This window comes from Pseudomonas sp. KB-10 (assembly GCF_018221585.1).
In the GTDB taxonomy this organism is placed as follows: domain Bacteria; phylum Pseudomonadota; class Gammaproteobacteria; order Pseudomonadales; family Pseudomonadaceae; genus Aquipseudomonas; species Aquipseudomonas yangonensis.
Genome location: NZ_QYYB01000010.1, coordinates 55,082 through 112,752, shown reverse-complemented (window position 1 = coordinate 112,752; position 57,671 = coordinate 55,082). Strand labels below are relative to the sequence as shown.

Here is a 57,671-nt window from a genome sequence, read left to right as displayed (position 1 = left end):
TCGCAGGAGCGCAGCAAGCGGAATGTATTGAAATACATGAGCATTGCGAGCACCGCCGAAACGCGAGATGCCGAGCGCAGCAGATTTATCATCAAGCGCTTACTCCTCGACGTGCACGCTCTCCAGATAGGTACGCACCGCCCACAGGGCTTCCTGGCTCAGGTAGTCGGCCATCTTCGGCATGTATACGCGACCATCGCGCACCGCACCGTTGATCACCCGCTCCTTGAACCATTCGTCACCGCTGGCACCCAGCTCCAGCAGGCGCAGGTCCGGAGCGATACCGCCGGACTTGGCTTCCAGGCCATGGCAGGCGGCGCAGTTCTGGTTGTAGGCAGAGGAGCCGATCTCGATGGCGCGCGGGTTGTCGCGATAGGGGTTCTCTTCCAGCCATTCCTCACCCAGTGGCTCCAGGCCGTCGGTGTTCACTGCCTGCGGTACCACATCGCCATGCGCCCAGAGGTTGGTCGACGCGGCGAGCAGCAGCAGCGCCAGGGTGGATTGGATCTTCTTGTTCATGGCTAGGACCTCATCTAATGCACGCAAGACAGCCCGTTCAGAGCTTGTGGCGATCATCTTAGAAAGGCCGCGCAACGCGCCGAATGCTGCTTTGGTGGTCGCGTTCTAGTCCCTTGGTAGTAGGGCTTGGGTCGGGGTGCTGGCGATGCCTTGGCAGCAAGTCCAAGTCATGCCCCGGCCGGGAAATCCTCCCGGTGAAGGCGGGAGTTTTTCCGTAGGCGCAAAGGTGGCCGGGTACCACCATCGACTTGCCACTGCGGCGATCACTTTCTTCAACGGGAAGCACAACCATGACAACAAGAAACCTACCCAGCACCCCGCGCCCCCTGGCGCTCGCCCTGATGCTGGCCGGCGGCCTGGCGCTGGGCCAGGCCGCGTTCGCCAAGCCGGTCACCTGGGAAGACATTGCCAACGACCACACCACCACCAGCAACGTGCTGCAGTACGGCATGGGCACCAACGCCCAGCGCTGGAGCCCCTTGGCCCAGGTCAACGCCGACAACGTGTTCAAGCTGACCCCGGCCTGGAGCTATTCCTTCGGTGACGAGAAGCAGCGCGGCCAGGAGTCCCAGGCCATCATCCACGACGGCGTGGTCTACGTGACCGGCTCCTACTCGCGCGTCTTCGCCCTCGACGCCAAGACCGGCAAGCGCCTGTGGACCTACAGCCATCGCCTGCCCGACGACATCCGCCCGTGCTGCGACGTGGTCAACCGCGGCGCCGCCATCTATGGCGACAAGATCTACTTCGGCACCCTCGACGCCCGCGTCGTGGCGCTGAACAAGGACACCGGCAAGGTGGTGTGGAACAAGAAGTTCGGCGACCACTCCGCCGGCTACACCATGACCGGTGCGCCGACCATCGTGAAGGATCAGAAAAGCGGCAAGGTGCTGCTGATCCACGGCAGCTCCGGTGACGAGTTCGGCGTGGTCGGCCGCCTGTTCGCCCGCGACCCGGATACCGGCGAAGAAGTCTGGATGCGCCCCTTCGTCGAAGGGCACATGGGTCGCCTGAACGGCAAGGACAGCACCCCGACCGGCGACATCAAGGCGCCGAGCTGGCCGGACGATCCCAACCACCCGACCGGCAAGAAGGAAGCCTGGAGTCAGGGCGGCGGCGCGCCGTGGCAGAGCGCCAGTTTCGATGCCGAAACCAACACCATCATCATCGGCGCCGGCAACCCGGCCCCGTGGAATGGCTGGGCACGCACCAGCGACGGCGGCAATCCCAGGGACTATGACAGCCTGTACACCTCCGGCCAGGTTGGCGTCGACCCGACCACCGGCGAAGTGAAGTGGTTCTACCAGCACACCCCGAACGATGCCTGGGACTTCTCCGGCAACAACGAGCTGGTGCTGTTCGACTACAAGGACAAGGACGGCAAGGTCACCAAGGCCACCGCCCACGCTGACCGCAACGGCTTCTTCTACGTGGTCGACCGCGCCAACGGCAAGCTGAAGAACGCCTTTCCCTTCGTCGACAAGATCACCTGGGCCAGCCATATCGATCTGGAGACCGGCCGCCCGGTCGAGAACGAAGGCCAGCGCCCGCCGAAACCCAAGGCCGGCGAAACCAAGGGTGAAGTGGTCGAGGTCTCCCCGCCCTTCCTCGGTGGCAAGAACTGGAACCCCATGGCCTACAGCCAGGACACCGGCCTGTTCTACGTACCGGCCAACCACTGGAAGGAGGACTACTGGGCCGAGGAAGCGCACTACAAGAAAGGCTCTGCCTATCTGGGCATGGGCTTTCGCATCAAGCGCCTGTACGACGACCACGTCGGCATCCTGCGCGCCATGAACCCCACCACCGGCAAGGTCGCCTGGGAACACAAGGAGCGTCTGCCGCTGTGGGCCGGCGTACTGGCCACCAAGGGCAACCTGGTGTTCACCGGCACCGGCGACGGCTACTTCAAGGCCTTCGACGCCAAGAACGGCAAGGAGCTGTGGAAGTTCCAGGTCGGCACCGGAATCATCTCCCCGCCCGTCACCTGGGAGCAGGACGGCGAGCAGTACATCGGCGTGACCGCCGGTTACGGCGGCGCCGTGCCGCTGTGGGGCGGCGACATGGCCGACCTGACCAAACCGGTGGCCCAGGGCGGCTCCTTCTGGGTGTTCAAGCTGCCGAGCTGGGACAAGGCCAGCGCCCAACGCTAAAGGCCCAACGCATGGCGCACCTGAGTGCGCCATGCGCCTTTGCTTGTAGGAGCGGCTTCAGCCGCGAAGCGAACCAGGCCATCACCCCCGAGGACTCGCCATGAACTACCTGCCCCTGCTTATCCCTGTCCTGCTGCTGGTAATCGGTAGTCACGCCATCGGCGCCGAGACCGAGAACGACGGCGTGCCGCAGATCAACGGCTGCCGCATCGAACCCGACAGCAAATGCCCCAACGCCAATCTGCGTGGTGCCGACCTGCGCAACCTCGACATGCGCCGCATGGACCTGTCCGGCGCCGACCTGTCCGGCGCCGACCTGCGCCACGTCAACCTCGACCTGGCCAACCTGGAGAAAGCCAAGCTGCGCGGTGCCAACCTCACCCGCGCCAGCCTGCAACAAAGCAACCTGCGCCTGGCCGACCTGTCCGGCGCCAGCCTGGTGGCCATCGGCGGCTGGGCACTGTTCGCCCAGGCCGCTCAATTCGAAGGCGCCGACATGCGCGCCGCCAACCTGGAATTCGCCCGCCTCTCCGGGGCCAAGCTGCACAACGTCCAGCTGCAGGCCGCCAACCTGGAGATGACCTGGCTGAGCAAGGCCGACCTCAAGGGCGCCCATCTGGAGGATGCCAACCTGCAGGAAGTGAAGCTTGGCGGCTCCAACCTGGAAAACGCCAACCTCACTGGCGCGCGCACCCGCTTCGGCAACTTCCAGGACGCCAACATGCCCGGCTGCGTGCAATGCCCCAAGGGCTGGGACTGAGCTTCACCACCGCAGCAACACCTCGGCTCTGTAGGAGCGGCTTCAGCCGCGATGCTCAAGAGCGCTTCGCGGCTAAAGCCGCTCCTACAGATCATCCAGGCGCCGGGCTAGACGCATCACCATCTGGGACGGTGCCAAAAACAACTGAACCATGCCGGCACAAGGCAATCCCTTTTTAGGAACAGCCAGATCGAGGCGGCAGCGTCCGGGCCGCCATCAGTCATCGACCCAAGAGGGATCTGCCGTGACCACCACCACTGCAACTCCACACGCCTACCCCAACATTCTCAGCCCCTTGCACGCCACCCTGCTGTGCGGCCAGGTGCCACTTTTCCTCGGCGCCCTGATCGCAGACATCGCCTACTACCGCAGCTACCAGATCCAGTGGAGCAACTTCGCCTCCTGGTTGATCGCCGGTGCCCTGGTCTTTACCGGTCTGGCAATGCTGTTCGCCCTGGTCGGGCTGTTCCGCAGGCGCAACCCGCGCCCGCTCACCTACTTTCTGCTGCTCCTGGTTACCTGGGTACTGGGTTTCATCAACGCGCTGGAGCACGCCAAGGACGCCTGGGCCGCGATGCCCATGGGCCTGGCCCTGTCGGTGATCGTCACCCTGCTGGCCATCGCAGCCACCTGGGTCGGCATGGCCCAACCAAGTACAGGAGATGCCCGATGAAAACGCACCTAGCACTGACCGCCCTGCCCCTGGCCCTGCTGCTGACTGCCTGCGGCGAAGAGCCCGGCAGCAACCAGCAGTTCTACGGCGCCCAGCCGGACTTGCCCGAGCCCGAACGCGGCCTCCTGCCGAGCATGACCATCGCCGAACCGACGCCCTGGGGTGACCAGCGACCGACCGTGCCCGAAGGCTTCAGCGTCAGCGCCATCGCCACCGACCTGAAAATCCCCCGGCAAACCCTGGTGCTGCCCAATGGCGACATCCTCGTTGCCGAAGGCCGTGGCGGCAACGCAGCCAAGCTCAAGCCCAAGGACGTGATCGCCGGCGTGATCAAGGCACGCGGCAACACCTCGGTGGAAAGCGGCAACCGCCTGACGCTACTGCGCGACGCCGATGGCGATGGCACCTATGAGCTGCAGACGGTGTTCGCCGAAGACCTCAACGCGCCCTACGGCCTGGCGCTGCACGAAGGCAACCTGTACGTGGCCAACCAGGACGAGCTGGTGCGCTTCGACTACGAGGAAGGCCAGACCAAGGCCAGCGGCCCGCCGAGCAAGGTCGCCGACCTGCCATCGGAGATCAACCACCACTGGACCAAGGCGCTGACCATCAGCGAGGACGGCCGCTACCTGTACGTCGGCATCGGCTCAAACAGCAACATCACCGAACGTGGCATGGAGGCCGAAATCGACCGCGCCATGGTCTGGCAGGTGGACGCCGAAACCGGTGCTTACAAGCCCTACGCCACCGGCCTGCGCAACCCCACCGCGCTGGCCATCCAGCCGGGTACCGGCACCTTGTGGTCGGTGGTCAACGAGCGTGACGAACTGGGCGAGGACCTGGTGCCCGACTACCTCACCTCGGTTCAGGAAGGCGGCTTCTACGGCTGGCCCTACAGTTACTTCGGCCAACACGTCGACCCACGGGTGAAACCACAGGATGATGAAAAGGTGGCCAGCGCCATCGTTCCCGACTACGCCCTTGGCGCCCACGTCGCCGCGCTGGGCCTGGACTTCTCCAGCGAAGTGATGGGCGAGCAATATGCCGACGGCGTATTCGTCGGCGAGCACGGCAGCTGGAACCGCAAGAACCCGGTGGGCTACAAGGTGATCTTCGTGCCCTTCGAAAATGGCCGCCCTTCAGGCGACCCCATCGACTTCGTCACCGGCTTTCGCACTGAAGACGGCAAGACCCGCGGCCGGCCGGTGGGCGTGACGGTCGATCCACGCGGCGCACTGATCGTGGCGGATGATCTGGCCAATACGATTTGGCGCGTGGTGCGCGAAGGCGGCGAGTGAGGCAAAGCAAGCGATCGCACCTATCACCTATGGCCCCCACGCTCCGCGTGGGGGCCATAGGCGAATTCAGTTGCGCCCCACCAGTGGAGGCGGAGCGTCAAGAGCTGCATACCACCCGATAAAAGCAGCTCAGTGAGCCAACCATTGCGGCCTCAGGCACTCTCCAAACCCACCCGCAGCACCCCACTATCAATCGCCAAGTGCACCAACTCCGCCTGCGAGGCGATCTGCAATTTGTTCTTTACCAGGGTCTGGTAGTTGGACAGGGTTTTGGCGCTGATGCACAGCTTCTCGGCGATTTGCCTCGGTGGCAGGCCGCGGGCGAGCATGACGAAGATTTCGAACTCGCGCTGGGTCAGTTCACGCAAACGCGGGTCGAGGCCGTCACTGCTGGCGGGATTGCAGGCCAGCTGGGTGGCCAGTTGCTGCTCGATATAGGCGTGGCCGGCGGCGGTGCGTTTGACCGCCTCCACCAGTACTTCCGGTGAGGAGTTCTTGGTCAGGTAGCCGATGGCGCCGGCATCCAGTGCCTGGCGTACCAGGGGCAGTTCGTCGTGCATGCTGAAGAACAGCACGCGCAGTTGCGGCAGGCGCTGGCGCAGGCGGCGGGTGGTTTCCAGGCCGCTGATGCCGGGCAGGCCGATATCCATGATCACCAGGTTGGGAATCTCTTCCTGCACCCGCTGCAACGCTTGCTCACCATCACAAGCCTCGCGCAGTTGCACCTCCGGCAACAGGGCGCGCAGCAGGCTCGCGTAGCCCTGGCGCACCACTGCGTGGTCATCTACCAGCAGAACCTTCATGACGTTGCCTCCAACGGGATGTTCAGGCACAGCGCCCAGCCCGCTTGCGGGCGACTGTGCAGACGTAGCTCACCGCCGAGGCTGCGGCTGCGTTCGCGCATCGAGCGCAGGCCGATGCCGGGGCGCAGCGGTAGCGCAGTGCCCTGGCCGTTATCGCGTACCAACAAGCGCAGGCCCTGGCCACGGCGCAGCAGACGAATACGTACCTCACTGGCATCGGCATGGCGGGCGACGTTGGTCAGCGCCTCCTGCACCAGGCGATAGAGATGAGCCTTGCTCGCCAGCGGCAGGCTCGGCAGTTGTTCACTCACTTGCAGGCGGCAGCGAATGCCTTGCGCCTGTTGCCAGTCAGCAGCCAGTTGTTGCAGCGCCGGGCCGAGTTCCAGACGCTCCAGCACCACCGGGTAGAGGTCGCGGATCAGGCTGCGAAAGCCCTGCTGCAGGCGCTCGCAGTTGTCGTCGAGCAGGCGCGCGGTGTCCTGCACCTGCTGCGGCCGGTCGGCAATCACCTTGAGCAGGCAGGCCTGGGCGCGAATGCCGCTGAGGTATTGGCCGAGGTCGTCATGCAGGGTCTGACCCAGGCGCGTGCGCTCGCGCTCCTGAAGTTCCAGCAGGGACTGGGTCAGCTCGGCGTTGTCCGCCTGCACCTGTTGCAGGGTGATGGCCATCTCGTTGAAATGCCCGGCCAGGTGCTTGGCCTCGGCCAGGCCGTGGTCGCGCAGACGGGTATCGAAGTGACCGGCGCCGACTTCGCGCAGGCCGGCGAGCAACTCGTCCAGCACGCGCCTGACCCGGCGCACGGCAAAGCGAATGGTCAGCAGGCTGAGGATCAGGGCGAAGGCACTGAGCAACAGCAGTTGCAGCAGCGAGTCCTGGATTTCTTCGATCTCGTCATAGGGGTCGAGGGCGATATGCAACTCGCGGCCATCCTCCAGCGGCCAGGCATCGGCCACCAGTGAGGCCGGGCCCAGCAGGCGTTCGGCAATCCAGTGCTCGATGACGTTTTCAGTCTGCTGCTCGGGCTCTTCCCCCGGGCGCAGCCAGCTCACGCGGATATGTCGCAGGTTCTCGGTCAGTTCCGGGCGCAGGCTGCCGGGATTGCTGCGCGCCACTTCGCCGAGGTATTCCACAACCGCTTCGGCGGCCTGAAGCTCGCGCTGCACATCGTGGCTGGCCTGGCGCAACAGCAGCGCCAGCCCGGCCAGGGTCACCAGCACGAACAGCAGGCTGACGCCGAGGTTGATGCGGCCCAGAGCAGTCATCTACTTGACCACGCTACTTGACCACGAAGTACCCGAGCATGCCCTTGCCTTCCAGGCCCTTGGCGTAGAAGCGGTATTTACCCGGCTTGACCGGCAGGAAGAAGATCTCCGCTTCGCCGGCATCCTCGAATTCCAGTTCGGTGAGGGTGACCGCCTTGATCTCCACGCCGCCGGCCTCGACCTTGCGCAGGTAGATGGAAGTGGCGAACTCCGGCGCCTGGAAGGCGTACTCCTTCTGGCCGCTGGCGATGATCTTGAGCTGGTAGGCCTGGCCGGTTTCCAGCTGGTACTCGGTCTGCGACATGAAGTAGTCGCTGTCATCGTTACCCAGCACCAGGTCAGGCAATGCCAGCGGGCGGCGGGTCATGTCACCGGCGGCGTGCAGTTGATCGACACCGAGCAGGCTGATGATCAGCAGCAAGGGCAGCAGCAGGGCCTTGAGAATACGCATGGCGTTCACCCGTTATTGTTATTGGACGTTGCCTGCCATGCTAGGAAGTAAAGGCCCGCGCCGGGTTACTACCTTGGTACTGACGCGCTGGTACTTTGGGCAGGTTTGGCGCGCCAATTGGCGTGACGGACTACGACCTTCGTACCTGTCCGGCGCTACCTTGGGCATATTTCCCGAGCCGATGGCGCTTCCTATGCTGGCGACACCCTCTGCAGGAGTCGCCCGATGCACCGGATCAGTTGCCGCCTGTTGTTCTGCCTCGCCGCCGCGTTCGGTGTGGCGGCCGGCGCCAGCGCGAACGAGCTGCAGGTGCGCATTGGCTACCTGGCGCATCTGCCGCCGCGTGGGCCGCTGCTGTCCAACGTCATTCCCGAGCCGAGCGACGCCGGCCGCCGTGGCGCCGAACTGGCGATCATCGACAGCAACAGCACCGGGCGCTTTCTCAAGCAGCAATTCGAGTTGCAGAGCGCCGAGAGCGACCAGGCTGACGAGCTGCTCGCCGCCGCCGAGCGCCAGCACCAGGCCGGCATCCGCCTGTTCGTGGTCAATGCCCCGGCCGCCACCCTGCGCCAGCTCAGCCAGCGCCTGCCGGACAGCCTGCTGTTCAATGCCGGCAGTGCCGACGACGGCCTGCGCCGCGAACAGTGCCTGGGCAACGTGCTGCACACCCTGCCCAGCCGCGCCATGCTGACCGACGCCCTGGCGCAGTTTCTCGTCGTGCGCAAATGGACACGCTGGCTGCTGGTGACCGGCAACACCGAAGATGACATCGCCTACGCCGACGCGCTCAAGCGCGCCGCCAAGCGCTTCGGCCACAAGATCGTTGCCGAAAAGCCGTGGAGCTTCGACAACGACCAGCGCCGCAGCGCCCAGGCGGAGATGCCGCTGTTCACCCAGGCCAGTGAGTATGACGTGGTGCTGGTGGCCGACGAGCGCGGCGACTTCGGCGAATACCTGCCTTACAACACCTGGTATCCACGCCCCGTGGCCGGCACTCAGGGCCTGACCCCTACCGCCTGGCACAAGACGGTGGAAACCTTCGGCGCCGCGCAGTTGCAGAAACGCTTCGAAGAGCTGGCCGGGCGCTGGATGAACGACCGCGACTTCGCCGCCTGGATGGCCGTACGCAGCGTCGCCGCCGCCGTGACCAAGCTGCGCGCCGCCGAGCCACAGGCCATTCGCGACCTGGCGCTGTCCGCAGACCTGCCGCTGGATGGCTTCAAGGGCCGCAAGCTGAGCTTCCGGCCGTGGAACGGCGAGCTGCGCCAACCGATTCCGCTAGTGCACCCGCGCTCCCTGGTCAGCACCTCGCCGCAGGACGGTTTTCTGCATCCCAGTAACGAAATGGACAGCCTCGGCTACGACCGGCCTGAGGTGAGCTGTGATCTGGCGGGTATGCCTTAGCGGCCCAGCATTCAGCACGATTGCCCTGTGGAAGGTGATGGCCACAGGCAAAGAAATTCTGTCCCCTCGCCCCTCCGGGGAGAGGGCTAGGGAGAGGGGGATTTTCAGCCCTCTCCCCCAACCCCTCTCCCATAAATGGGAGAGGGGAGCACGCGCACAGGCCAACGCCGTCGCCCCGACAACAACAAGAGGATCAACCCCATGCGCCTGACCCGCCTTGCCTGTGCCGTCGCCTTCGGCCTGGCCTGCCACTCGGCCCTGGCCGCCACTGCCTACGTGTCCAACGAGAAGGATGACAGCATCAGCGTCATCGACCTCGACAGCCTGGAAGTCACCGCCACTCTCGATGTCGGCATGCGCCCGCGTGGGCTGCTGCTGTCCTCGGACAACAAGCTCTTGTACATCTGCGCCAGCGACTCGGACCGCGTACAGGTGATGGACCTGGCCACGCGCAAGATCATCAAGGAGTTGCCCTCCGGCGCTGACCCCGAGCAATTCGCCCTGCACCCCAACGACCGCTGGCTGTACATCTCCAACGAGGACGATGCGCTGGTCACAGTGGTCGACACCCAGAGCGACGAGGTGCTGGCGCAGATCGAAGTGGGCGTGGAGCCCGAAGGCATGGCGGTGAGCCCGGACGGCAAGTGGGCGGTCAACACCAGCGAAACCACCAACATGCTGCACTGGATCGACACCAGCACCCAGCAACTGGTGGACAACACTCTGGTCGACCAGCGCCCGCGTCACGTCGAGTTCGACAAGGACGGCAAGCGCCTGTGGGCCTCGGCCGAGATCGGCGGCACGGTGACGGTGCTGGACGTGGACTCGCGCCAGGTACTCAAAGTGCTCAACTTCGCCATCAAGGGCGTGCACCCGGACAAGGTGCAGCCGGTCGGAGTCAAACTCACCGACGACGGCAAGTACGCCTTCGTCGCCCTCGGCCCGGCCAACCATGTGGCGGTGGTGGACGCCAGGACCTTCGAGATTCTCGACTACCTGCTGGTGGGCCGGCGCGTCTGGCACCTGGCGTTCACCCCGGATCAGAAGCGCCTGCTGACCACCAACGGCGTCAGCGGCGATGTGTCGGTGATTGACGTCGATGCGCTCAATGTGACCAAGTCGATCAAGGTCGGCCGCTACCCCTGGGGCGTGGTGGTAACGCCATGAATGCGCTTCAGGTGAGCGGCGTCGGTTTCGCCTATGGCGCCCGCCAGGCGCTCAAAGACCTGACCTTCGAGCTGGCGCCAGGGCGTTTCGGCGCCCTGCTCGGCCCCAACGGCGCCGGCAAGTCCACGCTGATCGCCCTGCTCACTCGCCTGTACGACCTGCAGCAGGGCGACATCCGCATCTTCGGCCACAGCCTGCGCGACGAACCGCGCCAGGCGCTGCGCCAGCTCGGCGTGGTGTTCCAGCAGAGCACGCTGGATCTCGACCTGTCCGTGCAGCAGAACCTCGCCTATCACGCCGCGTTGCACGGCATGCCGCGCCGCGAGGCACAGGCACGTATCGACGAGGAGCTGCTGCGCCAGGATCTCGCTGAGCGTCGTCACGACAAGGTGCGCACGCTCAATGGCGGCCACCGCCGCCGCGTGGAAATCGCCCGCGCCCTGCTCCATCAACCGCGCCTGCTGCTGCTCGACGAGGCCAGCGCCGGGCTCGATCCGGCCAGCCGCCTGGCGCTGGGCCGGCACGTGCGCAACCTGTGCCGCGAGCAGGGTCTGTGCGTGCTGTGGACCACCCACCTGCTGGACGAGATCGAGTCCAGCGACGACCTGCTGATCCTGCATCGTGGCGAGCGCGTGGCCTGGGGCAAGGCCGGCCAGTTCGGCGACGACCTGGCCATCAGTTTCGCCCGCCTGACCGGCGACGAGGCGCTGGGCCGTGGCCATGTGCGCGAGGCGATCCGACCGAATCTGGATGCCCAGGCCCGTAGGAGCGGCTTCAGCCGCGAACACCCCGCCGAGGAGCCGCAACCATGACCGCCTACTGGGAATGCCTGCGCGGCATCGTCCTGCGCGAATGGCTGCGTTTCGTCCTGCAGCGTTCGCGCTTTCTCAGCGCCCTGGTGCGCCCGCTGCTGTGGCTGCTGGTGTTCGCCGCCGGCTTTCGCGCCGCGCTGGGCATCGCCATCATCGAGCCGTACGACACCTACATCACCTACGACACCTATATCGTGCCGGGCCTGGCCTGCATGATCCTGCTGTTCAACGGCATGCAGGGCTCGCTGTCGATGGTCTACGACCGCGAGATGGGCAGCATGCGCGTACTGCTCACCAGCCCGCTACCGCGCGCCTTCCTGCTGGTGGCCAAGCTGCTGGCCACAGCGCTGATCTCGCTGCTGCAGGTCTATGCCTTCCTCGCCATCGCCTGGGTCTACGGGGTGCAACCACCGGCATGGGGCCTGCTCGCCGCACTGTCGGCGCTGCTACTGGTGGCGCTGCTACTCAGCGCACTGGGCTTGCTGCTGTCCAACGGCATACGGCAACTGGAGAACTTCGCCGGGGTGATGAATTTCGTCATCTTCCCCATGTTCTTCCTGTCGTCGGCGCTGTACCCGCTGTGGAAGATGCGCGAGTCCAGCGAGTGGCTGTACTGGCTGTGTGCGTTCAACCCCTTCACCCATGCCGTTGAGCTGGTGCGCAACGCGCTGTACCTGCGCCTGCATGTCGAGGCGCTGGCAGTATGTATCGGCCTGACGCTGCTGCTGACGCTGCTGGCCGTGCTCACCTTCAACCCGCAGCATGCGGCGCTGCGCAAAGCGGGCTGAGCCGCCGAGTTCAACCTGTAGGAACCCCGCCCCGGGGCGTAATGCTGTTCATTTAAGGTTACAGACGTTGGCTCCCCTCTCCCATTTATGGGAGAGGGGCTGGGGGAGAGGGCTGAAAATGCCGCAAAACTGCCAGTTTCCCCTCTCCCTAACCCTCTCCCCAAAGGGGCGAGGGGACTAATCGCGTCCGACCAATTCTTATGTGAATAACATTACGCCCCGGGGCGAAGCCTGAGGGCCACATCGATCTCGCGGCGCAGCCATTCGCCGCGGGGCGCGGCGCCTACTCACCGAGCACTCGCCTACTGCCCAGCCCGACATTTCTACTACTTTGGTACTGATTTTCCTCTCCAACGTAGAATTCCCAAGCCTGCGACCATGGCCTGTAATACCACTACAACAATAAGTAGAGACCTTGCCATGAAGTACCGTCTGCCCGTGCAAGCGGGCCTGATGCTCGCCTGCGTGCTACTGACCTGCCTTGCGCAGGCCGAAGAGCTTTTCGACGCCGATGGTTATCGCAGCAGCCAGTACCGCAGCCCGACACCGTCCAGTCTGGAAGGTGTAGAAGTCGTCGATACCCCCGCCCTGCAGAAGCTCCTTGCCGAGCGCCCGGACACCCGCCTGATCGACGTCTACCGCCGCCCTTTCGTGCAGGACCGCTTCGTCGAGGACGCCCCCCACGCCAACCTGCCCGGCAGTCTGTGGCTGGCCAATGCCGGCGACGGCAATCTGGCCCCACAATGGCAGCGCTACTTCACCCACTACCTGCACCAGCAGAGCCGTGGCGACGTGCGCCAACCCTTCGTGTTCTACTGCCGCTCCGACTGCTGGCTGAGCTGGAACGCCGCGCGTCGCGCCCAGGCCATGGGCTATCGCCAGCTCTACTGGTACCGTGATGGCGTCGATGCCTGGGAACAGGCCGGCCTGCCTCTGGTGCCCGCTCAACCCGCCGAACTGCCTGCTGTTTTCCTCACGCCCACTGCCACACAATAATCACGACAACGAGGTGCAAGGCCATGTACAAGATTCTGATTGCCGACGACCATCCGCTGTTTCGTGAAGCCATCCATAACGTCATCGCCGACGGGTTCCCCGGCAGCGAGATCATGGAAACCGCCGACCTGGACAGCGCCCTGGAGTTGACCCAGAGCCATGACGACCTGGATCTGATCCTGCTCGACCTGAACATGCCCGGCATGCATGGCCTGGGCGGTCTGATGAACCTGCGCAACGAGGCGCCGACCATCCCGGTGGTGATCGTCTCCGCCGAGCAGGACAAGCAGATCGTGCTGCAAGCCATCACCTATGGCGCAGTGGGTTTCATCACCAAATCCTCGCCGCGCGCACAGATGACCGACGCCATCGCGCAGATTCTCGACGGCAACGTCTACCTGCCGCCGGATATCATCCGCTCACAGAAGAGCGGCAGCTCGCGCCAGCACCACGACAACCCCAGCATCGCCCCTGAACTGCTGCAGGCCCTGACGCGCAAGCAGCTGCTGGTGCTTGAGCGCATGACCAAGGGCGAGTCGAACAAGCAGATCGCCTATAGCCTGGATATCGCCGAAACCACGGTCAAAGCGCACGTCTCGGCCATACTGCGCAAGCTGGGCGTGCATAACCGTGTGCAGGCGATTCTCTCGGCCGGCGATATCGACTTCGCCTCCTATCTGCGGCGCTAGTTCCTGAGGAGTGAGCGTCGATCCCGCGCGCAACATCTGGGCTCCTGCCTTCGCGGGAGTGACACACGAGGTTGTCCTGACTCCCGTCATCAACCCGTGCTAAAACGGCGGCCTCACCGACTGGAGCCCACCATGCACATCCGCCCCTTCCAGCTCTCCGACGAAGCCGCCGTCGTCGATCTCTGGCAACGCTGCGACCTGACCCGCCCGTGGAACGATCCGCACAAGGACATCCAGCGCAAGCTTACGGTGCAGCCTGAGCTGTTTCTGGTTGGGGAAATCGACGGCAAGCTGGTGGCCTCGGCCATGGCTGGCTACGAAGGCCATCGCGGCTGGGTCAACTACCTGGCGGTGTGCCCGCAGCGGCGCCAGCAGGGCCTGGCCCGTCAGCTGATGACCTATATCGAAGCGCAACTTCTGGCCCTGGGTTGTCCCAAACTCAGCCTGCAGGTGCGCGACACCAACGCGGCGGCATTGGCCTTCTACGAGCGACTTGGCTACAAGATCGATGCCTCGGTCAGCCTCGGTAAGCGGCTGATTGCGGATGATTGACCGCAAGCCCGATCACGCTCTACCGATCCACCGCTGCGGTGGATGTAAAAAGCGACATCCACCCTACTCACCAAAGCGAATCGCAGCCCGGATGAAATCCGGGGCAGAACGGCGTGATCCTGCAAGTAGCATGTCGACCTGAACTCAAGCCCCTGCCCCACGCTCCATCAAATGACTCATCGCCGCCTTCAGTTTCATCGGCCGTACCGGTTTGTGCAGCAGGCTGTGGCCCAGCTCGCGCATCTGCTGCTTGAGCTCGTTGCTATAGTTGGCGGTGATCATCAGCGCCGGTAGCGGCGTGCTGCGTCGGGCGTTGATCTGCGCCACGGCGTCGACACCATTGCGCTCGTCGTCGAGGTGATAGTCGGCGATCAGCAGGTCGGCTTCGGCGTGGTAGTTGTCCACCTGGCGCGCCAGGTCTTCTTCGGACAGTGCAGTAACCACGCGGCAGCCCCAGCCTTCTAGCAGGGTGCGCATGCCGGCGCAGATCGCCGCGTCGTTATCCAGCACCCATACCCGCGCGCCGCTGAGGCGTTCGAGCAACTGATCCGGGCTGTCCTGCACCCTGCGCGCGCGTGGTGCACGGCGGGTCAGCGGTACCTCGACGGCGAACATCGAGCCCCTGCCCTGCTGCGACGCCACGCGAATGCGGTGGCCGAGCATACGCGCGATCTTCTCGACGATCGCCAGCCCCAGGCCCAGGCCGCGGTCCTGCTTGCGCTGCACGTTATCGCCGCGTTTGAACTCCTGGAATATCTCGCCGAGCTTGTCCTGGGCGATGCCGATGCCGGTGTCCCAGACCTCGATGGACAGGCTGTTGCCGCGCCGCCGGCAGCCTAGCAGGATGCGCCCGCTGGCGGTGTAGCGAATGGCGTTGCTAAGGAAGTTGCGCAGAATCCGCGCCAGCAGCTGCACGTCGCTGCGAACCAGCGCCGAGCTGGGCAGGTAGTCCAGACGCAGGCCCTCGCTGCGGGCGATCTGGTGGTACTCGGCGGCGAGGTTTTCCAGCAGCTCGCTGACGGCGAACGGCGCGATATCCGGCTTGATCACCCCGGCATCGAGCTTGGAAATGTCCACCAGCGTACCGAGCAGGCTCTCGACGTCTTCCAGCGAGTTGCTGACGTTGCGCACCAGCGGTGCGCAGCCGGACAGGTCCTTCTTCTCCAGCAGCGCGCTGGTGAACAGCCGCGCAGCATTGAGTGGTTGCAGCAGGTCATGGCTGACCGCGGCGAGGAACTTGGTCTTGGACAGGTTGGCCTGCTCGGCCTCGCCCTTGGCCTCACGCAGGCGTGCCTCCATCTGCGTGCGCTCGTCGATCTCGCGGCGCAGCTGGTCGTTCACCGTGGTCAGTTCGGCGGTACGCTCGCGCACGCGCTGCTCCAGATGCTGGTAGGCCTGGTGCAGCGCCTCGGCGGTGCGGCGGCGCTCGGTGATATCGCGGATCAGCACGAAGATACCGACCACCTCGCCGCTGGCCTGACGGTTGGGCACGTAGGAACGCAGCATGTAGCGCTCCTGGCCGTTGTGGTTGGTTTCGGCGAATTCGAAGGTCACGCTCTCGCCGGACAGCGCCAGCTCGACGTAGGGCTCCAGGCGCAGGCAATGCTCCTCGCTGTGCACTTCGCGCAGGCTCTGGCCGAGCATGGCGCCGCGCGGCCAGCAGTACCATTCCTCGTAGACCTTGTTGGTGAATTCGTAGACCAGGTCGGCCGACAGATAGGCGATCAGCGCCGGCACGTGGTCGGTGATCAGGCGGATCCAGCGCTCGCTGTCGCTCAGCGCCTGGGCCTGGCGATGACGCTCGGTGATATCGGTGAAGGTATTGACGAAGCCGCCGGTAGGCAGCGGATGGGTGCGCACTTCCAGCATGCGCCCGTCGAACAGGCGCACCTCCACCTGGCGCAGTGGTTTGCCAGCGGCATCGCGGCTGTCCGGGGTCAGCGGCTCAAGTTCGCTTTCCGCCATCACTTCGGCGAACGGCCGGTGGGCATTGATCGGCGCCAGCCCGCAGAGTTCGAGAAAACGGTGGTTCCACAACTCCAGCGCGCCCTCGGCATTGACCATGGCCATGCCCTGCGACAGGTTGTCGACCGCGCGCTGCAGCAGGCGCGACTTCTGCGCCAGGGCCTGCTCGCGGCGCAGCGCCTCGCTCTGCTTCACCTCGGTGATGTCGGTGTAGAGGATCACCAGCCCGCCTTCGCGGGTCGGCCGCTCGCTGACCTGCACCCAGCGCCCGTCCTGCAGGCGGAACAGGCTCGGCTCGCCCTCCTTGCCGAGTTGCGCCTCCACCACCAGGCCGGTGCTGCGGCTCAGGCGCTTGATCTCCTCCAGCCGCGTGCCCGTGCCGATGCGCGCCCGGCTGCGCGCCCACAAGGCCTTGAAGCGGCTGTTGAAGAGGACGATGCGCTGGCGATCGTCGAACAGCACGAAGGCATCGGAGATGCTCTCGATGGCGTCGATCAGGTGCTGGTGGGCAGTCTCGGCGCGCAGCCGCGCGTCGCTGAGCAACTGGTTGCTGGATTTCAGTTCGGCCATCGCCTGGTTCAGCGCGTCGGTGCGCTCGCGCACCTGCTCGGAGAGCACCACCGAATGCTGGAAGGCCGCGTAGGCGTCATCGCCACGGGAATGGATCGACTCGACCCGTTCGATCAGCGCGGCGTTGATGCGCTTGAGCTTGGCGTTCTCCTGCTCCAGCGCCGTACAGCGTGCCTGCAGCTCAGCGCTCGCCGCGCCCAACAGGTCGGCCAATGGCGACACCGGTGAAGGTCTGGTTGATGTGCATGCCATTGAACTGCTCTCCGTAGGTGTTGAAGCCGATCACCCGCTGCTGGCGCAGCAGAGTGGCGACCGACTCGACGCCGCCATCGTTCTCGATCTCCAGGCGACGCAGAAAGCAGTCGCAACCGATGGTCAGCAGCAGCGGACCGAGGCGCTGCTCCAGCCCGGCGAACAGCTGCGCAAGGTTCGGCAGCAAGGGACCGGGGCGCATGGCGGTAAGGACGATGCCGTTCTCCACCGCGCAGTAGAAGGTCAGGCTGAGGTCGTCATGCACCTGCTGGATCGAGCGCACGTAGTAGTGATCGCTGATCCGCACTGCCAGCGGATAGGCAGCGAACGCGCGCAGATCCAGGGCCTCGACCGGCACGCCGATCAGCTCGGCGTATTCCTGCGCGGCCGGCGCGGCATTGAGCTCGTACACCCGGCGCGTGGCACTGTCGGCACGGGTCACCACCAGCTTCTCGGCACTGGGCTGAATGTGATGAGTGCTGAACACCTCGAACTCCAGCCAGGTGTTGAACAGCACCACGACCGCCGCACCGCTGTGAAAACGGCCACCGTGATAGACGTGGGTGTGAGTCAGGTGATTGTCGTCGCCGGCCGAGCCGCCGAAGTGCGGGATGCTGCCCAGCGCCGCACTGAGTGCGCCGAGCACCAGTTCCTCGCGGCTGGAAAGGCCATCGAGCAGGGTCAGGGCGAAGCTGTGGCCCTTGATCGAGGCCAGCTCGTTGCTGCGGCAATCCTTGACCAGGCCATCGACCAGTTGCTGCGCATCGAGCAGATTGAAGCGCTCCATCTCGTCGATCAGCACGCTGGCGATGGAGAAGCAGCGCAGATCGAAGCCCAGCGCCACCACGCAGCCACGACCGTAGCCCTGCGGGGTAATCTCGCCGGCGCTGGTACAGCCCACCAGGCTGACGCCACCGAAGTGCGCCTCCAGTGCCTGGCCGAGGCCGTCGAGATCGTACTCGGCCGAGCAGAAGAACAGCACGAAGCCGAGATAGGGATGGATCAGCTGGCGTGCCAGTTCCTGGGCGGCCAATTCCACATCCTTCGTGCTGGAGACGGCGCTAAGCACGCCCTCCGACTGTTCCAAGGCCATATCACGCCCCAAATGCACCTGCTGATCATGGGGAAATTCTACGAAGGAGGCCGCAGAGGCCCCATGCTACTTGAGTACTGGGTAGTCGATCCGTAGGGCGTACTCGCGAAGCAGTACGCGACGCACGCCGCCACCCTGGTCACGCCATGCATTGGTCGACAACCCGCTGCAATTCAATAGGTAGGGCGGGTGCAACCCGCCAACGGGGAAACGGCGGGTTGCACCCGCCCTACAAACTGGTGCGCATGGCGCACCCTGCCTGGGACGGCACCGTGCTTGTGTAGGGTCGGCGTAAGTAGCCCAGGAAGCCATAGAACAAAAAAAGACCGGGCAGAGGTCGCCCCCTGCTCGGCCTTGTGCATTGGTGCTTACCAGCTGAGCACGGCACCCACGGCGAAGGTATCGGTGTCCTCGTTCAGACCGCTGCCGGCGGCGGCGTCGATCTGGTACTGGTTGTACTCGGCGACCAGCTTGAGGTTGTCGTTGATGGTGCGGAAATAGGCGATGCCGCGGGTCTCGTAGTCCGCCGCCACGCCCAGACCGTTGCCGTCGTCCTCGGTCTTGCCATAGGACAGCGCCACACGGTTCTTGCCCCAGGTGTAGGAGCCCTGCAGCAGGTAACCATCGCTGTCGATATCGCGCAGGGTCGGCTCGCCCAGGTTGTTGGTGAAGAACGGGTTGATGCCCTTGGCCTGGAAACCCGAACCGGTCAGCGACAGGCCGCCGAACTTGGCCTGCACGCCATAACCCAGGCCTTTGGAGGTGACCTTGTCGACGGTGTCGTCGGTGTTTTCGGAGGTCTGGTAGGCGCCGTTGACCCAGGTGTAGATGGTCGAGCCGCCCAGATCGAACTGGTAGCTGACTTCCGATTCGAAGCGCGGATTTTCCTGGTAGGCCTTGCCGGTGGCGCTGTCGTCATTGGTGTCGACCGGGTCCATGATGCCCACTGCGACGCGCAGCCCTTCAGCCAGATTGTTGTTGCGGTAGGTGATCTGCGAGGTCGGGAACGGATACGGGTAGCCGGTACCGATGTTGCCGAAGGACACGCCGTTGCCGTCCACCAGGCCAAGGGTGTCGGAGACGTTGCCGTACCCGGCCAGCAGCTCGTCGAGGAAGATGTTGGAGCGCGAGAACAGACCGAAGTCCTTGCCCACCAGCACCTCACCCCACTCCGGACTGGAAACGGTGCCGTAGAACTGACGCACGTCGATGGCGGTGTCGGTGCCATTGGTTTCGCTGTCGTTGATGGTGACCCAGAAGGACGAGCGACCGCTCAGCTTGAGGTCGTCGATCTGCTTGCCGAAGTTGAAGCCGATCCAGTTGGGCAGAAAGCCCATCTTCACCCGCGACTGGCGACGGTCGAACTGCTCGCCGTCACGGTCCACGTCGCTGTTGACGTAGAAGGCGTTGATGTAGCCGTCGGTGGAGAAAGTGGTGTCGTCCTTGTCGTACAGGACGATCTCGGCGGCGGCCTGCTGCGCAGTCGCCAGGGCGACGGCAGTGGCCAGGGTCAGGGGCAGAAATCGAGTGATGGCGATCTTGTTGTTGTGCATAACGCTCTCCGCTTGAGTGGCGACCGCCAGGGCAGTCGTGTCGGAGGCGATTATCGAAAGCGGGCCAGGCAGGCCATACGCTGCCTTGGCAGCGATTGGCTGCTGCTTTGGCCGGGCGCTACCGGCCCGCTTCGGCCGGCTCGCGACCGACCTGCTACCGGTAGCGGGAGAAAGGTCGTAGTACCTGGCCAGCCCTTGGGCGTAGAAGCGCGCCAGACGCCAAACCCCGGGAGGCGCGCCAGGCGACGAACAACGCTGGCGCGACCGCAAAGGGCTTCGCCTCGGGCGGCTACAGAAAAAGCACACCGGAAACTCGAGGGGCGTCGCGCGCAAAGGGAGCCGATTAGAACGCGGCCTAAGCCGGCGAAGGCGCACCGCTGGCCAGCACGCGCCAGTCGTTGGCGCGCAGCAACTGACCGAGTGCATCGAGCAGATCGTGCTGCGTCAAGGTCGCCAACGCCTGCAGCACCCGTTGCGGATGCGATTCGGGCAGCCCGGCCAGATACAACTGCCACAGCTGCTCGGCGCGAGGCAGGTTTGCCGTGGCGGGAGCCAGCGCCATCTGCAGCGCCGCACGTCCCGCTGTCAGCGCTGTATCGTCCAGCGCGGCAAGCGCCTGGCGCTGCTCCTCAAGAAAGCCGCGAACATGGGCGTAGATCCCGGCCGCATCGCATACCGGCGACTGCAGGGCGAAGAGCAGCCCCCTGCAACCTTCTACCTGGCGAAAGCCGGCAAACAGGGCATAGCCCAGTTGCAACTCGCCACGCAGCCGCTGATAAAAACGCCCCTGCAGCTGTAGTCCAAGCAGGCGCCAGGCCGCCTCGGTGTGCGCATCGGCAACAGGTAGCGGGCAGAACAGCAGCAACGCCGCATCGCTACCGGGCTGCGTCTGCTGATGCCAGGTAAGGCCCGGGCATCCGGCCGGCGATCCCGGCAGATCACCCAGTGGCTCGACCGCCAGGCACAGCTCCTCGAGTTGCACGCGCTCGGCATCATCCAGCCCGACACTCAGCGCCTGCAGAGTCGCATCATCGCTGCACGGGCAAAGCGCCGGCAGATGCTGCAGCAAGGTGCGCAGCAGCATGCCCTGGGGCGCAGGCTCCAGCGGCTCGCTATCGGGCGCCAACAGCAGCGGCATGATCAGGCCGCTGAATGCCGGCAACAGCGCTGCCGTTCCCTGCAGCACCAGCGTCCAGCGCCCCGGTTGCACGCTCAGCTGGCAGGCAATACCCAGCCGCTCACCACGCCAACGCAAGTCGGCAATGCGCGCCTGCAAGCTGGCATCGATGCCATCCGTCGAGCCTGCGCTGGTACAGGGGCCGCGCCAATAAAGCGCAGCCGGGCCGCCGGCGCCCTGCCCCGGGTAATGCCGCAGGCGGGCGGGCGGCAGCGAATCCGGGATGAACGCCGTACTGGTGGCCAGCAAAGGTTCTTCACTGGCCAGGCGAAAATCGAAATCCAACGTCAGCGCAGCAGCGGGCTCCACCGAGGCTTGCAGCGGCAACACCAGGCCGGTCGCCGGCCAAGGCGTCTGCGGCTGTTGAGTGCAATACAACTCGATCAGCCCTTCACCGTCAGCCAGCTGACTCAACAAAAAATCCACAGCAGCCAGGGTACGGTTTGCGTCGAACGCCCCCATTTGCAGATGCCGCGCCAATGCCAGCGGCGCCAACCCGAACTGCCGCAGCGTCAAGGCCTGCTGCCATTGACGTCTGCGCCGCTGCCAATGCGTATGCCCCTGCACCTGTCTGGCCCAGCTCATCAATGCCCCGCGCAAGCGAGAGCCCTGTTCTTCACCAGCGCCTTGAAAGTCCAGACGCAGGAAGCATTGCCCGGCATGGCAATACAGCACCCGCGCCTGCAACTGCCGGCACAGTTGTCGCCTACGCAGGCCATCGAGCAGACCACCACAGGCGGGGTCATGCAGGGCGTCCAGCAATAACTCCAGCGCGGCGTCTGCTGCGTCCCCATCGACCTGCGCGGCAAACCCGAAGTGTACGTGGCTGGAGCCATGTTGCAGATTCAGTCGGGATGCACGCAGTGGCAGCAGAGCAACCGGCGGAGTGGCTGGCTCGGATTCAGTCGCTGGCAATGGCCCCAGGACGGCTTCGCTCATGGCCAGCAGTTGCTCCGGCGGCTGCGGTCCCACCAGCGTCAGACACATATTCGCGACACGATAGTGCTGGCGATGGTAGTCACGCAGCGCCTGCTGAAACTCCGGCTGCTCCACAGCCAGCGTGCTGCGATCACCGGCCAGAAAGTCGCCGCAGCGATGTCCGGCAGCCAATGCCTGACCCAGAGCGTGGTCGATACGACTGTCGCCATCCTGGCTGCGTGCCTGGTACTCGGCGTGCAACACCTCACGCTCACGCAGCTGCGCCTCGACCTCCAGCAGCGGCCAACGCAACATGTCCAGCAGACGGGCCAGTGCCGGCTGTAACTGCTCGGCCGGCAGCTGACAGACGAAATCGGTATGTCGCGCCTGCGTCGAGGCATTGACCTGCCCACCGAGTCGCTGGGCGAACGCCATCAAACCCTGCTCACGGGGATAATCGCGGCTACCGAGAAACAGCAGATGCTCGAGAAAGTGCGCCAGGCCGGGATAGGCCTCGGGTTCGTCATGACTGCCCGCCGCGACCCGCAGGCAGATCCCCGCGTCCTGCGCCCAGCTCTGCTGCAACACCCGCAACTCGGCGCCGTTGGTCAGGCGCCTGGAGTGGGTGATAGCTTGGACTCGTTGGTGCATGGATCGCTCTCTGGGCAGCTTTCGCTCAAGCGTCAACCTTACACCAGCACCGCACAATGCTGCTTTGGCCGGGGTGAACTGCATCCAGGGTCGTATTCGCCGGCAGCGCTTGGGCCTCAGTGAGGTCGGGCAGGCTAGTTGTCCGGCCTGACGTAGCGCTCTTGCATCTGCCGCGCCGCCGTCTCGGCAGCGTCGAGACCGGCATCGACGCTCTGGCGAAAGCCCGCGTCGATCATGGCCTGCAAGCCGGCGGCTGTAGTGCCGCGATAATCGAGCATGGCCTGGACCATCTGCGCCGGCGGCATGCCACCGCGCCCAAGCAGCTGACTCGCTTCTGTCACCACTCCGCGCACGGCGTTTTCGGCGATCTGCTGCGGCAACCCCTTGGCCAGCGCGTGCGCCAGCAAAGCCTCGGCCAGCAGCGCCGGGTAGGCTGCCCCGGCACCGACCAGGCCAGTCAGGTAATCGAGGTCGCGCTCACTGGTCACCTCGTCAGCACTGCCGCAACTGTCGAACATTGCCTGGGTGAAGCGCTTGTCGGCGGCGCTGACCTGCTCGGCCGCATACCAGGGCGTATAGCACCGACCGATCTGCGCTGCCGCATTGGGCATGGCACGAATCACCCGGTGGCTGCCGGTGCGAGCCATCAGCGTAGCCAGCGAGACACCCGCCATGAAGGAAATCACCAGTTTGTCGGCAGCCTCGATCTGGACTGCCGCGAACTGCTCGGGGCGCACCGACAGCACGATGATGTCGGCCCATTGCGCCAGCTGACGGTTGTCTGCAGTCAGTCGTACCTCTGGCCAGGCGTCGAAACCCTCGACCCGCCCGTTGCGGCTGGAGAGCATCAGCGCAGCCGGCGCCAGCACGCCTCGCTCAAGCATCGAACCGCCAATCGAGCGCCCCAGCCAACCGCCCCCACCGATAATGCCAACCTTGCGTCCACTGAACATGCGCGTACCTCTCAGGTCGGCTCACTGGTCGCAGTGGCGACCAGCACAGGCTCGCTCACCGTGAAACCATGGCGAGCATAGAAGCGCTGCAGTTCACGCGGCTCGGGCGCCTGCTCGGTGAAGATCCTCACGTATTCCGGGATGCGCTGCATGCGCACGAGAAGGTCCTCACGGCTGTTCATGCTGATGTAGCCGATCTGGGTCAGGTACAGGGAACGCGAGCGGACATCGGCAGGCAACGCCTCGTAGCCGAAACGCGCGAACATGCCCGCCAGGGCTGCCAGGCGCGTCTTGTCGGCCAGCTCGACCTCGGCAGCCACTCTGGAGTCCTGCAGTGCCCAGCTGCGCACGGCGAACTCGAACTGCGAGTCGAACAGCGCCGGGCTCAGCCAGCAGTCGAAGACGTTGAGCAGCGCTTCATTGATGCTCTCGGCATAGGCCTGGGTCTGCCCGACCAGATTGTCGGTGTTCTTCGCCCGCCAACGCTCCAGCAGTGCCGAGAGCAGCTCCTCGCGGTCCTTGAAGAACCAGTAGAAGCTGGTACGCGACAGTTGCAGCTTCTTCGCCAGCGGCAGAATCCGCACAGCCTCGACGCCTGATTCGATCAGGACCTCATACGCTGCCTCCAGCCAGCCGTCGGCTGAGCCGCGCCAGCCGCCTTCACTTGATTTTGTCGGTGTATTCATAGCGCGATGGTAGCGGCCCGCTGGCGGGTCTACAACGCGAAAAGAGTGCAACGCAGTCTATCCACACGACATACCTGTACATTTCCTAGACACGCCTGGCTTCGAAAACCGCTTAACTGCGACCACTGCTAGCCAGATACGACATAGGCTGTTGCGCTGAATGTACAGATAAGTCAGCTTAATTGACACATATGTACATTTTGCTTTTTTCGCTCTTCTCTGGAGTTCCGAGCATGTCCAGCGATCCACTGCTTCAGCCGTACCAGCTCAAACACCTGACCCTGCGCAACCGGATCATCACCACTTCGCATGAGCCGGCCTATCCCGAGGACGGCATGCCCAAGGCGCTTTACCGCGCCTACCACGTCGAACGCGCCAAGGCCGGCGTCGCCCTGACCATGACCGCCGGCTCTGCCGCCGTTTCCCGCGACAGCCCACCGGTGTTCAACAACATCCTGGCCTACAAGGATGAAGTGGTTGGTTGGCTGAAGGACCTTACCGACGAATGCCACGAGCATGGCGCGGCGGTGATGATCCAGCTCACCCACCTCGGCCGGCGCACGCGCTGGGACAAGGGCGACTGGCTGCCGGTGGTGTCGCCCTCGCATCAGCGCGAGGCGGCGCACCGCGCCTTTCCCAAGAAACTCGAGGACTGGGATATCGAGCGCATCATCAAGGACTATGCCGACGCAGCCGAACGCATGCGGGCCGCCGGCCTCGACGGCATCGAACTGCAGGCTTACGGGCACCTGATGGACCAATTCTGGTCGCCGCTGACCAACGAGCTGGACGCCCCCTTCGGCGGATCGCTGGACAACCGCCTGCGCTTCACCTTCGAGGTGCTGCGCGCGGTGCGTCAGCGGGTCGGCAACGAATTCATCGTCGGCGTGCGCTACACCGCCGACGAGGCCCTCAAGGGCGGCATCAGCGCCGAGGAAGGCCTGGACATCTCGCGGCGCCTGAAGGAAAGCGGCATGGTCGACTTCCTGAACGTCATCCGCGGCCATATCGATACCGACGCCGGCCTGACCGATGTCATCCCGATCCAGGGCATGCATAACTCTCCACACCTGGACTTCGCCGGGCAGATCCGCGCGGCTACCGACTTCCCGACCTTCCACGCGGCGAAGATTCCGGACATCGCCACCGCGCGCCATGCCATCGCCTCGGGCAAGGTCGACATGATCGGCATGACCCGCGCGCACATGACCGACCCGCATATCGTGCGCAAGCTGCTCGCCGGGCGCGAAGAGGATATCCGCCCCTGTGTCGGCGCCAACTACTGCCTGGACCGCATCTACCAGGGCGGCGCCGCCTACTGCATTCACAACGCCGCCACGGGTCGCGAAACCAGCATGCCGCACGAGATTGACAAGGCTGCCCAGCGGCGCAAGGTGGTCATCGTCGGGGCCGGCCCGGCCGGGCTGGAGGCAGCGCGAGTGGCCGGCGAGCGCGGCCATGAGGTGGTGGTCTACGAGGCCGCCAACCAGCCCGGCGGGCAGATTCGCCTGACGGCACAAAGCCCGCGCCGGCGCGAGATGCTCAGCATCATCGACTGGCGCATGAGCCAGTGCGACGCATTGGGCGTGCGCTTTCATTTCAATACCTGGGCCGAAGCCGAGACCATTCGTAGCGAGCAGCCCGACGTGGTCATCGTCGCCACCGGCGGCTATCCGCACACCGAGGTGCTGGAGAGCGGCAACGAACTGGTGGTTTCGGCCTGGGACATCCTCTCCGGCGACGTCAAACCGGGACGCAACGTGCTGCTGTTCGACGACGCCGGCGACCACACGGCCCTGCAGGCCGCCGAGCTGATTGCCCAGAGCGGCGCCAGCCTGGAAATAATGACCCCGGATCGCAGCTTCGCACCGGAAGTCATGGCGATGAATCTGGTGCCCTACATGCGCTCGCTGCAGAAACTCGACACCACCTTCACCGTCACCTATCGCCTGACCTCGGTGGCACGTGAAGGCCAGACACTGCTGGCACAGATCGAAAGCGACTACGGCGGGGTGCGCAAGCAGCGCCAGGTCGATCAGGTGGTGATCAACCACGGCACCCGGCCAATGGACGATTTGTATCTGGAGCTCAAGCCCTTCTCGCGCAACCTCGGTGCGGTCGAATATCAGGATCTGATCGTCGGCAAGCCGCAGCAGCGCGAAGACAATCCGGACGGCGAGTTCCAGCTGTTCCGCATCGGCGACGCGGTGGCCGCGCGCAACACCCACGCTGCCATCTACGACGCCCTGCGCCTGGTCAAGGATCTCTGATCAGGCGGCTCGTTGCGCCCGGTTCACGCCGGGCGCTTCGGATACCTGCTTATCGCCTCAGGGATGGGCGAGTCCCTCGATGACCTGGCCGATGATATCGCCCAACGCCGTCACCGGCTCGTCAGACGAGACGTCGATCACCAACAGGCGTGCACCGGCATGCTGCAGAACGGCCTGCAAGGCGTCGCTTACCGGGCGGTCACTCAGCACCAGGCGCACGTCGTTGTCCTCCAGCACGGACTGCAGTGCTGCCTGGTTTTCACCCAGCTCGCCCTCTGGCAGTTCGATCACATCGAGGTTGAGACCGGTGGTCAGGTACTCGAAGCCAGGGGACAGGCTGGCAACACTGAGGTTGTCCAACTGCGCCAGCCGCTTCTCACTCTCGGCACTCAAGGCCAGCAGGCGCTGCTTGATCTGCGCCAGGTTGGTCGCGATCTGCTGCGCGTCGCCAGGGCTCAGGCGCACCAGGTCCGCCGCGATCACATCGGCCATGCGCCCAAGATTGTTGACGCTCAGCCAGGGCTGCTCAGCTAGCGCATCACCGCCCTGTGAACGCAATGCGATGCCGGGTAATGCACCGTCCACGGGGCGAGCCGCATCCACTTCGACGATACGAATATTGCTGCGCCGCGCCATGGGATACAGCGGGTCGTCCGGCCACAGCGAGCGCAGCGCAATCACCGCATCGGCCTCGCTCGCCGCCTTTTCCAGTGCTGCGGCTCCGCGCCCGCTGAAAAAGGAGATCTGCCGGCTGGCTGGGAGCCTGTCCGGGGCGGCACGCACGACCTCGACCCCGGTGCCTTGTAGCAGCGCCGAACCCAGGCCATGCGTCACCGGCAAGCTGGTCAGCACGCGCATGGGTTCGGCTGCCGCCACCGCTGTAGCCAGCAGGATCCCGACAGCAACGGCGAGGTTGATCAGTTTCTTGTTCATCCGAGGTTCCCTTTGAGGCCGGGCAGCAGGCCACGGGCGATAGCGGCGCCGGCAAACACGAGGCCGGCCATGATGATGATCGAAGCACCGGACGGCACCGGCAGTTCCAGGGCGATGGGCAGGAAGATTCCAACCAGCGTGCAGCATGTGGCGATCACCACCGACAGCCAGAAGAAGCCCTTCAGCGACTGGCTGAGCAGACGGGCGGCGGCAGCCGGAATGACCAGCAACGCACCGACCAGAATGGCGCCGATGACCTTGACCGCCGCGACAGTGACCAGTGCCACCAGCATGACGAAGAGGTAGTCCAGAGGTTTCACCGCGACACCACGCACGGCGGCCAGCTGCGGGTTGAAGCTGGCCAGCATGAAGCGGTTGTACAGCGGCACGGTCAGGGCCATGACCAGCAGCGAGACCAGCGACAACACGCCGAGGTCCTGCGCATTGACGGTGAGCACCGAGCCGAACAGCACATTCTCCAGAATATGGATATTGATGCGCCCGGCCAGCACCAGCAGGAGGCTGGCACCTACGGCCAGCGATACGGAGAGAAATACGCCGATCAGCGTATCCGGCGACAGACCGGTACGGTTGCGCAGATAGTTGAGCAGCAGACCGAACAACAGACAGTAACCGAACAGGCTGCCATAGGGGCCGGTATAAGGCTCGCCAAGCAGAATGCCGATGGCGACGCCGGTCAGCGCTGCGTGACCAACGGCCTCGGAGAAGAAGGCGAAACGCTTGACCACCACCAGCGTGCCCAGCCCGCCGAGCACCGGACCGATCAGCAGCCCGGCGAACAGGGCATTGATGACGAAGCCATAGGCCAGCGTGTCAGGCAGATAGCCAGCAGCGGCCCATGCCTGGATCAGCAGCCGCAGCTGTTCAAAGAAGGCGCTCATTGCTCGCTCCTCCCCGCAGCCTGAGGGTGACTGGAGAACAACTGCAGCAGACGCTCCGGTTTCAGTGCCTGCTGCGGCGCATCATCGAACAGCACGCGGCGGTTCAGACCGGTGACACGGTCAGCCAGCCGTCCGACCGCACCCAGGTCGTGCTCGACCCAGAGTACGGTTACGCCAGCCCGGCGCCAGTCCTTCAACAACATCTCGAACACCCGCATGCCCGGCTCGTCCAGCGCAGCCATGGGCTCGTCGAGGATCAGCAGCTGTGCAGCCGGCACCAACCCCTGAGCCAGCAGCACACGCTGACGCTCACCACCGGACAACGCGCCCATGCGCCGTTTGCGTTTGTCGAGCATGCCAACCCGCGCCAGCGCCTCATCGATGGACGGCGCGTGACGTCTGGACAGGCCAAGAAAGGCTGGGCGCAGCTGGCACATGGCAGCCATGAAATCATCCACCGTCATCGGCAGGCCACGGTCGAACTCCAGCGCCTGCGGTACATAACCGATGACACCGGGCGCATCCGGCCAGCTCAGGCTCAGCTCGCCACGGTGCGGCATTTGCCCGAGCAGGGTCTTGATCAGCGAACTCTTGCCCCCGCCGTTGGGGCCGACCAGCGCATGCACACTGCCGGCTTGCACCTGGAACGATATCCGCTCGAGGATGGGGGTACGACCAAGCTCGAGGCTGACTTCGGCAAAATCGATCGAGGGCCCGGTAATCGTCGCAGTCGGCAAGGTTTCGACCGCCGTCATGCGCCGTTCTCCTGAATCGCACGTACCACGGTATCGAGGTTGCGGGTCATCTCCTCTTCGTATTTGCCCGCGCTGTATTCGCCGTAGGAGATGTGCGTGAGCGGATACAGATGCACGCCGGATTCACGCTGAATGGTCTCGACGTAAGTGGAGGGGAAGTCCATCTCCGAGAAGATCACCTGCACGTCCAGATCCCGCAGCTGGTCGATGGTCTTCTTCAACTGGCTGGGGCTGGGTTCGATGCCATGCGCCGGCTCGACCACGGCGGTCACCTCCAGACCGAACTCACGCAGCAGATAGTCGTAGGCGCCATGAATGGTCGCCACACGCAACTCGGCACCGTGCTCCTGGCTCAGGCGTCCGAGCGCCTCGGCACGCAGAGCACGCAGGCGCTTGCCATAGGCGCGGGCATTCTCGCGGTAAGCCTTGGCGTTATCCGGGTCGAGCTTGCCCAGCTCCCTGGCGATGGTGTTGATCTGGGCGATCGACGCACTGATCGAAAGGAAGGTGTGCGGGTTGACCACCTTGCCCGCGCCGCGTGCAGCCTGGCCGGTCGCTGCCAGCAGAGGCACGCCGGCATTGGCCTCGATCAACGGCAGCTGCGGCTTCTCGCTGGCCTCGATCATGCGCTCGGCGAAGTCGTCGTGGCCTACGCCGTTGAGCACGACCACATCCAGATTGCCGATGCGCTTGATATCTTCGGCACGCGGTTCGTAGGCATGCGGGTTGAAGCCTGCCGGAATCAGCGGCACCACTTCAGCCTTGTCGCCGACGATGTTGCTGACGTAGCTGTAGTATGGATGCAGCGTGATGCCGACACGCAGGCGCTTGCCTTCAGCGTGGCTCAGAGCGGGCAACAGAACGGCGCTCAGGCAGACAAGGAAAGCGGCCAACATGCGGCAGCGCAGTGGGAAGCGAGAGTAGGTCGACATGGGCAAATCCGAAATTCAGTGGCGGTGTTGGCGGGTAACGCCTGCATCGAACTCGCTGAACACCTGGCGCCAGCCAGCAGCGTTCAGCGCCTGTTCGTGCAGGTCAATCGGGGCGTCGTTGAGGGCCGAGCGATTGAGCCAGACGCTGGCCTCCTCGCCGTCGAGCAGCAGCAGAAACGAGCCTGCCGTATCTTCGGCATTGCTGCGGCCGAAATAGGCGGTAGTGCTATCGCTGCGCAGCAGTTGCCAGGTATGTCCGCCGCGGTTGACGGCGCTGGCATCGGCGATGAACGGAGGAAAGCCCTCCTCTGCCAGCTGCGCTGGAGTCGGCAGGCGCTGCTCGTCCTCCAGATACAGGCGAATCTCGTCGAGGGCGACCAGCAGGTCGGTGTGAATGCCCTGCTCGGCCGCGCGCAGGTCGCGACGCGCATCCAACCGGGAGGTATCGACGGCACTCTGCTGCGTCTGCGGCTGCGCCTGCCACATCACCACCAACCCGGCACACAACAGGATGGCCAGCGCAAGCAGACACACATACAGCGTTTCATGCCCTGCGCCTGCAGGACGAACCACCTGGGTGCTCATGGAGCCTCTATATCCAGATGGTCGATTTCCACCACATGGCCGGGACCGGCATCGAACAGCACATAGAACTCACCTTCAGGGCGTTTGAAGCTCAGGCTGGAGTCGTCGCCGAGCTTACCGGCGACGAGGATTTCCTCGTCGTAGCTGATTACGTCCAGCGTCACGCCTGGCGCACCACTGCCGTCGGAAAAACCGCCAACGCAGACAATCTCCTCATCGCCCTGCGCTTCACACTGGCAGACCGGGTTGTGCGCCAGCGCCAAGGAGCTGAATGTGCCGGTCGCCGCCAGCAGCAGTGAGCGATACAGATTCTTCATGGTTTGCCTCCTCGTTGATTCAGCCAGGCCCGGGTGGCAGGCGATGCCTGGGCCAGCGGTATGGATGCCTGATGCAGGGAGCCGTCCCAGCCTTCCATGGTGATCCACAGTTCGGCATCGGCCTTGGTCCGCGGTGGAATGGGCAGGCTGGCGCCCATGCGATAGGGGCTGCCGAAAAAGATCGCGCCGGCGGCGCGCAGGCTGCGCGGTTTGCCGATGCGCAGGTAGGTAGCCTTGACCTGATCGATGCACGTGGTGCACAGCGCGGCATTGAAGTTCTTCATGTAACCCGCCGGGCCCTCGAACTTCGGGGCTTCATCGCGCAACTCGGCCAGACGCAGGCTCCACGGACCGACCTGCACCTCGCCGATCTCACGCTCGCCCAGGCCGCTCTCGCCACGAAACAGGGAAACGTCCTTGAAGTACTTGGGCATGAAGGCCAGCGGGATGATCACCAGCAGGATGTTCAGGTGGAAACGCCACCTGTGCCAAAGGCGTCCCAAAGGCGTAGATGGCAATGTCACTGCCTTGCTCATGACTGGCCCTCCGGGGCTTCACCGATAGCAATGGGCGCCGTGCGCTGGCGCGCGGCACGCGGTTTACGCTTGGCCAGCGCGGCGGTGGCCTGGACGGTACGCTTGCTCCAGATCAACAGGCCACTGAGCACCATCATGCTCAGCAACAGCCCGAACACGAACCACACCAGCTTGAGCCAAAGACCGCCGAAATCACCGGTGTGCAGCGGTCGCATCGACTCGGTGACGAATTCCAGGGCAGAACGGTCCGACAGCAGGCGGGTCTGGTCGACGTTGCCGGTGTAGGGGTTGACCGCAGCCGACTGGAACATCAAGGGATACCAGCCACGACCACCGACGAAGATATGGCTGTAGGCATTGCCTGGCAGGCTGACGAAACTCGCCTCCAGACCGGGAATGCGCTGTGCGGCGGTATCGACGGCGTGATCGATATCGATGCGCGACACGCTGCCGCCAGGCTCGATCACCGGTACCTCTTCACGCGCCACCACCGGTGGTATGCCTTCGGTGGAAATGGAAACGTGGTTGTCGAACAGCAGCGCCTGAATCAGAAACCATACGCCGGTGATGGAAATGACGGCGATGAACCAGATCGACCAGATGCCGGAAAGGCGATGAAAATCGCCCCAGAAGATACGCGCGCCCTGGTTGAAGCGCAGCGTCGGCTTGAAGAAACCCTTCCAGAACTTCTTGTAGACCACCAGCCCGGTCACCAGAGAAGCCAGCATCGGCAGGCCCATCAGCGACACCAGATACCAGCCCCAGCTGAAACCATTGGTGAAGGGCACCAACCACCAGCCATGCAGGGCACGGGTGAACTGACGGAAGTCGAACTGCGGGCTGATGCCCTGGATCGCCCCGGTATAGGGATTGACGTAGAGCGTGGGTGAGGTGCCATCCGGATAGCTGACCCGCGCAGTGAGGGCGAAGTGGTCCTCCTGCGGGCGACTGATCGATTGCACGAAGAGCTGCGGCTCGGCGCGGCTGATGGCCTGCAACACCTGACCGTAGCTCAGGCGCTCGGCATCATCGGTCGGCTTGCTGGCACGTACATCCGGGTTGGCCAGCCAGACAATCTCCTGACTGACCGTGGCCAAAGTACCGGTGACACAGATGATCAGCAGAAAAAACCAGACCGGCAACGCCAGCCAACTATGAACGAGGAACCAGATTCTGGAGCGGGATTTCTTTGACATCGGCAAACCAGGGGTAAACGCCTATAAGGCAATGACTGGGGCTGGAGAAACACAAATCGAGTGTTCATCCATATAGGACGGATGAGATGGGAAAAACCCGCAGGTGCAGATGAAAAAAATTTTTATTCAGCGAGCTTTACTACCAACCAGCGGGTCAACCCACGCCCGGCACGCTATGCGTTCTTTTCTTGGTAGAATCGCCCCCTTTATTCGCCGTCGAGCATCCCGACTGTTTCCCCTCAAGGACGCAGAAAGGGTGAAGTCGGCCTCCAACAACCAGAGTGACGATGCCTCAAGAATCGAACATCTCCATCACCAGCACACGCCCTACCCTGTCCCGCCGCTTCTCCGTGGCGCCGATGATGGATTGGACCTGTTTTTATTATTTATCTAATAAAATCAATAATATATAAAAATCATATTTTAATTTAAGCAGTCTCTTAGCATCCCATACGTCATGAATGTGCTACTAGGCGCTGAGCCCAACGCTAAAACGTGCGTCTTCTGGCTGCGCCTGAGACGTTACTTGGGGCCTCGGGCTGCATGCCTGAGTATTCGCATGAAAACCGTCAGGCGCTCTCACTAGCCGACACCATTCAGCCGCATGCAAAATCGACAGGCTTTCACATAGTTCGCCACCAGAGGCTTCGGCCTCTGCCGTGCTTCACCCAGTATGCGGACAGCGCCAACCAGGCGTTCAGAACAGATCCTATAATCGACTGGCCATTAGCGGCCCCTGATGATCGGCTGCTTTCGGCCAAAAGCAGTCACTTGTTGCGAAGATTCGCCGTCAGCTTGCGCCCGCAATTAAGGCAGGCTCACCTGACGATTTTCTCGCAAGGTTCATCTAATCTAACTGACTGTATCTGCCAGCAGTAGGGCTTTGAATGCGAGACACTTCCAGCCAGCAGAAAACGGACTCAGCCCCATGGGAGCAGGCCGAACGCCTCAAGTGCATCATCGATGGCACCAACATTGGTACATGGGAGTGGAACGTTCAGACGGGTGAAACCACCTTCAATGAGCGTTGGGCGGAGATTATTGGCTACCGCCTCGAGGAACTGGCCCCCGTCGACATCAATACCTGGTTAAACCACGCCCATCCCGATGACCTCCGTGAGTCAGGCGTCCGCCTGGAGCGCCACTTCAGGGGCGAAACGCCCTTTTATGACTTTCAGTGCCGTATGCGCCACAAGTCGGGGCGCTGGGTGTGGGTGCATGACCGCGGGCGGGTAGTCAGCTGGACCGCTGATGGCAAGCCCTTGATGATGTATGGCACCCATGCCGACATCACCGGGATGCGCGAGCAGCAGGATGAGGCCCATCGAACCAGCGCCCAACTACAGGCCATTCTCGACTCTGCAACCGGCGTCAGCGTCATCGCCACCAACCCTGATGGGCTGATTACGCTGTTCAACCGGGGCGCGCAACGCCTGCTGGGCTATCAGGCAGAGGAAGTGGTTGGTTTCCAGACCCCGGCGTTAATCCACCTGGGGGATGAGGTGGAGCAACGAGGTCGCGAGCTTTCACAGCTCGTAGGTCGCGAGATCAGTGGTTTCGAGGTTTTCGTCCATCTGGCGCGGCAGGGAGAGCCCGAAACGCGGCAATGGACCTATGTGCACAAGGATGGCACTCGGCGCAGAGTGAACCTGACGGTAAGTGCCATATTCGACAGGCAGGGCACGCTATCCGGTTTTCTGGGCATTGCTAGTGACATATCTGAATTGGAGTCCACCACTAGAGCGTTGCAGGAGAGCGAAAATCGTTTCCGGGGACTGGTGGCCAACCTGCCCGGTGTCGTCTATCGCTGTGAGAGCGATGCCAATTGGACTATGCGTTACATGAGTGATGAAGTCGCTTCTCTGACCGGTTTTCCGGCCAGTGACTTCATTGATAACCGTGTACGCAGCTTTTCCAGTGTCGTGCACCCTGATGACCTGCACATCACCTACCAGTCCGTCGCGGCCATTGAGCGACATGAAAAATTTGAGCTCACCTACCGGCTTAAGCATGTAGACGGTCACAGCGTCTGGGTGAGGGAGCAAGGTCGGGGTGAATACGGCGCTAACGGCGAGCTGCTCTGGGTGTCCGGTTTCATCTGGGATATCAGCGACCGCAAGGCAGCCGAGGACGCACTGCGCGTCAGCGAGCGGCGCTTCAGTGGTGCATTTAATACCGCTCCGCAGGGCATGGCCATCGTCGACCTTGACGGGCGCTGGATGGAGGTCAATGACGCCCTCTGTCGCATGCTGGGTTACAGCCGTGAAGAGTTACTGCAACTCGACTTTCAGCACATTACCCATCCCGATGACCTGGCCAAGGATTTGGCACTTCTGCAACAGCTTCTGGAGGGTGTGATCGCCGACTACCAACTGGAGAAGCGTTACATCGACAAGCGCGGCAACGTGCTGTGGATTCTGCTCAGTGTTTCATTGGTACGCGACGCTCTGGGGGTACCCCTGCACTTCGTGTCACAGATTCAGGACATTACGGATCGCTTCGAGGCCGAGAAACGCCTGCGGGAACGTGAAGAATACCTCAGCACCCTGCTGGACAACGTCATCGATGCCATCGTGACCATCGATGAGAGCGGGTTGATTGAAACCTTCAACCCGGCTGCCGAGCGGATGTTCGGTTACGCGAAAGCAGACGTGACAGGGCAGAATGTTAATTTTCTGATACCCGAGCACTACCGCGATCAGCATGATGAGTTCCTATTGGCCTACCGCGAGAGTGGCGTGCCACGCATGCTGGGTAAGGCCTTGGAATTGCCTGGACTGCGGCGCAATGGCGAGCTGTTCACCATGGAGCTCGCGGTGTCGCAGATCACCTTGCAGGGTCAGCGTCGCTTTATCGCCGTAGTCCGCGACGTCAGCGAGCGCAAGCGAATCGAGCGAATGAAGAATGAGTTCGTCTCCACCGTCAGCCACGAGTTGCGCACACCACTCACCTCAATTGCCGGGGCGCTAGGTCTGATCAATGGCGGGGCGCTGGGCGAGGTCCCTGCACAGATGGGGGAAATGTTGCGTATCGCCCAGAGTAACAGCCAGCGCTTGTCAGGTTTGATCAATGACCTGCTGGACATGGACAAGCTCGTGGCCGGCAAAATGACGCTTGATCTGCACAGGCTAAAACTCTGGCCGCTGCTGGCGACGGCCGTCGAACAGAACCAGCCCTATGCCACGCAGCATTCGGTGACTCTACATTTGAAGCCGCCGCCGCTGGATGTCGAGGTACGGGTAGACAGGCAGCGCTTTGATCAGGTCATGGCCAACCTGCTCTCCAATGCGGCCAAGTTCTCTGCGCCGGGCGCTGATGTTGAGGTTTCTGCAGCCCTGGCCGATGCGCGGGTGCGCATCAGCGTGCGTGACTTTGGCATGGGCATCCCTGAGGCCTTTCGCGCGCGCATCTTCGGCAAGTTCTCACAGGCTGATGCCACGGATACCCGGCAGAAAGGCGGAACAGGCCTGGGGCTGGCGATCACCAAGGAACTGATTGAGCGCATGGCGGGAGCCATCGGCTTTGAGTCCGTCGAGGGCCAGGGGACAGTCTTCTGGGTGGAGCTGCCTGTGGAGCAACAGCCTTGATCCGGCCCAACTACAAGCCAAGCGTCATTACCTGTATATGGCTTCTGGTGACACTGCTGCTAATGGGTGGCCTGGTAGAGCTTGGACTCTGGCGCTACAACCAGTATAGGGATCAGGAGGAGCAGCGTTTTCTGCGTGCCCAGGGCTACGAAATGAGGGCGGTTCTGTTGGCCGAACTCAATGCCACGCTGCACCTCGCCAGCGGCTTGGCCAGTTATATACCGACCAAGCAGGGCCGCCTGGATGCAACCGAGCTGCAACCCTGGCTGCGTGGACTGTTCGCCCAGGGACGCTATATCCGCAATATTGGATTGGCGCCGGATAACCGGATTGCTTACCTCTACCCGCTTGAAGGAAATGAGTCCGCTCTGGGGCTTTACTACCCCGACCTTGCCGAGCAGTGGCCGCGGGTTCAGCACATCATCGCAAACAGGGCGCCGCAACTGGATGGCCCCCTGAATCTGGTGCAGGGCGGCAGAGGTCTTGTCTACAGGGTGCCGGTGTATTTGCAGGACCAACGCTACTGGGGGCTGATCAGCACGGTGATTGATTACGACCGGCTCATGGCTTACCTGGATGCCTTGGCGCGCCAGCGTGATCTCGCGATTGCCCTCCTACCCTTCGATGCCCCCGCAGCAGCCTCGGCAGGCAACGTTCGCCTGCCGGTATCGCTGGCCGGAGCAAAATGGCAACTGCAGGTTTCGAGTACATCTCAGCCGCTGGTTGCTTTGACCCTGGCCAGGGCTTTGGGCTGGAGCTTGGCCCTGCTCATCACCTGTCTGGCGGCCTGGATGATGCATTTGCATCGTCGCAGAGCAAGCCTGGCCCAGGCGCTGAGCAGGAGTCAGCAGGACTTCATGCGAGCCTTCGACCTGGCTCCGCAAGGAATGGCAATGCTGAAAGCCACGGGGCAGCTTTTGGAAGTCAATCAGGCGCTATGCCAAATTCTTGAACGTAGCCGCGAAGAGTTAGTGAGTGCGGTACTGGCTGATTTCTGCCTGCCGAGTGACCGTGAGCTGTTGCGCCAACACCTCGCCCAAGAGTCCGGGCAGGCGCGGCGGGGCTGGTGGATACGGCTACTGGATGCAGAGCAGAACCCTGTCGACGTCGAATGCAGTGCCTCCTGGCTTGGGCAATCGGTGACCGGCGAAGCATTGTGCATACTGCATATTCAGGACATCACCGAGCGTTTACGTCTGCAGCAGATGCAACGCGAGTTCATTGCCAGTGTCAGCCATGAACTGCGCACGCCACTGACTTCCATTGCAGGCTCCCTCGGCTTGATCAATGGGGGGGTTCTGGGCGAGGTGCCACAAGCGATGCAGGCACTGCTACAAATCGCTCAGTCCAACAGTTCGCGCTTGCATGAGCTGATCAACGATCTGCTGGATATGGAAAAACTGATGGCCGGGAAAATGCGTTACGACATCCGCGAGCAACCCATCTGGCCGCTGCTTGAGGATGCCATCACGCACAACCAGCCTTATGCTGATCAATATCAGGTTGCGCTTGAGCTGGTCGGCCATCCTGTAGAGGTCAACGTCGCCTTCGATAGTCAGCGTCTGGCGCAAATCCTGGCCAACCTGATTTCCAACGCGGTCAAGTTTTCCCCGCCCGGATCAGTCGTAACTCTCAAAGCAAGTGTCGATCACGACTGGCTGAGGGTTAGTGTCAGGGACCGTGGTATTGGTATTAAGGACGAATTCAAGAGCCGGATATTCAGCCGGTTTTCCCAAGCGGATGCGGGCGATGCCCGGCAGAAGGGTGGCACCGGGCTGGGACTGGCCATCTGCAAGGAACTCATCGAAGCCATGTCGGGACGCATTGGTTACGAATCACGGGAACACTTGGGCAGCACCTTCTGGTTTGAGCTGCCCATTGCCAGTCAGGTGGTCAAGGAATGACGACGCGCAAGTCTCCAGGGCATCCACCTACACCGTCGAATGAAAGTAGTCGCCTCGCCGCTCTGCTCAGATTTGAGCTGCTTGATACGCCTGCCGAGGCCATGTTCGACAACATCACCGCGTTGGCGGCGCAGATCTGCGAAACCCCTATTGCGCTGATCTCGTTGGTCGATGCCGAGCGTCAGTGGTTCAAGAGTCGGCAGGGGCTGGACGCCCGTGAAACGCCGCGAGAGCTGGCGTTCTGTGCGCATGCCATCAACGGCGAAACCTTGTTCGAAGTGGAAAATGCCCTACTGGATCCACGCTTCAGGGACAATCCGCTGGTGACCGGCGCTCCGGATATTCGCTTCTATGCCGGCATGCCGCTCGCTGACAGTGAAGGCCATAACCTGGGCACCCTGTGCGTGATTGACCGCCAGCCACGTCAACTCAGCGTGCAACAGAAAGGCGCCCTCAAACTGCTCGCGCAGCAGGCCATCAATCTGTTTGAACTGCGCTTGCAGACGCGGCAGCAGCAAGAGCAGGCGGCGTTGCATAAGGCGATTTTGAGCAGTGTAGGAACTGCGGTGTTGATCACTGACATGGCAGGCGTGATTCGGCAGGCCAGTCCGGGGGTTCTGCCTCTTCTGGGCTACGAAGTGGATGCCCTGGTCGGTCAAAGTCTCGGACTGGTGCTACCGGATGAGGAGCGTCAGCTGCAACCCGATCCCGTCAGGCCGTCTTTCAACTGCGGCTCTGAGCAGGCCAGTCTGCATGAGTTGAGGGCACGACATCGCAAGGGTCAGCGCATTCCCGTGCTGTTCAGCCTGGCGCCGATTGCCATGGATGGCAGTGCACAAATGGGCTATCTCTGCATCCTCAATGACCTGAGCTACCGCGAGGAAGCGCTGCAGCGCCTGCAGCACATCGCCGAGCAACTTCCCGGTGTGGTCTACCAGTTCCAGCTGTATTCCGACGGTCGCAGTTGCTTCCCCTATGCCAGCGAGGGGCTACGGGATGTTTACGGACTGCAGCCCGAAGAGGTGCGAGAAGACGCGAGCAGCGTTTTCGCGCGTATTCACCCGGATGATCTTCTCGCCGTGACCGCCAGCATTCAGACGTCAGCGGAACACCTGAGCGTCTGGCACCGAGAGTACCGTTTCCTGCATCCCATAAAGGGCCTCATATGGCTGGAAGGTCGGGCTATGCCACAGCCGCGTGCCGACGACAGCATTCTCTGGCATGGCTTTATCACTGACATCACTCAGCGAAAACATCTGGAGCAGATGAAGAACGAGTTTGTCTCGACCGTCAGTCATGAGCTGCGCACGCCCCTTACTTCCATTGCGGGCTCGCTGGGGCTGATCAACGGTGAGGCATTGGGTCCTGTTCCGAATGCAATGCGAGAGATGCTGTCGATCGCCCAGAGCAATTCTCAGCGCTTGCGGCAATTAATCGATGATCTGCTGGACATGGACAAGTTGCTTGCAGGCAAGATGAGCTTTATCCCCCAGCAACTGGATATCGACAGCTTCCTGGCCGAGTGTGTCACTAGCCATCAGGGGTTCGCCCGTCAGCATGATGTGCAGCTTAGCTACACGGGAGGGCCGGTAGCCCAAGTCACCGCGGACCCAATGCGCTTACAGCAGGTGCTCAGCAACCTGCTGTCCAATGCCCTGAAGTTCTCGCCAGCAGGCAGTCAGGTGCTTCTATCTGCTCAGGCGCTTGGCGGACAGATCAGAATTTTGGTGGTCGATCAGGGGCCTGGCGTTCCAGCCGAGTTTGTTGATCGTCTTTTCGAGAAGTTCTCCCAGGCCGATGCCAGTGACCGTCGGCAGAAAGGTGGCACCGGGCTGGGGCTTGCCATCAGCAAGGAGCTGATGGAACGCATGGTAGGATGCATCGGCTTCTATCCGCGTCCCGGAGGCGGCTCTGTTTTTTGGGTTGAGCTACCCGCTCTATTTCAGGATGAAACGCTATGACGATGCTTGAACATGCTTTGGCCAAAGGGCCCCGATGGATGCCTCTCGTGGTTCTTTTGTGCGGCTTATTGAGCACTCTGGGAGCTTGGTACGCGCTTAGCGCCATCCAGGAGAAAGCAGCCGATCGTGAGTTCAGCAACTGGGTAATGAGGTGCTGGAGGCGATCGAGAAGCGGATGAACAATCATCGCCAGATACTGCTGGGAGGGGCAGGTCTGTTCGACGCTAGCAACGACGTGAGCCGCGATGAGTGGCGGCGCTATGTGCAACGTTTGGATCTGGAGTCCAACTACCCAGGAATTCTTGGTCTTGGCTACAGCCAGGTCGTGCGGCCGGATCAACTGCAGAGTTTTGAGGAGAGCCTGCGCAAACAGGGCTTTGCTGAGTTCGCCATTAAACCTGCAGGAAAGCGCGATCTGTATACGTCAATTATCTACCTGGAGCCATTTACAGGGCGAAACCTGGCGGCTTTCGGCTTTGACATGTTTTCCGAGCCTACGCGGCGTGCAGCCATGAGCAGGGCGGTTGAAACCGGCCTCCCCCAGCTGAGCAGCAAAGTTACGCTCGTTCAGGAGAATAAGGGGCCTGTTCAAGCAGGTTTGCTGATGTACGTGCCGGTCTATCGGCCCGGGGCACCGTTGAATTCTTCTGCCAAGCGCTGGGAAGCAATACGTGGTTTCGTCTATAACCCTTACCGTGTGACCGATCTGATGCAAGCGGTTCTCGATGGTAGGGATTTGCAGATCGACTTCGCCCTCTACACAGGAGCAATAGCCTCTCCTGAACAGAGGATTTTCATCAGCCATCCGCGGCTTGAGCAGGCAGATAAACCTTCACGCACCGAGCAGCTGGAGTTGTTTGGTCAGCCACTTACTGTGAGCTTCTATATGCCGCCCGGGTTCTACGGGCGCTTCCAGCAAGGGCAGGGCCTGTTGCTGATTCTGGGTGGCGTGATCAGCTTGCTGCTGTTTTTTCTCACGCAGGCTCTTGCCAATGGCCAGCAGCGAGCCATCGGCCTGGCTAACGATATGACATCCCAGCTGCGCCATAGCAAGGCAAGACTTCAACGCGTCTTGCAGGGTGGCCACGATGGCTGGTGGGACCAGGACACTGAGGCGGGCCGTTTCTTTGCCTCGACTCATACCTGGCAGATGCTCGGGTATCCCGACCAGGGGCCTCAGCCGCCTCTCAGGGACCTTGTGCAACTGGTCCACGCTGACGATGTCGCGGCGCTTCGTGCCCGGCTTACGGCTCCTGAAGGGGCGATAGAGCATTACCTCAATCACGAGTGCCGATTGATATGCCAGGATGGCCAACCTCTGCCCGTGCTTTTGCGAGCGCTGATTCGATGCTCGCCAGACGGACGTATGCTCGGCGCCAGCGGCACCGCGATGGACCTTACCGAGCAGAAGCGCATCGAGCAGCTCAAGAGTGATTTTGTCTCCACGGTCAGTCATGAGCTACGTACGCCACTGACCTCGATTTCAGGCTCTTTGGGCTTGGTCACCGGCGGCGCGCTTGGCGCCGTACCGGACAGCATGCGACCCATGCTGGAAATCGCCCAGCAGAATAGTCAGCGGCTATGCCACCTGATCAATGATCTTCTGGACATGGACAAACTCGCCGCCGGGAAGCTCAGTTTCGAGTTCACCAACCTCGAGTTGGGTCAGCAACTCAATGAAGCCCTTCTCAGCAATGCCTCCTATGCTGAGCAACATCAGGTGCAGCTGGCGCTTGATCCCATGCCTCCTGTCAAGGTGCGTGCCGATGCGCTTCGGCTGCAACAGGTGCTCGCCAATTACTTGTCAAACGCCATCAAGTTCTCTCCTTCCGGCGCTTCGGTGCGGCTGCACAGTACGCTTAGAGATGGGCGCGTCAGAGTAAGCGTCACAGACAGTGGGCGGGGCATCCCGGAGCATTTCCACCCACACATCTTCCAGAAGTTCTCCCAGGCAGACAGCAGTGATCAACGGCAAAAGGGCGGCACCGGACTTGGCCTGGCGATAACCAAAGAACTTATTGAGCGTATGGGTGGCCAGGTGGGCTTTGATTCTCTTGAGGGCCAAGGCAGCACGTTTTGGTTCGAGCTGCCGGTGCTGGTCGATAACCATCCACTCACTGATATTCAGCGTCCAACCATCCTGGTGGTGGAGGATGAGCCTGACGTAGCCCGGCTGCTCCAGCTAATGCTTGAGGGCGGTGGTTATCAGGCAGCACTGGCTGAAAACCTGGCTGAGGCGAGGCATATCCTGGCAACGCGCGAAGTGGCCGCCGTAACCTTGGACTTACGCCTGCCTGACGGCCACGGTTTTGAGATCCTGTTGGAAATTCAGCGTGTACTGCGCAAGAAGGATTTACCCGTCATTGTCATCTCCGCGGCAGCCGAGCAAGGGCAACTTAATCTCCAGGGGGGTATGCACATTGTTGACTGGCTGGATAAACCCATCGACCCGCATCGACTACTGAGCGGCCTGCGTCGTGCACTCGGCAGCACGCGGGGACAGCCTCGCATTCTGCATATCGAGGATGATCTTGATCTGCGCATGGTGGTTGCCGAGCAGGCTAGAAGCCTGGCTGCGTGCGAGGGGGCCGGTAATCTCATGGAGGCCCGGCAGCAGTTAGCATGTGGCTCATGGGATCTGGTGCTGCTTGACCTGCACCTGCCAGATGGTGATGGCTTCACTCTCATTGAGGAGATTCATCAGGCCCATCCAGGACTACCGATAGTGGTACTGTCTTCGACAGAGCTTTCGACGGAACAGCTGAGTTTTGTCGAGGCAGCATTGGCCAAATCCCGAACAGAGCCACAGGCCTTCCTGGATGTGCTCGCTCGCCTACTACCGACCAAAGGGGATGATCATGCCTGAGCTGAAGCGCATATTGCATGTGGAGGACGACCCCTCCATTCAGGCTGTGGCCAAAGTCGCCCTGGAGGCTGTCGGCGGATTCGAGGTGCTGAGTTGCAGCAGCGGTCAGGACGCCATCGAGAGAGTGGCAGGTTTTGCGCCGGATTTTATTCTGCTGGATGTCATGATGCCCGGAATGGATGGCCCGCAGACGCTTGAGCAATTGGTCAACCTAGTGGACATCAACGTTGTCCCTGTTGCCTTTATGACTGCCAAGGTACAGCCTGCAGAGGTCGAACATTACCTGAGCCTCGGCGCACGTGACGTAATCATAAAACCCTTCGATCCGATGCAGTTGGCAAGTCAGATACGTGCCATTTGGAGCCGCTCGAATGGATAGACAGAAGCCGTTGGCTGACCTGCAAGCTCAGTTACAGCTGTTGGGCGAGCAGTTTGCACAGCGCCTCAAGGAAGAGCTGCCGCAGCTGGCAGATAGGGCGCAGCAGTTGCAGCGTTCCTCTGATCCAACAGAGCAGCTTGAACACCTACAGGATCTGCGCAACCAGCTGCATAAGCTAGCGGGGAGTGCAGGTACCTTCGGCTTCAAGGAGCTGGGAGATCAAGCTCGATTGCTTGAGCAGCACTCGCAGCAATGGCTCAGCAGTCTAGAGTTGCAGCGCAAGGGATTGGACACTTTTGTTGATGATATCCAGGCACTGGCGTGCACTTCAGATCTAGCAGTAAGGGTGAATCCTGCTCCCGCCCCTATCGAGCTGCCGCGCAGCAGCGCCCCGAACGAAGGCTCCCGTCTCATCTACATCCTCGAGGATGAAGAAAGTGTGGGTGAGAGCATCCGTCGAACGCTCTCGACGTTCGGCTATCAAGCTCGCCACTTTATCTGCACTACCGAACTTGATGAGGCGATAGCGCGGCAGAGTCCTGATGCTTTGATTGTCGACGTCAATCTCGGCACCGCTCAGCAGAGCGGATTGGAGTACGCGTCCTCACTGCTTGCTCGTCTCCCGCAGGTGCCTCCGTTGCTGGTGCTGACGACGCAGGATGACTTCGATACTCAGCTACAGGCTGCACGCCTTGGTGCCGTCGGTTCTTTCAGCAAACCTGTTGATGTGGCCAAGCTTGAGAGTCGCCTTGAGAGGTGTTTCGCCCAACAAGGGGGGACTCCCTATCGAGTGTTGATCGTTGATGATGACTATGAGTTGGCCAATCACTATCGCTTGGTGCTGAGCGCGGCAAATATGCTGGTTGAGGTAGTCAATGAGCCGAGCCAGCTACTTGAGACCATTGCTCAATTCAGTCCAGAGGTTCTGCTGCTGGATTTGAATATACCCGGCTGCTCGGGACCCGAGCTTGCCCAGATGATCCGCTTCAACGATGACTGGATCCGAATACCGATCATCTATCTTTCGGCCGAAACCGATATCGGCTTGCAAATGAGTGCCTTGCTTAAGGCGGGCGATGACTTCGTCACCAAGCCCATATCCGATAAGAGCCTTATCGCTACAGTGTTTGCCAGGGCACAGAGGGCAAGACTACTCAGCAATGCGTTATCACGAGACAGCCTGACGGGGCTGCTGAAGCATGCGGATATCAAGGAGCAGGTTGCGGTAGAGCAGGAGCGCGCAATGCGTACAGGCAAGCCTGTAAGCGTGGTAATGCTGGATATTGACCATTTCAAGAAGGTCAACGATTCATACGGTCATGGTATTGGTGACAACGTGATTCGGGCGCTCGCTAATCTGCTCAGGCAAAGACTCCGCAGAGTCGACGTTATTGGTCGCTACGGTGGCGAAGAATTCCTGGCAGTGCTGCCCGAGTGCGGTGGAGCTCAAGCAGTACAGATACTGGACCAAATTCGTCAGCAGTTTTCGCGAATAAGCTTCTCCAGTGAGATGGGAGATTTCAGTGTCAGCTTGAGTGCAGGCATAGCATCGTGTGCTGAGCTGGAAGCCGGTGCGCTTATCGATGCTGCCGATAAGGCGCTCTACGCTGCAAAAAATACGGGGCGGGATAGGGTGTGTTTGGCTGAGATATAAATTTCAGGCTTCTTAATTGGATAGCTAAGCAAGGGGCAATTCAGAGAGCCTGAAACGCCTTGCGGGCATAAGTTGAGGTATCCACTTGCATCGAGAGGCGTTTCAGTATGAGTGGGGGGGATCGACCTTAACTTCGTAGACATCTTCGCCCGTCGTAAAGGGACGATAACAGCCTGATGTGAGCGGCTACTTTTGGCCGGTTCCTGCCTTTCGTCACCAGCAACGCCCAGCCGACAACTGCCCACAAGCCGTTCCGTGAACTCACGTCTGCCACAAGGAAGCGGACGAATCGTCGCCGCATCGGGCAGTTTCCTAAGTCTGGGGCTGGCCGTTGGCCCCGCGATTTCGGGCGGGCTGATCTCGCCAGGTGGATTCACCCTGGCCGCCTGGGGTATCGGAATCACCGTCGTGCTGACCCTGCTGCTGCTCATTGTCCCGCTGGCGAGCATTCGCCGTGAACATGCCCCTTTGGGCGTGGTTGTACCCAACCTGCAGAGCAACTGCTCTCGCAGTCCTCGCATTACCGGCAAAGTGGCAGATCACTGAAGTGGTGATCTACCACTTTGCCCAAAGCAGGCCAGGCTGTCACCAAACGTCCGAAAATAGCACTGTGCTGCATATGCACGTCGCTGGAGGCTGCCTCTGCTACTGGCCAAATCCCCCGCCGAAGCCCATGAAACTCTTCACTGGCGCCGAGCCCATGGGGCAAACAGAACACGCAGCAGGCGAGACAGGATCGTGGGGGCATCAATCTCGGCGATCAGCAGAGCGGAGAAGATGAGAGCCGCACCGCTGAGGGTCCTTCCATCCAATGTTTCGCCCAGGAGCACAGCTCCAGCGAACGCCGCAAAGATAGGTTCGAACAAGTAGGTCAGGGCCACCTTTTCCTCTTCGATATACTTCTGCGCCGCGCTCTGAACTGCGTACATGAATGCCGTCGCGAGCAATGCACTGAACAGTACCCCCTCCCAGAAGACGCTATCCAGCGGTGCCCAGTCTGCCCTGGCATCGAAAAGCGCAGCGAAAAGGCACCCCATCGCGCAGGTAATCAGCGCGGTGATGACCATGAGCATCGAGTCGTATTTGTGCGAGAAGAAACCCACCGTAAGCACGTACGAGGCAAAAAATACTGCACAGCACATGATCCAGATGTCACCCGGATTGAGGGTGAGCCCGGTTCTGGCAACGATCAGGTAAAGACCGGTCAAGGCGACGGCGCAACAGATCCAGATACGAGGCTCGACGCGCTTTCGGAAGAGCGCCCACTTGAAGAGCGGAATCAACAGTACATCCAGCCCGGTGATGAATGCCGTATTGGTGATGCTGGTGTGCTGAAGCCCCACAGTTTGGAAGATATTGCCCAGGCAAAGGGGAAAACCTATGGCCACCCCAGCCAGCAGCGCTTCCTTGTTGATCTGCTTCAGCCGTCTGAAGAAGACCACGCAAAGAACTAGCGCGGCGAGTGCGAACTTGTACCCGAGAAAGACAAACGGTGACCCGTCTGCAACTCCCACCTTGGTAAAGGCAAACGAAATCCCCCAGAACGCGGTTCCAAGGATCAACAGGCAAAGGTAGGTCTGACGAGCAGGCATGCAAAAACCATCCATTCAAATTAGAGTGGTTAGAGCATGCGGAGGGAAGCCGCAAGAAAGCCCGAGGGTGCCTTCGATCTCTTCTCTAACGTTAAGGCAAGTCGGTACAGCGCTTTCATCTGTGGCTATTAACTAGCCTGTACGTCAGCCTGTCAACAGGGCTCATTGTGAATGATCGCCACAGGTTTCACCGTTGCAGGCTCGCCGTCGCGAACATCCAGCCAGCACATAGCGCCTCCAACGTGGCGCCGTCACCAGGCACCCAGGCCAGACAGGTCTGGAGGCCTCTGATGACTGCCCCAAGGCTGGTCAGCAGGTACGGCAAAGCGTCAGCGCGCCAGTGTCGCTCATCGTGCCCAGCCCGACGCGCCGATCACGCCTCACCAATGAGCGATGCCCACCCGCTCACCCTGCTCGGCATGTCGATTGCTGCCAAAGCTCACGGGCTGTCCGTCGCCTTTCGCGCGGACGCCTTCCTGTCCAGGATGCGCACTTCTCGCTGCGGGAAGGGAATCTCGAAGCCGTGCTCTTGCAGTGCTTCCAGAATCATCAGCAGCAGGTCCCCGCCGACGCGATTGCGGCCGTCGTCGACGCCCTCCATCCAGAACTCGACGAACATGTTGATGCCCGAGTCGCCGAAGCTGTCTATCTCGCAGTCCGGGCGTTCCTCGATGGGTACGTCGTCGCCGCTGAACACCTGCGGATGGCTGGCGACCACGTCCTTGATGATGGCGATCAGCTTGCGGATGTCGGAGTCGTAGGCGACCGAAAAGTCGACGCGATAACGCTGGCTTTTGTCCTTGTGCGTCCAGTTGGTGAAGATCTCGGCGATGAACTTCTCGTTCGGCACCACGATGTCCTTGCCGTCGTAGGTTTCCAGCGTGGTCGAGCGCATGTTCAGTTCGCGCACGATACCCGTGCGGCCATCCTCGAGTTCGACGTAGTCGCCGATCGATACCGAGCGGTCGAGCAGGATGATGATGCCGGAGATGAAATTGGAGGCAATCGCCTGCAGGCCGAAGCCCAGGCCGACCCCCAGCGCCCCGCCGAACACCGCGAGCGTGGTGAGGTTGATCCCCATGATCTGCAGCAGCAGGAGAAAGATCAGGAAGAAGATCGCCACTTCGAACAGCTTGGCTGCCACTTCCCGGGTGCGTTCGTCGAGGTTTTCCTGGTGGGCGATGAAGTCGCGCCCCGTCCGGCTGCTGACGCGTCCGAGCCAGAACAGGATGGAGCCGAAGATGGCCACGCGGGCGATGCCGTAGAGCGATATCTCGATGTTGCCGAGATTGACCGAAATGGATTCGAGAATCTGGATCAGGCCGCCCAGCAGGCCGACCATGTGCAGGAACAACAGCGGAATGCCCAGCCACCTGAGCATCGTCGCAAGCAGCTTGTGGGTGACGAAATTGCGGATGACCGAGCGGAATATGAGGATCACCGAAATGATCAGCGCGGCCTGCACCAGCCAGCCCTGGCTGAGCAGGTTCTCGCTGATCTCGAGCGATACCCGCAGCATCAGGATGGCCGTCACCGGGAAGATCAGATCGCTCAGCTTCTTGATGAAGACGTGCAGCCGTTGGCTGCTCGCCCCCAGCGACGCGGTATGTTTCTGGATGCGTTTGGCAATCAGCCACGCGCCGACGTAGATCGCCAGGACGATGCCGATCTGCGTATAGGTCTCCGGTTGGAGCAGTAGCGTTTGCAGGGTATTGGCGGATTGTTCGAACTGCGTGTTGAGACTTTCAGGAATCATTTCCGGCAATCCTTGTATCGCTCCCGGTTGGCTGCCTCGCTGCCGGGACGAACCCTGGCTGACAGCGGGCAAGCTCCAGTATAGGTAACCGTCATGACCCCAAGGCTGCAGCTACCCGACGTAGCCCGCTGCACCTCGCGGAGAACCGGAGCGCCTGGCGCACGTCCCTGTGCGCCCGGGGCCTACCACTGGTGACTGTAGGCCAGGGTCAGCGTGGTGCCGGATGCCGGCAGGTGGCTGGTATTGCTGCTGCTGCGCATCAGCTGGCTGTACAGCGGGTAGTAATCACGGTTGAACAGGTTCTCGATACCCAGGCTGACCTTGTCCTTCTCGCTCAGACGGTAGTCGCTGATCAGGTCCACGGTGAAGTAGCTGTCCACTTCGCGGCGGCCAAAACTGGCGACACCGTCCAGGCGATAGTCCTCGCTGCCGACATAGGTGGCCTGCAGGCGGTTGCTCCAGGCCTGGTCAGGCTGGTATTGCAGGTAGGCCGTGACTTTCAGCGGCGGGATGCGGAAGCCCGTCATGTCCTGCCAGTCGCCGTTGTCCGGCTTCTCGCGGCCCTTCATCCAGGTGAAGGTGGCGCCCACGCCCCAGACGTCGTCCAGGCTCAGCCAGTCGGCACTGCCCTCGATACCGTAGATGCGCTCCTGGGTTCGCTTGAGGATCAGGCCGTTGTTGAAGCTCTGCACGTCACCCAGGTCCGAGGTGGTGTAGAACAGCGCCAGCGAGGCCAGCGTCTGCTCGCCGAGGTCTCCGCGCCAGCCCAGTTCGTAGTTGTCGGTCTTCACCGGCTCCAGATCGGAGGAGTCGATGTCGAAACCGCGCCGGGCGTTACGCACCTGTACACCGATGTCCGGCAGCTGGAAGCCCTGGCTGAAGGCCGCGTAGATTTCCTGGCCCAGAACCGGCGAGAACACCACGCCGACGTTGTAGAGCAGGTCGTCGTAACGCACCGTGCCCCCTTCCACGCGCGCCGGGCTGGCGTTGTGAATCTCGGAGAGCGGCATGAAGTCGTCGAACCTGGCGGTGGCGTATTCGTAGCGCAGGCCGCCGTCGATCGACCACTGCTCGTTGAAGCGGTGCTGCAACTGGGCAAAGGCGCCGGTGCTGAAGGTGGTCAGCTCCGGCATGTAGGTCATCTTGCCGATCTTGTCGAAGTCGGTGCCACCGCTGGCGTCGTAGATGGCCGGGTCGAAGATGTCGAGCGGCATGTCGCTGCGCTCGTGGTTGAGATCGCCGCCCCAGACCAGCTCGGTGCTGTCGCCCAGTGCAGTGCGCAGGGTCAGGCGGCTGCCGATGACCTCGCTGTTCTGCATCACCTGGTCGACGAAACGACCACGGGTCGCCACGCCACGGGCATCGAACGGGGTGAAGCGGGTGAAATAGTCACGGTAGTAGAGCTGCGCCGCCATGCGGCTGCCCAGCAGGTCGTCATGGCTGTACTGCAGGTTGGCCATGCTGTTCCTGATCTGGTTCTGCTCGTCCAGGCTGATGCCCTTGAGCGCCTGCGCCGGCACCGTGCCGGCGGGCAAGCGGGCCACGGACGGGTCGGAGGTGTAGTCACTGTCCTGCTGGGCATCGTAGTGGCTGAGGGCGAGCTGGATGCGCTGGTTCTCGTCGATGCGCAGGCCGAGCTTGCCGCCGAGGTTGAAGGCGTTGGAGTCGAACAGGTCACCCTGGCTGGGCTCCGGGGCAATGCGTCGACCGTCTGCATCGAACGAACTGCCGATATGCCGGGCGCCGACGTCGAGGGCGTAGTCGAACGGACCCTGGAAGCCGGACAGGTGATGCTGCAGCTGGCCACCGAGGCCGTCGTGGTCGAGCTGGGTCAGCGACGACGTGCCGGTCAGCGTGGTTTCGGCGCGCATGTCACCGCCTGCCGGACGGGTGGTGATGTTGATGATGCCGCCCGTGGCGCCGGCGCCATAGATCGCGCTGCTGCCATGGATGACCTCGACGCGCTCGATCAGCGCCGGGTCGATGTTGGCCAGGTTCCGCGAGGAGTCGCGGTTGGTGTTCAGCGGCACGCCATCGACCAGCACCAGCATGGTACGACCACGCAGCGTCTGCCCGTAGTCGGTAACGGTGCGACTGGAATCGGACATGCCGGGGATGCTCTTGGCCAGTATCGTCGCCAGGCTGGCGGAGGCCATGCGCTGCGTTTCCAGTTGCTCCCGCTCGATGACGTTGACCTGACGCACCTGCGGCACCAGCGCGCTGGCGGTGCGGGATGCGGTCACCTCCATGGAGGCCAGCTCGACGGCAGCGCCAGAGGCGTTCGCCTGCTCGGCGGCCACGGCGCGCGGCACCACGATGAAGGTGTGATCATCCTGTTGCTGCACATCCAGGCCACTGTGATCGAGCAGGCGCCGCAGGGCCTCGCCGATGCTCAGGCGGCCGCGTAAGGCCGGCGAACGCTTGCCGAGGGTCACATCGCTGGAGAACAGGATCTGGCTGTCGGACTGGGCTGCCAGGCTGTTGAGGGACTGTTCGAGGGGCGCGGCGGGCAGGTCGAAATCGATTTCGCTGGCGGCCTGGGCCATCGACGACAGGCCCAGCAGCAGGCTGCTGGCCAACAGGGTAAGGCGCCGGGTCGGGGTTTTCACTGGTAGGGCTCCGGGAAAATAGAGGACGTTCCTGGAGATAGCCGCCACAGCGGCGAGCAACCCCTACCTCGCGATGAAATTATTTTTCCGCTGCACGCCGGCTCAGGCTCAGCGAGCCATCCGCAGCGCGCTGCAACTGCACTGGCAATATCTTCGGCAACAAGACCAGCAGAGCGTCCAGGTTGGCGCTGGCGAAAGTACCGGACACCGGCAGCTGCGCCAGGTCCGGGTCGTCGAGCTGCACCCGTGTGTCGCGCTGGCGCCTGAGCGTATCCAGCACCTCGACCAGCGGTGTGCGATCGAACACCACGCGACCGTCGATCCAGCCGTTCAGCGCCCTGGCATCCACTCGCTCCGGGCTGCCCGGCTGGCCGTTGCGCACCAGCACCTGCTGGTCGGGCGTGAGCAGCAGCTCATCGTGCAGGCCACGCACATCGACCCGGCCCTCCTCGACGGCCACGCGCACCTGCTCCGCGACACGCCTGACGCTGTAGCGGGTACCGACCACCGTGATTTCAGCCGAACCGGCCAGCGTGCGGAACGGCCGGTAGGTGGCCGGAGCAACATCGAACAATGCCTGCCCTGCCAGCAACTCGACACGGCGGCTACGCAGGTGCCAACTGACGTCAACCTGGCTGGCGCCATCGAGCATGAGGCGACTGCCGTCGGCCAGTGCGATGCTGCGGACCTGGCCCGGAGCACTGCTGTAGCGCTCGCTGCGATAGGCCGGATCGAGCCAGAGCAACCCCAGCGCCAGCGCGCCGATCAGCACGCCCAGCGTGGCGACACGCTGGCGCGGCTTGCTGGCTGGTGGCGGCAGCGGGAAACGCTTCTTCAGCGCCTCGCGGTGGCGTGCCAGCGCATCGTCGGTAGCATCCTGCTCGTCGGTCGGCGAGTTCATGCGCGCGCCTTCTGGTAGCCCAGGCGGGCCAGACACTTGGCCACGCCGACCTTGATGTGCTTCTCCACCGCCTTCAGCGAAATCCCCAGTCGCTCGGCGACCTCCTGCTGCGGTAGCTCGTGAATCTTGTGCATGACGAATACCTGCTGGCAGCGCGGCGGCAGTTCGGCAATGGCCGCGCTCAAGCGCTCCAGCTCGTCAGCAGCGGCATGCTGACGCTCCACGCCCGGGGCACTGCAGAGCACCTCGGCCAGGTCCGCCTGGTCGTCGACCCAGGCCTGGCGGCGGCGCTCGCTGCGGTAGTGGCTGATGGCGCGATCATGGGTGATCTTGCGCAGCAGCGCCAAGGGTACGCGTACCGCCTCTTTCTCGGGCGACTCCAGCAGTTGCACGCAGACATCGTGCACCACCTCATGCGCGGCCTGACGGTCGCCGAAACGGCGACGGACAGAGTCGACCAGCTCGTCATAATGCCGGGCTAGGGTCGAAATCAGGGACGGTTTGGCCGGAGCGTGAGGCAAGGGTTCGTGCGCGCTGGATGTCGGAAAGTGCGCGAATATAAATGATAACGACTAACATTTGAAGCTACCCAACCAGGCAAAGTGCCACGAACGAGCCGCGCCCTGACTGATCGGATTGCGCACTGCACGACCACCCTGCCCTGAGTTGCAAAGCGATGGTCGAGTGGCCGAGCAGGCGCTACCATCTGCCCTCCATGCATCGAACCAGGGCCCTGCCCCCTTGCCGGGCTTGCCCTGTTCCATGCATCAACTTCGTGGAGGGAAGCCATGTCGACTGCACTGCTGATCATCGATGTTCAACATGCACTGTGTACCGGAGAATACGCTGCGTTCGACAGCGACCGGGTGATCGAAAGAATCAACACGCTCTCGGCGCAGGCACGGGCCGCTCACGCACCGGTTGTGCTGATCCAGCACGAAGAAAATGACGGCCCCCTGCGTTTCGACACCGCCCCCTGGCAGCTCGCCGACGGACTGACGACCTCACCGAGCGATCTGCGGGCTCGCAAGACCACGCCGGACTCCTTCCATCGCACCGACCTCACCCAGTTGCTGCAGGCACGGGATATCTCCCACCTGGTAATCTGTGGTCTGCAGAGCGACTTCTGCGTCGATACCACGACCCGCCGCGCCCTGGCGCTGGGCTACGAGGTGACCCTGGTCGAGAACGCCCACTCGACGGTGGACAACGGCGTCCTGACGGCTGCGCAGATCACCGCCCACCACAACGTCACGCTGGCCAACATGACCAGCTTCGGCAAGCGCGCCACCGTTATCCCAGCTGCCGATGTCCGCATCCAGGCATAGCGCCTGGCCGTCCGTTTGCACCTATCGAGCGAAACATATGACGACCTACTCCTGCGTGCTGGAAACGCCCTCCGTCGAGACCTACCGGGCGCTGCGCCTTGCCTCGGGGCTCAGCCCGAAAACCATCGAGGCCGCGCTGAAGGGACTGCCCAATACACTCTTCGCCGTACAGATCCTGCATGACGCGCAGCCGGTGGGCATGGGCCGCATCATCGGTGACGGAGGCTGCTTCTTTCAGGTGGTGGACATTGCCGTCCTCAAGGAACACCAGGGCAAGGGCCTGGGCAAGCGCATCATGGGGGAAATACTGCAATACATCGAAGCCGAGGTACCCGAAAGCGGCTATGTCAGCCTGATCGCCGATGGCCAGGCGCAAGACCTGTACGCGCAGTTCGGCTTCGTCCATACCGCCCCGCGCTCTGTCGGTATGGCCTACAAGCGACCACAGGGCGTGGCGCCGGAAGATGCGTGAGGCTTGGCGACGAGGCGCAAACCAATCCCAAACAATGGACATGCACGGCGTGGCTCCTACCGGGCGGAGGAAAGTTTCTGCCTTCTCCACTTCTACTGCTGGAAAATCGGCAGAGATCGGCCAGGCGTGGTCGCCTAGAAATGGACTCACTCCGTTCGTCCACGAGGGGTACGATTCAATTGTCATCAGGGAGGAATTGTTATGCGCTTCTCGTGGTTTTTGGCATCGGTTCTGACTCTGGCTGGTGACGCGGTTTCTCAGACACTTAACGCTATTCCCGATGGTCGTCGCGGTTCTCCAGGAGACTTTCTTGAGACCCAGATGCAGTCTGATGGAAAACTACTTTTCACGTTCTGGACAACAGGCGGTGGAGGTCATGTATGCCGACTGCATGGCTTGGCTGTACCCACTGAAAGTGGCGTATTTGTATTTCGCGAAGCGGGATCCAAATGTGTGTTTCATCTGTTCGCAGAGAGCGATGCTCTTCGCACCGAGGATGTTGGCGAGCAGTGCCGGGAGAAGAGCTGCGGACCTAGAAACGTTTTCGGCAGCATGCGTTGGCCCCTGAACCAGACTCTTCCCCTTACGGATGAGATTCGCCCTGCGTGGTAGTTGAATCGCCCCAGATTTTGCAGACACCTAATGACTGCTCCTGGCCTGAAGCGGCCTGCCACCAGCGACCGCTATCAGCCCAATAGCGGCCGTTCAGTTTAGAGCCAAAGGGTCCGTTGGCCCGTGTGTGACAGCCACCTGTGGCAACCGCTGGGAGTGGCTAGGCGCGACCTGTAGTCAGGCGTCAGCAACCTTAGTATCAACTCCGTTTAGCAGCTAGAGCGGCAGAGCTTGCCTGGCTGGGTGATATCTTCTGCACTTTTTCATGTACTGCTGACCAGACGCTCGGGTCCAAATCAAGGTCGGCAAAACGGCTGGGATCGAGTACGGGCTCCTTGATACCCGCCTTGCATTGCTCGTCGTAGTCACGCATCACGCGCAATCCGACTTTGAACAACAGGGTCAGTGCCAGCAGGTTGACCACGGCCAGCAGGCCCATGGTGACGTCGGCGAAGGCGAATACCGTAGACAGATCCTGCGTCGCCCCCCACAGCACCAGGACGATCACCAGGGCGCGGTAGGCAAGCAGCGGCAGGCGCTTTTCGCTGAAGAAGCGCAGTGCGTTCTCGCCCAGGTAATAGTTGTAGACCAGGGTGGTGAAGACGAAGAGCAGCAGCGCCAGGCTGACGAATACCCTGCCCCACTCGCCAACAACCGCGGCGATGGCGCTTTGGGTGAGCACCACACCGGCCACTTCGCTACCTGGTTGGTAGATGCCCGAAAGCAGAATGATCAGCGCGGTGCTGGTGCAGATCAGCAAGGTGTCGATAAACACGCTGAGCGACTGCACGATGCCCTGGGCGGCCGGATGCTTGACTTCGGCAATGGCCGCCACGTTCGGCGCACTACCTAGGCCGGCTTCGTTGGAGAACAGACCGCGCTTGACGCCCATCAGGATGGCCGCACCGATGCCGCCGGCGAAAGCCGGCTCCAGGCCGAAGGCGCTATTGACGATAAGCACGAGGGTGGCAGGCACCCTTTCTAGGTTCATGCCGACCACTACCAGGGCCATAAAGATGTAGGACAGCGCCATCACCGGCACCAGAATGTCGGCGCTCTTGGCGATGCGTTTGATACCGCCGAATACGATCAGGCTGATCACCGCCGCGACGGCGATGCCGCTCAATTGGGTGGAGATGCCGAAGGTGTCATGCAGCGAGTTGGCCACGGTGTAGGCCTGCAGCGCGTTGAAGCCAAAACCGTAGGTCACCAGCAGCAGAACCGAGAAGACGACCGCCAGCCAGCGTTGACCGAGACCATGAAGAATGTAGAACGCCGGGCCGCCGCGGTAGGTGCCGTCGGCCTCACGGCGCTTGTACAACTGCGCCAGCGAGCACTCGAAGAAGCTGGTGGCCATGCCCAACAGAGCGACCAGCCACATCCAGAACACCGCACCCGGGCCACCCAGGGTAATGGCCACCGCCACGCCGGCGATATTGCCGGCACCGACGCGACCGGCAACCGACAGCATCAGGGCCTGGAAGGAACTGAGCTGGCCCTTCTGGCGCTGAAAAGCCTGGGCAAAGATGCTGAACATGCTGCCGAAGTAGCGTACCTGGATGAATCGCGAGGCGATTGTGAAGTAGAGGCCGAGACCGACCAGTGTGACGATAAGGACCTTGCTCCAGAGCAGGTCGTTGAGTAGATCGAGCATGGCGTTGCCTCTCTGTGTCTTGTTGTTGTGAGGGGGGCAGCACGCGCCTTACCGGCAGGCAAGCGCGTAGGTCGCCGCTGGCCGGCGCATGCACTGGCCAACGGCGTTATCGGAAATTCGGGGGCGTTCTATCGCCGGGGCGGTCGATCAGGACGCGCCGCTTAAGCGCTGCAGGCGGGCAATCTGTTCCCACATGTCGGCCGGGTTGGAGTACATGGGGAAGTGCCCGCAGTTGCGGATTTGCGCCAGGTGCACGCCCTGGCTCTGGATGTAGGCCAGGTAGGACAGCGAGGTGTTCTGCTCGCCGTACATAAACATGCGTGGGCAAGGCAGTGCGAGAAACTTGTCCATCAGCTCGCCGTGGTCGGACTGTTCTACCATCGACTCGAAGATGCCGCGCACCGCGCCGGCGCGCACCTTGTGCCGCAGGCTGGCGGCATACAGCGCGCTGGCGTAAGCCGGGGCATGGCGGGTGCGTTCGATAAAGTCGTCGAAGAAACGCTCGGCATCTTCGCGGGCGTAATCGTGGATCTGCCGGCTGAGAAAGCAGTCTTCCGGTGCAATATTGCCTTCGATATCGACAAAGCTCAGCACCCGCTCAGGATGCTGGTGGGCCAGCATCAGCGCGGTCAGGCCACCCATGGAATGGCCGACCAGATGGAAGCGCTGGATGTCGAAGTGCTCCAGCATTGCCAGGGCGGTGTTCACCAGCAAGGGAATCCCGATGCGCGCGAGATCGGCGCAGCGGGTTTCGCCACAGCCGGGCGCATCGTAGGCGAGGAACGGATGCCCGTTGAAGGCGGCATAGCGCACGATGTCGGCATAGTCCTCCTTGGTCGAGCCGAAGCCGTGCAGGAAGACGATGGGTGCCTTGTCGCCGCCACGGTGCAGGGCCGCCACTGTGAGGTCGACGCCATCGACGTTCAGCGGCACAAGGACGCGGGAAAATTCTGGCTGAGTGGGCACGTCTTTCACTCCTAAGGCAGGTGGGCTGCACGGTTGCCTTACTCTGGAATGGGCCAATCCTTCTGTAAATTCCTAATCCAGTAAGCCACCCATACGCTGAACCTATGGATATCCGGCTACTTCGAGTCCGCTGCCAACAATGCTACCAGCGCATCCACCAAGGGATTGGTCCGCGCGCTATCCCATACGGCGGCAGTGGTCACCACGCTGAGTTTGGGCGTCAGCGGTTTCAATATCACGTTGTCCGGTGCCAGCTTCTTCATCGAGGCGGGCACCAGAGCCACGCCCTGGCCGCAGCTGACGAAGGCGATCTGCGAGGTCACCGAACGCACCTCGTGCAGAACCCGTGGGGACAGGCCGTTGGCCTTGCACACGCCGATCAGGTAATCGAAGTAGTTCGGGCTGACCTGGCGCGAGGACATCACCAGCGGCTCGTCCGCCAGGTTGGCCAGGGTCAGGCGTGAGCGCGCGGCGAGCGGATGGTCGCGGGGGATGGCAACCGCGAGTCGATCCTCGGTCAGCGCCACGCAGCGCAGGTTCTTGCCGAGGTTGCCTTCCAGGCGAGCGAAGGCCAGGTCGATATCGCCGGACTCCAGGGCGGGGATGGCTTCGGCGCTGTCAATCTCGCGCACGGTCACAGTGATCTGCGGGTGCTCGGCCTTGAAACGGTCGATCAGCGGCGGCAGCACGTCGATCATGGCGTTGGTGATGGCACCGATGGTCAGCACACCGGCCTGGCCGGAAACCGCCTCCAGCACCGCCAGCTCGAGTCGCCCCAGCTGCTCGGCGAATTTACGCACGGCGGGCAGGATGGCCGCCCCTGCCGGGGTCAGCTTCGCGCCCTGGCGCGAGCGCTCGA

General features: G+C 62.4%; 47 protein-coding genes and 1 pseudogene (1 of these 48 cut by a window edge). 22 read left to right on the top strand and 26 right to left on the bottom strand.

Features of this window, described 5'->3' with window-relative positions; genetic code table 11:
* Positions 1-99 precede the first annotated feature (99 nt).
* Complete coding sequence (gene pedF, locus DXK50_RS22775) at positions 100-519, bottom strand: cytochrome c-550 PedF (RefSeq protein ID WP_017363267.1); 420 nt, start codon at positions 517-519, stop codon at positions 100-102.
* A 290-nt stretch (positions 520-809) separates the two neighbouring features.
* Here pedF and exaA point away from each other — a divergent pair, with 290 nt between their 5' ends.
* From exaA to DXK50_RS22755, 4 genes are all read left to right on the top strand, one after another.
* A complete protein-coding gene (exaA, locus tag DXK50_RS22770; RefSeq protein WP_212631829.1) occupies positions 810-2,672 on the top strand; it encodes a quinoprotein ethanol dehydrogenase in 1,863 nt (620 codons plus the stop codon).
* A 100-nt stretch (positions 2,673-2,772) separates the two neighbouring features.
* Positions 2,773-3,432: a pentapeptide repeat-containing protein gene (locus tag DXK50_RS22765; protein ID WP_012018412.1), complete on the top strand. Its 660-nt coding sequence runs from the start codon at positions 2,773-2,775 to the stop codon at positions 3,430-3,432.
* A 244-nt stretch (positions 3,433-3,676) separates the two neighbouring features.
* Positions 3,677-4,105: a DUF2231 domain-containing protein gene (locus DXK50_RS22760; RefSeq protein ID WP_212631828.1), complete on the top strand. Its 429-nt coding sequence runs from the start codon at positions 3,677-3,679 to the stop codon at positions 4,103-4,105.
* Positions 4,102-5,403, top strand: coding sequence for a PQQ-dependent sugar dehydrogenase (locus DXK50_RS22755; protein ID WP_212631827.1), 1,302 nt, complete (start codon positions 4,102-4,104; stop codon positions 5,401-5,403). The genes DXK50_RS22760 and DXK50_RS22755 overlap by 4 nt, the downstream gene beginning before the upstream one ends.
* 152 nt (positions 5,404-5,555) lie before the next feature.
* Here the strand turns inward: DXK50_RS22755 and DXK50_RS22750 are convergent, their stop codons facing one another.
* The 3 genes from DXK50_RS22750 to DXK50_RS22740 are packed head-to-tail and all read right to left on the bottom strand — an operon-like array spanning position 5,556 to position 7,919.
* Positions 5,556-6,206 carry a response regulator transcription factor gene (locus DXK50_RS22750; protein WP_212631826.1) on the bottom strand — a complete coding sequence of 217 codons (651 nt, stop codon included), beginning with the start codon at positions 6,204-6,206 and terminating at the stop codon, positions 5,556-5,558.
* Positions 6,203-7,468 carry a HAMP domain-containing sensor histidine kinase gene (locus tag DXK50_RS22745; RefSeq protein ID WP_212631825.1) on the bottom strand — a complete coding sequence of 422 codons (1,266 nt, stop codon included), beginning with the start codon at positions 7,466-7,468 and terminating at the stop codon, positions 6,203-6,205. The genes DXK50_RS22750 and DXK50_RS22745 overlap by 4 nt, the downstream gene beginning before the upstream one ends.
* Before the next feature lie 13 nt (positions 7,469-7,481).
* Positions 7,482-7,919: a cupredoxin domain-containing protein gene (locus tag DXK50_RS22740; RefSeq protein ID WP_212631824.1), complete on the bottom strand. Its 438-nt coding sequence runs from the start codon at positions 7,917-7,919 to the stop codon at positions 7,482-7,484.
* 225 nt (positions 7,920-8,144) lie between these two features.
* Here DXK50_RS22740 and DXK50_RS22735 point away from each other — a divergent pair, with 225 nt between their 5' ends.
* The 7 genes from DXK50_RS22735 to DXK50_RS22705 all read left to right on the top strand — a co-directional run bounded on the left by DXK50_RS22735 (position 8,145) and on the right by DXK50_RS22705 (position 14,327).
* Positions 8,145-9,323 carry an ABC transporter substrate-binding protein gene (locus tag DXK50_RS22735; RefSeq protein WP_212631823.1) on the top strand — a complete coding sequence of 393 codons (1,179 nt, stop codon included), beginning with the start codon at positions 8,145-8,147 and terminating at the stop codon, positions 9,321-9,323.
* A 201-nt stretch (positions 9,324-9,524) separates the two neighbouring features.
* On the top strand, positions 9,525-10,490 hold the full coding sequence (locus DXK50_RS22730) for a YVTN family beta-propeller repeat protein (protein ID WP_212631822.1): 966 nt from the start codon (positions 9,525-9,527) through the stop codon (positions 10,488-10,490).
* Positions 10,487-11,302 carry an ABC transporter ATP-binding protein gene (locus DXK50_RS22725; RefSeq protein WP_212631821.1) on the top strand — a complete coding sequence of 272 codons (816 nt, stop codon included), beginning with the start codon at positions 10,487-10,489 and terminating at the stop codon, positions 11,300-11,302. Before DXK50_RS22730 ends, DXK50_RS22725 begins: the two co-directional genes overlap by 4 nt.
* Entirely contained in the window at positions 11,299-12,090 is a 792-nt protein-coding gene (locus DXK50_RS22720; RefSeq protein ID WP_212631820.1) for an ABC transporter permease, read from the top strand. Before DXK50_RS22725 ends, DXK50_RS22720 begins: the two co-directional genes overlap by 4 nt.
* A gap of 420 nt (positions 12,091-12,510) precedes the next feature.
* A complete protein-coding gene (locus DXK50_RS22715; protein ID WP_212631819.1) occupies positions 12,511-13,086 on the top strand; it encodes a PQQ-dependent catabolism-associated CXXCW motif protein in 576 nt (191 codons plus the stop codon).
* 23 nt (positions 13,087-13,109) lie between these two features.
* Positions 13,110-13,775: a response regulator transcription factor gene (locus DXK50_RS22710; protein ID WP_161867778.1), complete on the top strand. Its 666-nt coding sequence runs from the start codon at positions 13,110-13,112 to the stop codon at positions 13,773-13,775.
* Between the two features lie 132 nt (positions 13,776-13,907).
* Positions 13,908-14,327, top strand: a complete 420-nt coding sequence (locus DXK50_RS22705) for a GNAT family acetyltransferase (protein ID WP_161867779.1) — start codon at positions 13,908-13,910, stop codon at positions 14,325-14,327.
* A 144-nt stretch (positions 14,328-14,471) separates the two neighbouring features.
* On the opposite strand, the gene nahK is transcribed toward DXK50_RS22705, so the two are convergent.
* The 6 genes from nahK to DXK50_RS22675 all read right to left on the bottom strand — a co-directional run bounded on the left by nahK (position 14,472) and on the right by DXK50_RS22675 (position 24,145).
* Complete coding sequence (gene nahK, locus DXK50_RS22700; RefSeq protein ID WP_212631818.1) at positions 14,472-17,114, bottom strand: hybrid sensor histidine kinase/response regulator NahK/ErcS'; 2,643 nt, start codon at positions 17,112-17,114, stop codon at positions 14,472-14,474.
* A complete protein-coding gene (gene nosP, locus DXK50_RS22695; protein WP_161867781.1) occupies positions 17,044-18,207 on the bottom strand; it encodes a nitric oxide-sensing protein NosP in 1,164 nt (387 codons plus the stop codon). Before nosP ends, nahK begins: the two co-directional genes overlap by 71 nt.
* Before the next feature lie 368 nt (positions 18,208-18,575).
* Entirely contained in the window at positions 18,576-19,760 is a 1,185-nt protein-coding gene (locus DXK50_RS22690; RefSeq protein WP_212631817.1) for a porin, read from the bottom strand.
* A gap of 355 nt (positions 19,761-20,115) precedes the next feature.
* A complete protein-coding gene (pqqF, locus tag DXK50_RS22685) occupies positions 20,116-22,506 on the bottom strand; it encodes a pyrroloquinoline quinone biosynthesis protein PqqF (protein WP_212631816.1) in 2,391 nt (796 codons plus the stop codon).
* 134 nt (positions 22,507-22,640) lie between these two features.
* Positions 22,641-23,459, bottom strand: a complete 819-nt coding sequence (locus DXK50_RS22680; RefSeq protein ID WP_212631815.1) for a pyrroline-5-carboxylate reductase family protein — start codon at positions 23,457-23,459, stop codon at positions 22,641-22,643.
* Positions 23,460-23,470: 11 nt separating this feature from the next.
* Complete coding sequence (locus DXK50_RS22675) at positions 23,471-24,145, bottom strand: TetR/AcrR family transcriptional regulator (RefSeq protein ID WP_212631814.1); 675 nt, start codon at positions 24,143-24,145, stop codon at positions 23,471-23,473.
* Between the two features lie 233 nt (positions 24,146-24,378).
* Between DXK50_RS22675 and DXK50_RS22670 the strand changes: the two genes are divergently transcribed.
* Entirely contained in the window at positions 24,379-26,415 is a 2,037-nt protein-coding gene (locus DXK50_RS22670; RefSeq protein WP_212631813.1) for an NADH:flavin oxidoreductase, read from the top strand.
* Between the two features lie 57 nt (positions 26,416-26,472).
* On the opposite strand, the gene DXK50_RS22665 is transcribed toward DXK50_RS22670, so the two are convergent.
* From DXK50_RS22665 to DXK50_RS22630, 8 genes are read right to left on the bottom strand one after another with little or no spacing between them, the layout of a single operon-like run.
* On the bottom strand, positions 26,473-27,348 hold the full coding sequence (locus DXK50_RS22665; RefSeq protein WP_212631812.1) for a metal ABC transporter substrate-binding protein: 876 nt from the start codon (positions 27,346-27,348) through the stop codon (positions 26,473-26,475).
* Positions 27,345-28,250: a metal ABC transporter permease gene (locus DXK50_RS22660; protein ID WP_161867788.1), complete on the bottom strand. Its 906-nt coding sequence runs from the start codon at positions 28,248-28,250 to the stop codon at positions 27,345-27,347. Before DXK50_RS22660 ends, DXK50_RS22665 begins: the two co-directional genes overlap by 4 nt.
* The gene (locus DXK50_RS22655; RefSeq protein WP_212631811.1) at positions 28,247-29,005 is read right to left on the bottom strand and encodes a metal ABC transporter ATP-binding protein; all 759 of its coding nucleotides are present in this window, start codon (positions 29,003-29,005) and stop codon (positions 28,247-28,249) included. Before DXK50_RS22655 ends, DXK50_RS22660 begins: the two co-directional genes overlap by 4 nt.
* Positions 29,002-29,937: a metal ABC transporter substrate-binding protein gene (locus DXK50_RS22650; protein ID WP_212631810.1), complete on the bottom strand. Its 936-nt coding sequence runs from the start codon at positions 29,935-29,937 to the stop codon at positions 29,002-29,004. The genes DXK50_RS22655 and DXK50_RS22650 overlap by 4 nt, the downstream gene beginning before the upstream one ends.
* A 15-nt stretch (positions 29,938-29,952) precedes the next feature.
* Positions 29,953-30,522, bottom strand: coding sequence for a DUF6162 family protein (locus DXK50_RS22645; RefSeq protein WP_212631809.1), 570 nt, complete (start codon positions 30,520-30,522; stop codon positions 29,953-29,955).
* A complete protein-coding gene (locus DXK50_RS22640) occupies positions 30,519-30,839 on the bottom strand; it encodes a hypothetical protein (protein ID WP_212631808.1) in 321 nt (106 codons plus the stop codon). Before DXK50_RS22640 ends, DXK50_RS22645 begins: the two co-directional genes overlap by 4 nt.
* The gene (locus DXK50_RS22635) at positions 30,836-31,375 is read right to left on the bottom strand and encodes a thiamine pyrophosphate-binding protein (RefSeq protein ID WP_161867793.1); all 540 of its coding nucleotides are present in this window, start codon (positions 31,373-31,375) and stop codon (positions 30,836-30,838) included. Before DXK50_RS22635 ends, DXK50_RS22640 begins: the two co-directional genes overlap by 4 nt.
* A complete protein-coding gene (locus DXK50_RS22630) occupies positions 31,372-32,571 on the bottom strand; it encodes a PepSY-associated TM helix domain-containing protein (RefSeq protein WP_212631807.1) in 1,200 nt (399 codons plus the stop codon). Before DXK50_RS22630 ends, DXK50_RS22635 begins: the two co-directional genes overlap by 4 nt.
* A 287-nt stretch (positions 32,572-32,858) precedes the next feature.
* Between DXK50_RS22630 and DXK50_RS22625 the strand changes: the two are divergent.
* From DXK50_RS22625 to DXK50_RS25015, 8 genes and pseudogenes are all read left to right on the top strand, one after another.
* Positions 32,859-32,960 (top strand): annotated as a pseudogene (locus DXK50_RS22625) (tRNA dihydrouridine(20/20a) synthase DusA); the annotation flags it as partial.
* Between the two features lie 498 nt (positions 32,961-33,458).
* A complete protein-coding gene (locus DXK50_RS22620) occupies positions 33,459-36,158 on the top strand; it encodes a PAS domain-containing sensor histidine kinase (RefSeq protein ID WP_212631806.1) in 2,700 nt (899 codons plus the stop codon).
* Positions 36,155-38,062: a hybrid sensor histidine kinase/response regulator gene (locus tag DXK50_RS22615; protein WP_212631805.1), complete on the top strand. Its 1,908-nt coding sequence runs from the start codon at positions 36,155-36,157 to the stop codon at positions 38,060-38,062. The genes DXK50_RS22620 and DXK50_RS22615 overlap by 4 nt, the downstream gene beginning before the upstream one ends.
* Positions 38,059-40,023 carry an ATP-binding protein gene (locus DXK50_RS22610; RefSeq protein WP_212631804.1) on the top strand — a complete coding sequence of 655 codons (1,965 nt, stop codon included), beginning with the start codon at positions 38,059-38,061 and terminating at the stop codon, positions 40,021-40,023. Before DXK50_RS22615 ends, DXK50_RS22610 begins: the two co-directional genes overlap by 4 nt.
* A gap of 175 nt (positions 40,024-40,198) precedes the next feature.
* Positions 40,199-42,889 (top strand): hybrid sensor histidine kinase/response regulator, encoded by a 2,691-nt coding sequence (locus tag DXK50_RS22605; RefSeq protein WP_212631803.1) that lies wholly within the window; start codon positions 40,199-40,201, stop codon positions 42,887-42,889.
* Positions 42,882-43,268, top strand: coding sequence for a response regulator (locus tag DXK50_RS22600; protein WP_047306314.1), 387 nt, complete (start codon positions 42,882-42,884; stop codon positions 43,266-43,268). The genes DXK50_RS22605 and DXK50_RS22600 overlap by 8 nt, the downstream gene beginning before the upstream one ends.
* The gene (locus DXK50_RS22595) at positions 43,261-44,922 is read left to right on the top strand and encodes a diguanylate cyclase (RefSeq protein WP_212631802.1); all 1,662 of its coding nucleotides are present in this window, start codon (positions 43,261-43,263) and stop codon (positions 44,920-44,922) included. The genes DXK50_RS22600 and DXK50_RS22595 overlap by 8 nt, the downstream gene beginning before the upstream one ends.
* 255 nt (positions 44,923-45,177) lie before the next feature.
* Complete coding sequence (locus DXK50_RS25015) at positions 45,178-45,468, top strand: hypothetical protein (protein WP_249186978.1); 291 nt, start codon at positions 45,178-45,180, stop codon at positions 45,466-45,468.
* Between the two features lie 137 nt (positions 45,469-45,605).
* On the opposite strand, the gene DXK50_RS22585 is transcribed toward DXK50_RS25015, so the two are convergent.
* The 5 genes from DXK50_RS22585 to DXK50_RS22565 all read right to left on the bottom strand — a co-directional run bounded on the left by DXK50_RS22585 (position 45,606) and on the right by DXK50_RS22565 (position 52,301).
* A complete protein-coding gene (locus DXK50_RS22585) occupies positions 45,606-46,514 on the bottom strand; it encodes a DMT family transporter (RefSeq protein ID WP_212631801.1) in 909 nt (302 codons plus the stop codon).
* A gap of 439 nt (positions 46,515-46,953) precedes the next feature.
* A complete protein-coding gene (locus DXK50_RS22580; protein ID WP_212631800.1) occupies positions 46,954-48,270 on the bottom strand; it encodes a mechanosensitive ion channel family protein in 1,317 nt (438 codons plus the stop codon).
* 182 nt (positions 48,271-48,452) lie between these two features.
* On the bottom strand, positions 48,453-50,879 hold the full coding sequence (locus DXK50_RS22575; RefSeq protein ID WP_212631799.1) for a TonB-dependent receptor: 2,427 nt from the start codon (positions 50,877-50,879) through the stop codon (positions 48,453-48,455).
* A gap of 79 nt (positions 50,880-50,958) precedes the next feature.
* Positions 50,959-51,780, bottom strand: coding sequence for a FecR family protein (locus DXK50_RS22570; RefSeq protein WP_212631798.1), 822 nt, complete (start codon positions 51,778-51,780; stop codon positions 50,959-50,961).
* Positions 51,777-52,301, bottom strand: a complete 525-nt coding sequence (locus DXK50_RS22565) for an RNA polymerase sigma factor (protein WP_150605578.1) — start codon at positions 52,299-52,301, stop codon at positions 51,777-51,779. The genes DXK50_RS22570 and DXK50_RS22565 overlap by 4 nt, the downstream gene beginning before the upstream one ends.
* 267 nt (positions 52,302-52,568) lie before the next feature.
* Here DXK50_RS22565 and DXK50_RS22560 point away from each other — a divergent pair, with 267 nt between their 5' ends.
* Together DXK50_RS22560 and DXK50_RS22555 are read left to right on the top strand one after the other, a co-directional pair.
* Complete coding sequence (locus DXK50_RS22560) at positions 52,569-53,108, top strand: cysteine hydrolase family protein (protein ID WP_212631797.1); 540 nt, start codon at positions 52,569-52,571, stop codon at positions 53,106-53,108.
* Between the two features lie 37 nt (positions 53,109-53,145).
* Positions 53,146-53,580, top strand: coding sequence for a GNAT family N-acetyltransferase (locus DXK50_RS22555; protein WP_037048234.1), 435 nt, complete (start codon positions 53,146-53,148; stop codon positions 53,578-53,580).
* A gap of 811 nt (positions 53,581-54,391) precedes the next feature.
* On the opposite strand, the gene DXK50_RS22550 is transcribed toward DXK50_RS22555, so the two are convergent.
* The 3 genes from DXK50_RS22550 to DXK50_RS22540 all read right to left on the bottom strand — a co-directional run.
* Positions 54,392-55,846, bottom strand: coding sequence for an alanine/glycine:cation symporter family protein (locus DXK50_RS22550; protein WP_212631796.1), 1,455 nt, complete (start codon positions 55,844-55,846; stop codon positions 54,392-54,394).
* A 147-nt stretch (positions 55,847-55,993) separates the two neighbouring features.
* Positions 55,994-56,812 (bottom strand): alpha/beta fold hydrolase, encoded by an 819-nt coding sequence (locus DXK50_RS22545; protein ID WP_212631795.1) that lies wholly within the window; start codon positions 56,810-56,812, stop codon positions 55,994-55,996.
* A gap of 116 nt (positions 56,813-56,928) precedes the next feature.
* Positions 56,929-57,671, bottom strand: partial view of a LysR family transcriptional regulator gene (locus tag DXK50_RS22540; RefSeq protein ID WP_212631794.1) — the 3' portion only. It continues 154 nt past the right edge of the window; 743 of the gene's 897 nt are visible here — the last part of the coding sequence; its start codon lies beyond the right edge, outside the window; it ends in the stop codon at positions 56,929-56,931.

What these genes read in the sequence shown, in the direction of transcription:
- pedF (WP_017363267.1), bottom strand. Translation starts at nt 519, where the DNA reads ATGAACAAGAAGATCCAATCCACCCTGGCGCTGCTGCTGCTCGCCGCG.
- exaA (WP_212631829.1), top strand. Translation starts at nt 810, where the DNA reads ATGACAACAAGAAACCTACCCAGCACCCCGCGCCCCCTGGCGCTCGCC.
- DXK50_RS22765 (WP_012018412.1), top strand. Translation starts at nt 2,773, where the DNA reads ATGAACTACCTGCCCCTGCTTATCCCTGTCCTGCTGCTGGTAATCGGT.
- DXK50_RS22755 (WP_212631827.1), top strand. Translation starts at nt 4,102, where the DNA reads ATGAAAACGCACCTAGCACTGACCGCCCTGCCCCTGGCCCTGCTGCTG.
- DXK50_RS22750 (WP_212631826.1), bottom strand. Translation starts at nt 6,206, where the DNA reads ATGAAGGTTCTGCTGGTAGATGACCACGCAGTGGTGCGCCAGGGCTAC.
- DXK50_RS22745 (WP_212631825.1), bottom strand. Translation starts at nt 7,468, where the DNA reads ATGACTGCTCTGGGCCGCATCAACCTCGGCGTCAGCCTGCTGTTCGTG.
- DXK50_RS22740 (WP_212631824.1), bottom strand. Translation starts at nt 7,919, where the DNA reads ATGCGTATTCTCAAGGCCCTGCTGCTGCCCTTGCTGCTGATCATCAGC.
- DXK50_RS22735 (WP_212631823.1), top strand. Translation starts at nt 8,145, where the DNA reads ATGCACCGGATCAGTTGCCGCCTGTTGTTCTGCCTCGCCGCCGCGTTC.
- DXK50_RS22730 (WP_212631822.1), top strand. Translation starts at nt 9,525, where the DNA reads ATGCGCCTGACCCGCCTTGCCTGTGCCGTCGCCTTCGGCCTGGCCTGC.
- DXK50_RS22725 (WP_212631821.1), top strand. Translation starts at nt 10,487, where the DNA reads ATGAATGCGCTTCAGGTGAGCGGCGTCGGTTTCGCCTATGGCGCCCGC.
- DXK50_RS22720 (WP_212631820.1), top strand. Translation starts at nt 11,299, where the DNA reads ATGACCGCCTACTGGGAATGCCTGCGCGGCATCGTCCTGCGCGAATGG.
- DXK50_RS22715 (WP_212631819.1), top strand. Translation starts at nt 12,511, where the DNA reads ATGAAGTACCGTCTGCCCGTGCAAGCGGGCCTGATGCTCGCCTGCGTG.
- DXK50_RS22710 (WP_161867778.1), top strand. Translation starts at nt 13,110, where the DNA reads ATGTACAAGATTCTGATTGCCGACGACCATCCGCTGTTTCGTGAAGCC.
- DXK50_RS22705 (WP_161867779.1), top strand. Translation starts at nt 13,908, where the DNA reads ATGCACATCCGCCCCTTCCAGCTCTCCGACGAAGCCGCCGTCGTCGAT.
- nahK (WP_212631818.1), bottom strand. Translation starts at nt 17,114, where the DNA reads ATGGCATGCACATCAACCAGACCTTCACCGGTGTCGCCATTGGCCGAC.
- nosP (WP_161867781.1), bottom strand. Translation starts at nt 18,207, where the DNA reads ATGGCCTTGGAACAGTCGGAGGGCGTGCTTAGCGCCGTCTCCAGCACG.
- DXK50_RS22690 (WP_212631817.1), bottom strand. Translation starts at nt 19,760, where the DNA reads ATGCACAACAACAAGATCGCCATCACTCGATTTCTGCCCCTGACCCTG.
- pqqF (WP_212631816.1), bottom strand. Translation starts at nt 22,506, where the DNA reads ATGCACCAACGAGTCCAAGCTATCACCCACTCCAGGCGCCTGACCAAC.
- DXK50_RS22680 (WP_212631815.1), bottom strand. Translation starts at nt 23,459, where the DNA reads ATGTTCAGTGGACGCAAGGTTGGCATTATCGGTGGGGGCGGTTGGCTG.
- DXK50_RS22675 (WP_212631814.1), bottom strand. Translation starts at nt 24,145, where the DNA reads ATGAATACACCGACAAAATCAAGTGAAGGCGGCTGGCGCGGCTCAGCC.
- DXK50_RS22670 (WP_212631813.1), top strand. Translation starts at nt 24,379, where the DNA reads ATGTCCAGCGATCCACTGCTTCAGCCGTACCAGCTCAAACACCTGACC.
- DXK50_RS22665 (WP_212631812.1), bottom strand. Translation starts at nt 27,348, where the DNA reads ATGAACAAGAAACTGATCAACCTCGCCGTTGCTGTCGGGATCCTGCTG.
- DXK50_RS22660 (WP_161867788.1), bottom strand. Translation starts at nt 28,250, where the DNA reads ATGAGCGCCTTCTTTGAACAGCTGCGGCTGCTGATCCAGGCATGGGCC.
- DXK50_RS22655 (WP_212631811.1), bottom strand. Translation starts at nt 29,005, where the DNA reads ATGACGGCGGTCGAAACCTTGCCGACTGCGACGATTACCGGGCCCTCG.
- DXK50_RS22650 (WP_212631810.1), bottom strand. Translation starts at nt 29,937, where the DNA reads ATGTCGACCTACTCTCGCTTCCCACTGCGCTGCCGCATGTTGGCCGCT.
- DXK50_RS22645 (WP_212631809.1), bottom strand. Translation starts at nt 30,522, where the DNA reads ATGAGCACCCAGGTGGTTCGTCCTGCAGGCGCAGGGCATGAAACGCTG.
- DXK50_RS22640 (WP_212631808.1), bottom strand. Translation starts at nt 30,839, where the DNA reads ATGAAGAATCTGTATCGCTCACTGCTGCTGGCGGCGACCGGCACATTC.
- DXK50_RS22635 (WP_161867793.1), bottom strand. Translation starts at nt 31,375, where the DNA reads ATGAGCAAGGCAGTGACATTGCCATCTACGCCTTTGGGACGCCTTTGG.
- DXK50_RS22630 (WP_212631807.1), bottom strand. Translation starts at nt 32,571, where the DNA reads ATGTCAAAGAAATCCCGCTCCAGAATCTGGTTCCTCGTTCATAGTTGG.
- DXK50_RS22620 (WP_212631806.1), top strand. Translation starts at nt 33,459, where the DNA reads ATGCGAGACACTTCCAGCCAGCAGAAAACGGACTCAGCCCCATGGGAG.
- DXK50_RS22610 (WP_212631804.1), top strand. Translation starts at nt 38,059, where the DNA reads ATGACGACGCGCAAGTCTCCAGGGCATCCACCTACACCGTCGAATGAA.
- DXK50_RS22605 (WP_212631803.1), top strand. Translation starts at nt 40,199, where the DNA reads ATGAACAATCATCGCCAGATACTGCTGGGAGGGGCAGGTCTGTTCGAC.
- DXK50_RS22600 (WP_047306314.1), top strand. Translation starts at nt 42,882, where the DNA reads ATGCCTGAGCTGAAGCGCATATTGCATGTGGAGGACGACCCCTCCATT.
- DXK50_RS22595 (WP_212631802.1), top strand. Translation starts at nt 43,261, where the DNA reads ATGGATAGACAGAAGCCGTTGGCTGACCTGCAAGCTCAGTTACAGCTG.
- DXK50_RS22585 (WP_212631801.1), bottom strand. Translation starts at nt 46,514, where the DNA reads ATGCCTGCTCGTCAGACCTACCTTTGCCTGTTGATCCTTGGAACCGCG.
- DXK50_RS22580 (WP_212631800.1), bottom strand. Translation starts at nt 48,270, where the DNA reads ATGATTCCTGAAAGTCTCAACACGCAGTTCGAACAATCCGCCAATACC.
- DXK50_RS22570 (WP_212631798.1), bottom strand. Translation starts at nt 51,780, where the DNA reads ATGAACTCGCCGACCGACGAGCAGGATGCTACCGACGATGCGCTGGCA.
- DXK50_RS22560 (WP_212631797.1), top strand. Translation starts at nt 52,569, where the DNA reads ATGTCGACTGCACTGCTGATCATCGATGTTCAACATGCACTGTGTACC.
- DXK50_RS22555 (WP_037048234.1), top strand. Translation starts at nt 53,146, where the DNA reads ATGACGACCTACTCCTGCGTGCTGGAAACGCCCTCCGTCGAGACCTAC.
- DXK50_RS22550 (WP_212631796.1), bottom strand. Translation starts at nt 55,846, where the DNA reads ATGCTCGATCTACTCAACGACCTGCTCTGGAGCAAGGTCCTTATCGTC.